This is a genomic window from Lysinibacillus cavernae (assembly GCF_009724685.1).
Classification (GTDB): domain Bacteria; phylum Bacillota; class Bacilli; order Bacillales_A; family Planococcaceae; genus Lysinibacillus; species Lysinibacillus cavernae.
This window is the reverse complement of sequence record NZ_WMEF01000002.1, coordinates 115343-173013: the sequence shown is the minus strand read 5'-3', so window position 1 is coordinate 173013 and position 57671 is coordinate 115343. Positions and strand designations below refer to the sequence as shown.

Below are 57671 nucleotides of genomic sequence, written 5' to 3'. Positions count from 1 at the left end.
TGACCAAAGTACCTCGATCATTGCTGGTTCATAAAATTTTTTTATTTTTTTCGTTTCACAAAAACAAAGGCGAAAATAGCCGCTAGGACTACTAGGATGGCAATCATCCACACTGTATTTGTGTTAGATGACGTGTCATCTTTTGCTGCTGTTTGTTGTTCTTCTCTTGGTGTTGCATTAGAGGATTGCACATTTTGTGTATCATCTTTAGCCACTTGTGCGGAGCTAATTTGCACATATTGGAGTGTGGCAACATCGGATGCTTGTTTTTCGTGATCATGGCTGTCGCCGTGACCTTCCTCTTGACCACCTTCATGACCATGATGATGATCTCCTGCAGTCGTGAAAATAGAGCGTTCTAATTGTTGCCCTTTCCAGCTTTTTGCATCTGTTGAATCGGCAAAGATGCGAGGATGTCCTGACAGCATGTACGTTGTCCCGTCAATGATGATCCCTGTTTCATCACCTGTTACCACATCTTCAATTGTACCCGTTGGCCCTTCAGCAAAGCCGCCCATTTGAAGAAGCGTGTGGCCGCCCATATCAAACGTGAGGTTCTCTGTTAAGAAAGCAATATACTCTTCTTTCGTCATGGTTGCATCTGGGTTAGCTAGCTCTAATTTATGATGGAAAAGTGCTGTATTAATTTCCTTGTACGTAATATCTCCCTCTAAGGAAGAAACGTAATCCTCTTTTTGTGCTGCTTGGGCTAATTCATCTACTGTCGCTCCTTCAAGACCAAAGAAGCCACCTACCCAGCCTGCAAAATCCTTGCGTGATAAGTTATCCGTTGCATTTAAGGCCATATCTTTGCCGTTGTACCCAAGAAGCCCAATACTATGTAACACCATAATGTCCTGAATAGTGGCGTCTGTTTCAGGGACATCTGTAAATAGCGTACTTTTATCCATCGTATGGGCGTAGGCAACTGGTGCCATGAATAAAGTACTCATTAGTAATAAAAGTAAATATTTTTTCAAAATGATTCCACCTTCCAATGCAATAGTATACAACGTAAATGTGTTGGAAGTTTGAAATCCTTAGTAAATTTCTACAGTTTAAATCCACGAATAAGGGTATTTAATTGTTCAGCCATTTCCGCTAAATGCTCGGCACTATGTTTAATTTCCTCCATCGAGCTTGCGGTTTGTTCAATGGTTGCAGATGTTTCCTGAATACCTGCGGCTGACTGTTCAGAAACAGCAGCAATTTCATCTACAGATTTATTAATCGTGTCCGTATTGTGAACGAATTCTTCTAGCTCGGACGACATGCCATCAATATTTATAGCCATTGAATCAATCGCGTCCGCAATTCGGTAGAACGTTGTATTCGTTGTAGCAATTTGAATTGTCCCTTTTTCTACTTCACCATAGCCTTGCTCTAGAGAAGAAGTCACCGTGCTCGAATCATCCTGAATTTTTCTAACAATAGCTGTAATATCATCAACAGAGAACGCCACTTGCTCGGCTAATTTCCGAACTTCATCCGCTACAACGGCAAAGCCTTTTCCTTGTTCTCCTGCTCTAGCTGCTTCGATCGCTGCGTTCAATGCAAGTAAATTGGTTTGTGCCGCAATCGTTTGAATGACAGCTACAAGTTGAGAAATCTCTTGTGTTTGCTTGCTTAAACCTTCGACTTGATCAACAGCTTCCTTCACAATATGTTGGATATTTTCCATTTGCTTTGTAGACGAGGTCATTAAATTGCGCCCTTCTTGCGTTAAAGCTTTGACTTCCTGTGAATGCTGTTGAGCGTCCTTACTGCTCTCATGAACAGCTGTTACTTTAGCAGCAAAGTCATTCATTGTCGCAGCAACATCTGATGTATGACTTGTCTGTAACTCTGTGCCACTCGCAATCTCTGTAACAGTATGGACGATTTGCTCGGTACCTGCCTTTACTTCTGTAGTTGATTGTAAAAGCTCTTCACTATGTGCTGCCACATCATTGGAAACCGTTTGAATATGCTTCAATAGACGATTCATAATATCCGACATCGTATTGGTCGCTTCCATCAACTGCCCTACTTCATCTTTCGACTGAACTATTAAAGGAGGTTCGCTTAAATCACCGTTCGTAATTTGATTCATGCGCTTAGTTAATGTAATGATAGGTCTTGAAATACCACGTGCACTTAATAGTTCAATCATCACTGCTACGAGGACAATGAAAATACCTACGACAATAGCTATCAGCTGCTTAGTCTCCCCAGCAGCTATGATGTCAGTGCCTACTTCGTTGATGGCTTGCTTTCGCTGTTGCGCTAATCCTTCGTAGCCCTCACGAATGGTAGTTGCGGTTGCATCCATTTTCGTTAAGTTCTGAATAGCCAGCTTGGTTTTGCCTTGGTCATAAACCGCAAATACTTGTTGTTCAATATAACGATTCCATTCCTTGGCCATATCCGCAAATTTGCCGAAATCATCATCTGAGGTTGTTAATGCTAATCGTTTTTCTTCATTGCTTGCTGCCCGTGTTACATTATCTTGAAAAATCTCTTTATACTTTTTATCACCAGACAGTACATAGCCTCTTGCTGCGACTATTCTTAAATCGATGGTTTGCGCTTGCTCGTAATCTGTTATTAACAGTTGTAATTCTTTCTGAACAATTTGCTCTGTCGCATTATTGCTTTGCGTGATGGCATAGTAATTGTAGACAATGTATAACATCATAATCGCTATAACAATGCTAAAGGAAAAAACAATTCTTCTACTGATTGTTTTGAATTTCATCTGCAAAAACTCCTTATTTTCCAAATCGATTCCATAAAAAGTAATCTACCACTTCAAATGGAAAATTGGTGACTTTAGGAATTTTTACTATATTTCTAGATATAACTCGGTCAATTTTGTGTATTTTATAGCATCTTTTACATTAGGTATTTTATCCTAGTTATATATTAATCCCAAGTATTAAACATAACGTCTCCAATGGTTTGACTATTAAAATAAGAAACATACTTCCATTCCATAGCAGATAAGCTATGCAAAGCTTGATCCTTTGTTAGTAAGGTAGTAAGTGTTGCTGCTTCCAAACATTTACGCATCGGAAAATATTTGTGGAGCTGAGGCATCGTCAAAAATGTAAAACTAAGCTCCTCGGTATACTTCGCAATCGCAATATACGGCATCAACCGATGATGAAGGATAGCCAACATCTTGCCATCTATTTCTACCACCGCTTGCATATATACACAGTGCGGTTGATCGATAAATTGCCATACTTTCGCTCGCTGCTCACTTGTGACTAGATGATAAACCATCGACTGAAACATACGCATATCCTGTTCGATTAAGTGCTCTGCATCAAACCCCGTAATTCCCTTTGTTAGGCGCAACTCATCACTCCTTTTTATTTGTCTCATAAAGGACCTTCTCGTTTTCACAAGTCATTTCCTGCCTATCTACCCGATTACTTTGAATAAAATAGTCAATTTGTAAAAAATGAACACCAAATATCGTCATTTTATGTAAAGCTGTAAGTGTCTGGTCATCTACGGCATGAATTTGAAAATGTTCTTGTAATGGTAGCTTCATTACATAGGGTCCTATCGCCAAATAAATCCCCGCATCTCCCTCATGTTGGCTAGTTAGGTGCAATTGACCATTTTCTTCGTACGCATACAGTATGCCAATCATTGTTGAAAACGGTAATGGGAGGGCGATATTCATATAGGTAGTTTGGTTTGTTGTGTGTTTCGAATAAATCGCTACAAAAACGGTTTGCTGCTTGATTGTCCGAATCCATGCACGTGGTGCTTGGCGGCTATCTCGTTCAGCATCAATCGCCACAATTTTACCCGTCATTTCAATTTGCTGACTGGAAAATGGTAAATTTAGTTGCTGTAATAATCGGCTGATCCCCTGATAAATAAACGCAAAAGGCTTAAACCATGTTTTCCATTGCACAGTCGCCAACAGACGATATGTAGTCGTTTGCTCATAAAACTGTGAAATGACTGGGGGTAGCTTTTTTGTATCGACAAAATCATGTAATGCATCGACCAATCCAGGGTGCGATTCGTTTTCATGATGTAGCTTCCCTCGAATTTGACTTACAGGGAAATCAAAGCAGCGTTGAGTTGTTGGAGGGACAGCCATTGCCCATGCCATAACCCCTACACCACCAAAGAAAACACCATTTACTACACCATGAAATTGCAGCATTTCTGGAATTCCAACATAAAAGGTTCCACTAAAACGACTATATACATAAAGACATGACCAAATTATCGTCAGACATAGTGCTCCGTAGGATATTCTTAGTAGTATACCTTGTCCAATAGGCAGTTTTGTTTTGAACGTAAGGAAAAACAAGCCGTAGATAGCAAAGATATAAAGGGCAACAGCGATGATTTCTATTATGATTGAAAAGGCAATGCCAATCGCTACAAGAAGTGGCCCTGCAAGCAAGATCATGACAATGATACGGTACCAGCTACTATCGTGTAAGCGACCAAAGAGTCCGACTGAAATGGGTAATAAGCAAGCTGAATAATGGAAATGAATTGCTGTTAACCACGTGATTAACGGTGAAAAGCCAGTATCAATATTTGCAACGAAGGCGAAAAACCACAGACCACCAAGTGCAAGGTATAAAAACCCCATGTCAATCGAGAACTCCGCTAGATTCATAAATCCTCGTTGCAAAAATCTTATTATTCCTTGTGCTGCAATATATAAGGTATACAGTAAATAAATCAATGCGAGAATGATAGCAAGGTAGCCCTCAGACCACCATTGCAACAGTGTGACTGCTAGCATCATCCCTACAATTATGTACTTGCCCACTTTTTGAACATCAACGATCATCATTACCATTGCAGGAACAAAAATAAGTTGTGCAGCTGTTAGTAAGCTCACATAACTTGGTTGTCCACTCAACCCAAAACAAATTGCTGTTAACACAATCCCTATCAATAATATAAAGCTACTGTATTTGTTGTGTTTGTTGTGTTTGTTGTGTTTGTTGTGTAAATTCACCAGCATACATCATGAGCCTCCCTATCAACGGATTATGAATAGACACATGAATGGTAAAGACATTTTTCGATTCATCAAAGCCTTCCTCCACAATAACGCGCCCCTCTAAAATTCTTGGCATTGAGCATTCAAATCTAGATAGGACAAAGCGCTGCTTCCCTGAACGAATGAGTAAAGTTCCCTCGCGTGTAACAGCAAAGTGCAAATCTGAGTAAAAAAGGGCTGGATAGCCTAAATAATCTCTCACGATTTTTCGAGTAGGATCAATGGTCATCCTTGCATCAAAATGCCTTTTATTATTTGGAAAAATAAAAGTTCGTTCCCATAACACCTCAAGTTCGCCACTTGGTAAGGCTCGACATGTATTGGAAATGGTGAATGGTACCTGTTCTCCTGACTCCGGAAACAAAAAGCGTGTTTTCGCTGCGACATGATAAAAGGGACGCAGCCATTTTGAACCAGATGTTATTTTGTACATCACGCCTTGCGCAAAAAATGATTCATCAACTGGTAGGGCATAACGTTGTTGTAGCATGGGGTGAAGTCTAGCAAAATCATCCCCTAATAATGTTTGATAGATTGTCATTTTCGTTGTCCTCTCTCTCTCCTACAGCTTTTAGCACTTGGCAAGTCTTTACTGAAAATAAATCCGATAATAGACAAAACCCATAACGAACTATTAAAGGTTAATGGATTAAATGGCGCGATCACACTTGACTGATTTGCAACAATTGCACCTAGCGTTAATAAAGGAAAAAAGATTATTTGCATGCCGAATAATAGTCGTTTTCCTCGGGGGTAAAGCCAACACAAGGCAAAAAATATTTCAGCAAAGCCTATCCACACCACCATTTGATCAGCATGACTGAAAAAAGAAGCAGTCATCATGATTTCCTGTGGATGCTGTACGATAATTTTAGGGACAAGCCCATGGTAGAACCAGACAAAGCTAAAAAGAATACTAATGAGCATCGTTAAGAAGAATCTTCTATACTGAGCTGCAGGATTTTCTCCTGTTTCTAACCATCTTTTTAAAACGTCAAAGCTAAGTGCAGTCGCCCATCCCATTAATGGACGAAAAAATAGGTCCATGAATGCGCCAAGCCTTCCATAACGTGTCTGATAATCATACTGTGTTAAGAAAGTCAGCCCCTCGTTATTCGGGATATACTGCCAATACCCTTTCCCCTCAGCAATAGGTGAAATTTTTTGAGGTGTGCCAAAGTGGAGAGTGGATGTTTTGGTGCCATTTTCTTTATGATGCTCCCCTTTGCTTTCCCCCCAGCCACTTACCTGTAAGCCAGGCATTATTTTCGTTACATAGGTAAAACGCTGTGGTTCCTCAGGTTCTTTTTTTGGTATATAGGTAATCGACGTAAAACGCAAATCCCATTGCTCATGCAGTTTCGGATTTTGCGTATAAGCCCACGCCTCATCTATAGGAGCTTGGATTTCTACTTCTACATAAATCGGCTTTCGTTTCATACTCTTCTCCTCCCTAGTTAAAGATAATGCTATTATAACAGTAAATTGATAACCTTCTATAAATTGGGTATGATTCGTATGATCAAAAAGTTTTTTAATAAAAATAAAAAAATTTGAATCGAAATGTCCGCTTGCTGAGTCTAATAGTCGAAAAGGAGGCGATTTCCATTACAACTACGCAACCATCATTAGTAGTCCTAGCCCAGAATGGCGATGAACAAGCATTTTATCAGCTAATCGAGGAAGAACAGCATAAGCTTTATCGCATGGCCTATGTCTACGTACAGAATGAAAACGACGCCGTAGAAGTTTTTCAGCAAACCATTATTCGAGCCTATGAGGGTTTGCCGCAATTAAAGGAGCCTCACTATTTTGCAACATGGTTAACACGCATTATGATTAATTGCTGTAAAACTTATATAGCCAAGAAAAAGTCCATTCAGCTTGTTGAACCACAAACATTAGAGGATTTAAAAAGTACATCTCCTACATATATCGAAGAAGAGCTGGATTTATGGCAGGCCCTTTGCCAGCTCGAGGAAAAGTATAAAACGGTGTTATTACTACGGTTTTATCAGGACTACTCCGTAAAGGATATTGCTGTGATTTTACAATGTCCCGAAGGCACCGTGAAAACACATATTCGCCGTGGTTTACAAGCATTACGACAACAATTAAAGGGGGCATATCTCGATGAGTGGGTTCAATCCGTTGAAAGAAGTCATTAATGCGATACCCATTCCTGAAGGGCGTTTAACGGAAGTGTTACGTGTAGAAGGAATGTCAAAAGTTTATCAGCAAAAGCATCATACCGTGAATGCTTTAAAAAATATCCATTGTACCATTTATCAAGGTGAAATGGTGGCGATTATGGGGACAAGTGGTTCTGGTAAAAGTACCTTACTGAATATGATCAGTGCAATCGATGAACCGACAGATGGGGCATTATTTTTATTTGGGGAGGAAGCTCAAGCTATTTACCAAGAGCCAAAAGCATCACAATTCCGTAAAGAAAATATCGGCTTTATCTTCCAGTCCTTTCATTTGTTAAAGGACTTATCCGTTGAGGATAACATTGCCTTGCCGCTTATTCTAAATGATGTTCCTAGTAAAGAGATAAAGATTCGCGTGCAGCACATGATGGAAAAATTAACTATTGCCTCATGGGCAAAACATCGACCACATGAACTATCTGGTGGACAAAAGCAACGTGTCGCCATTGCACGTGCCATTATTGCGAACCCTCCTATTTTGCTGGCAGATGAACCAACAGGGGCGCTGGACGTCAATACCACGGATGAAATTTTGGAGCTGCTCGTTGATCTACAAAAAAATAACCAACAAACGATTTTACTTGTCACCCACGACCCTTATGTTGCCACATATGCCAATCGAGTGTTGTTTTTCCATGATGGATCGATTGTAGACTCCTATCAAAACCAGCAAAGTGAAGCGGATTTGGATTGTATTTTAATGAAATTTAAGCAGATGACAAGGGGTGATCGATAATGTTTACAATGCGTGCCATTGCCCTTAAGTTTTTTCGTGCTGCTTGGGCTAATGTCCTAACGAGTATTAGTATTATTACGATTTCTATTTGCCTTGTGATGACGATGAGTGTCTACATCTGGAATGCCAATAGCCAAATGAAAGAAGACATCCGAGCGCTTTATGGGGATATGGATTTAATGGTGGGCTATAATCCCGATCAATCTAAACTGCTAACACTACAGCAAATAGAGGAATTTTCTACCCTTGCAGGCGTTACACAAGTATCCAGTGTATCGTTAGCCCAGACAACGGTTGAACAAGAAGAAAATACATCGTTTTATACGGTTGGAGTCGAAAATGATGACCTCGTAAAAAGCCGCTACCATTTTGAGGTGAATCTTGGCCCAAATGATGCCGTTCTTTCAGAAAATGTGGCGCGTATTTTCAAGAAAAATGTTGGGGACACCATTCATATTCAATCGCACAATTTTGTCGTCCAAGAAATTTTGCCAACGATGAAAGGCACCGACAGCCCGAATGTCATATTGTTGTCAAATTCGATTGTAAAAAATTGGATGAATAATAGTCAGTCGCAAACAGCTGGCATGTTTGCGCTTATCAAAACAGATGGCGATTATGCGAAGGCAGTCGGCACAGAGCTCAAACAGCTTGATGAAACATTACGTGTAGATATCATGAGCGATTACGATCTGTTTAAAAGAAATTTACAAAGCTTAATGATTTTTATGATTGTCCTGTCCATCTTTATTTTACTCATATCGAGTGTCTTATTGCTGTCCACTTTCCAGCTATTATTCTATAAAATCAAAGAACAGCTGATGGTCTTACGAGCTCTTGGGGCCTCAGTAAAGCAAGTTGGGCGTATAGTGAGGCTACAATTATCTCTCATTATTAGCTTTGGCGTGGTGCTCGGCACAACATTGAGTTTACTAGTAATCAAAATTTGGCTACCACAATTGATTGGTCTCTTACATTTGCCTGATGCGAGAACAGTATTTCCTATTGTATTTGTTATTCTTATTGCGGTGTCAAGTTTCATAGTCCTTCAGCTTATTACTCAATGGCAAGTGGCAAAAAGTTCAAGATTATTGCCGCTACAAATCGCCACAGAAAACGAGCATTTAGGTCTACGTTGGACAAAATGGAAAACGGTACTAGTCTGTGTTGTGAGTATGATCGCATTATTATTCTTTTTGCAAGCCTATTTAGCTGGAACAGGAAGCAATCAAGGGGCCTTATTTATTTTAATCGGTACACTATTACTTTGCGGGATTTTACTGTTATTAATCCCTTACCTGTTTACAGCTATTCTTCATATGGCTTTAAAGCCGATTCGGAAAGTGCTCGGAAAGGAAGCTTATTTAGCATGTCAACAGCTGATGCCACAAGTACGCAAAAATATGCCCATTGTACTTAGCATTATTGGGTTAATGGTCATTTTAACTTTTGGTAGCTCGTTACTGAAAACCTTACAGCACAATGACCTTGCCTACATCGAATCACAATACGAAACAGCTGTAAAAATTAATAATGAATTAAATGACCCAACCATTACGCCAGCAGTTATCGAGGAAATAGAAGCATTGCCAAGCGTGCAGTATGCTTATGCACAAAGTAATAATGCGTATATTGCCCTGCAACTCGGCGATGAATGGCTACCAGAGAACTATACAACCATTGATATCGAGAAATTTGTGAAATTAGGGAAATTGCCTAAAATCGAGGGCAATTTCCAGGATGGACTATTGGTGACAAAGCGCTTTGCCAAACGTCATCAGCTAGTGCTTGGCGATCGTGTCACGATTGGTTCCTATGATTTCGCTACACAGCATGATAGGCCTACAGGTGACTTACAGATTATAGGGATTATTGATGCACCTCTTCACTATGCTGATTTAATCGTTGACTGGTCGTCGTACCTTACATCTCAAGATCATACGATTATCGAAGACATCATGGTTGAAACGACTCATTCTGAGCAAGCATTGTCTGACCTGTCATTCTTAGAGGAACGCTGGCCTGCCTTGAAGTTTACGGATAAAGTGACCATGCTAGAGCAGTCCAAAGAAATGTTCTTCCAACGTTGGAGCTTATTTGTTGGCGTGTTTGTCATATTGATTGTCGCTACTTGCCTTGGTGTATTACAAACGTTACTGCACACCATTTATACAAAACGTAGCGACTATGCTATCCAACGATTGATTGGCCTATCTCCGAATGGGCTCATGAAACTCATCTTGACTCAAGTCCTATCGTTTGTGCTATATGGTCTCACTGTTGGTACATTGATTGGGCTCATTTTAACTAGAATGATAGGCTTGATTGATGAAGGCTCTCCCATGACTTATGACTTCCTGACATTAGGCATCACAAGCATGACCTTCTTAAGTGCCACCCTCTTGGTTTTCACACTACAAGGCTATTGGATTAGCCGGAGAAAGTTAGCGAATGAGATGATTGAAATGTAAGAAAAAACCAGCTACCTCCATATGCAGAGGTAGCTGGTTTTGTCGTTCTGATATGTTAGATGCAACGTCAAAAAAGCACTATTGAAGTAAAAAAATAAGCCTATTTATAATCAACTTATATTTATTAAACATCCCTAGTTGAATAAGCAAGAGTTTACATTACCACGCTTCTCATTTTATTAGCTTATAAAATATGTAGATTACTGTCTCTTTTCAACAAATAACAATATTAGTGTTGCAAATGGACCTAATAAAAGAGAAAGAAAAAACCAATTAAACCCCGTTCTATTCTTCCCTTGTGCAAGTGCAGCATTTATCAACGCCAATGTACCCCAACCTACGAAATATTGGTTATCCATCATCTGCCCCCCTATTTCACTTAACCAAATGCACCGTTCGTGTACATTTCTTCACAAATTTGATCATAACACATCCAAATAACAAGGTTCACAAAAGGGAACAACACTTCAAAATTTTGACACATTATAATCTAAAAAAGCCACCTCCTTTGAGATGATGGCAACTTACTAGCACATTCAATGTGTAAATAGTTTCCATTCTCTTTTGCTTTTGTGTGCTTAATCCTTTTCAATCATGGATAATAAGTAAAAAAACTTGTTTAAATGGGGGAATAATACTTTTGAAAAAGTTTCGTGGGAAAAAGCGTTATTTCCGTAACTTATGGCAGGAAACAACAGCAGCAGAGCAATATAATCTAGACTTCGGCAAAGAAGGTTGGTTTGATTTGTGGCACACCCATCTTGATTTTTACGGGCTTGGGAATAACAGTTTGAAGATACGAAGAGAGCATTTAAAAGCACATATAGCCTTACATCACAGTTTATTAGAAAAGCTCGGAACACTCGGAAAACCATATCAATTGTGGATTGAGTTCGTTGATGAAGACGCTGGTTTGGATTCAGTCTATATGCATACGCCCAATCCTAATGGGGACAATTTCCCACTGAAAATAGACAATATAAACTGGAATTGCCCTGTCCCAAGATACTTCAAAGATTTAATAAACCTGAACAAATTTAATGTAGGACACTACAAGTGGGAATCAAATAACAACTATATAATCCAGTCTAAAAATAATGGGATTACATTGTAAGTTTTGTTTTTTAATAAGAATAGGGAAACCCGTAAAAATTAGGTTTCCCCTCAAATTTCATCTAATAATCAACAAAAATTAGTAGAAATGTTCAGGGGCTTGGTAAAGGTTCATGCTAGTATGACTTGCCACAACATCCCTCAATCAGCAATTATTCCAAAAAATCTATCATCTCCTGAATGATTTCATTTTGATCCCGCCCTAATGTCATTAAATGTTTGGCGTTTTCAAAGCCCCTCTTGCGCTTTTTAGAAGAATGAACATGTTGATAGATTATTTCCGCGCTATGCGCGTATAAAGCATCATCTCGTTCCCCATAAAAGATAGCGATTGGAATTGTGATTTTATCAAGTTGCTGCATCGTTTCTTTAATAAACTTCTGGAATGCAATCAAAGCATCTAACGGCATGTCATTAAATGGCTCGATTTCATTTGAGATTTGTAGCGCTGATTTCCCCTCTATGTTTTTATAATTGTAAGCATAATCAACGATTCTTTGTTTTAATTGTTCTGGCTCCTTATCAATTGGTACCGATAAGACAATGATTTGCTCTAGCTGTTCTAATTGAGCAAGCTTCAAAGTGAAAATACCACCGATGGATAAACCGATGACTGAAATCTTTTGATAGCCTTCATTCAGTAAAAATAGATGGGCATTCATCACATCTTGCCACCAGTCGTCGACGTTGTATTGTACTAACTGCTCCGGCATACAGCCATGTCCGCGGTATAGCGGTGCGTAGCATGTGTAGCCTTGTTCATGTAACAGCGTGGCCACTTTCTTCATATCTCTTGTATGGCTTGTAAAGGAATGTAAAAGCAACAGGGCATGCTCATTTCCTTGTAAGTAAATTTCTTTCGCTGGCAGTATGTGAACCACATTATCAGAACCTTTCTTCATCATTTTGACTTGAATCACACTATTATGCCCCCACAAATAGCACAGCCTGTCCAATGGCAATAAAAAAGGCTTCGTGTTGAATCGGACTGGAGTCTTCAATTTGCAAAGTAATATCAAAATGAGTCTCACAGAAAATAGCTTGCCAACGTGCGATAGGCTGCTCATTCACTGTAAAGACAGACCAATCTTCCATTTCTTTGCCGAGCTTGATTTGTTGTTCACCATCAGAAATGAGTAAATCAGGAATCATGATTTGCCAGCCATCGTAGGCAATCATATAGTCCTTACCAGTCACCAGATCCTTGCCTCGGAAATGCACACGCCCACGACGTGAAACCTTTTTACACGTGAACAGTGGCTGCCCCTTCGCATCACTGACATCAAAACGGACGAAATAACGATAGTCCATCGTCTTATCGAATGCTCTTTTTAGGGCATTGGTATAGATACGTTGAACAGTGGATGATACCTCTTCTGCTTCATTTAAAATTGAGACAACCTCGGTCGATTGTATTTCCATAGGCTGCTTGTATGTATAAGTTTTCAATCCATTCGCTCCTTTAAAACAATTGCTTCCTTAAAGCTACCATAAAATAAGCGCCAAATACAAAGGATGTATTTGACGCTGCTATCATGATTATTATTGTACTGGGACATCTACTGTAAATGGTTGGAACTTCACTTCTTTATTGGCAGATGGATTAAATGGTAGATGTGTTTCTTTGCCATCAGCGTCTATTCGAACGCTCCCACCCCCTGTTGGAATGGAAACATAAGGCGTAATGATTATTTTTTCAACGTGTTGTGCTATTGGATCAAAGGCTTTTGTACTACTTAATTTCCACACCCCATCATCAAATAGCGCTTTTCCACCACCCGAATGAGAGGCAATCTCCCTGCCTTGCCCATCTGTTATAAAGAATTCTATAGATGCTGGTGGATTATCAAGGATTCCTTTCATCGTTGCTTCATAGTCAAGTGAGATCCCCGATGGACTGAAGGAGATGTTGGATACATCAAGCTCAATGCCATCAATCTGTTGTTGATGGTTCACAGGAACATGGACAATTTCTGTAATTTTTTCAATCGGGGTCGAAAACGTCCACTTCTCTCCCTTTTCGCCTTCTAATGTTAAGCCCAATTGAAAGGAATCTGGCATTTCCTCAACCTGTTTGACATCAAACGTCGCAATACCAGTCCGAACCGTAGGACTTAACCTATTTTCAGAATAACCACCTGAGCTGACAGTTGGTTGGGCGCCATTGATGGTAAATTCCAGGCCTGCTCCAAAATATAGTTCACTCAATTCCATCTCAGATTCCATCGTAACCCCAACCGTTAAACGGGAATCATCATACAGCACCTCATCTACTGTGACCGAAATCCCATTGATGGTTTGTGTTTCGCCAACAGCCTTGGTTAGACCCTGTTCACTGGCTTGTTTTAGCCCAGGTAAACCAGAGTCATTGAATACGGAACCGATAATCGGTAGCTTGGACAATGTGCTTGCAAATGTTGGTGACACATAGGCTGTGCCAATGGTTAAACTAATAACTGCAACAGCACTGGCAATAAATACAAATGGTTTACGCTTGCTTTTTCTTTTCATTTGAATAGGTTTATCTTGTGCTTGTCGAATACCTTGTGCAATCGCTGCTCGTACCTCATTTCGAGGAAATTCAGGAAGGGTCACTGACTTTTTCATTGAACATTGCACTCCTTTCTAATTGTCGCTTTAGCTGTTTTTTACCACGATGCAAATAGGTTTTAATGGTGCTCACCGGCTTTTCCATCAGGTCCGAAATCTCTTTAATCGGCAAATCGTGATAATAAAATAAAATGAGCGCCATCTGCTGGGAATGGTTTAATTGTTGGATAGCTTCTGATAAATCAATTGGGCTACCTATGACATGTTCCTGGTCATGTAACCGATCTAATAATGCCCTCTCCTCATAAGGAATCATTTTCTTGCCCTTTTTTAGTAAACGATAGCATTCATGAATTAAAATGCGAAACAGCCATGTCGAGAAAAATGCTGGATTTTTTAGTTGATGAACGGTTAAATAGGCTTTACATGCCGCTTCTTGAATAGCATCCAGCGCATCCTCTTTTTGACCAACATAAGAAAGCGCTGTGTAATACAGTTTTTCTTCCTCAAGAACGAGTAGCTGTTCAAAAGCTTCCTTATGGCCAGCAATTGCCTGTTTAACGATCGATAAATCATGTTCCACACTGTTCCCTCCTTTCGATACTTAGAGTCATTCACCCTTCCAAAAGGTTTCACTTTTACTAATTTTTTTGGGATGCACAAAAAAGTAGACTACTGCCTCTAAAGTAGCCTACTGAATTTTTCTTTATTAATCTAATTTAAACGTAATGTCTCCTACGCCCATTTCAGAATTGATTTCCAGTACAACATCGGCTTTATCGTAAGCTTCGTTGACATAGACACCATTACCTTTTGATACAAGACCTTCAACATTAGAAGAACCGATGCCCTTTTCTGTCGTTAATTTGACACCAACCTTTGATGGTAAAATAACGGTTGTTTGACCGACGCCTGTTTCAATCGATGTCTTAAAGCTTTTTTTCCAATCGCCACCTAAATTGACCGTTAAATCACCAACACCTGCATCAATATCAAGCTTTTCCAGCTGGAGCCCCTGTAAATCAAGATTTGCTATGGACGCACCTGTCTCAACAGCCAGATCCATTGGAATGTCGTCATTTAGCTGAATAGCCCAAGTGTTTTTAATATTGGAGATGCCTAGCTTTGTGGAGCCTTTATGCTTGATTTCGACTTCGCCTGTATCGCCGTGTACATCATAGTCTACCTGAGGGGCTAGTTTTTTAATATTATAGTCTGCTTTGCCCTCAACCCATTCCTTCGCACCGCTCGAAACATTCATTTCACCGACACCTAATTCAATGTCCACTTCAAGTGCTTTCACTTTATCTTTTTCCACCAAGATGGCTTCCTCTCGCATCTTGCTTGGGATAAATGAAAAGCACCCTGATAATACCAATACTGACGTGCCCATTACGACACCCAAACCAACTAATTTTTTCAATTTTATTTCCTCCCACTATATAATCTACCAATAATTTCATTATATAGGAGTAAATAATTTAAAATACGTCCTTGCGCTTGAAATTCATCTAAGACCTGAGACGTAGAGATAGCTATAAATAAGGAATTTCATCGCCCTCCAACAACGCTTTCAAATTAGCGAGGGAAGCATCATAGCCTGTCATGTTGAAGCTCACTGTTGTGCCATTGTGCTGTTCCGCCAACGTTATGGCTATCACTGTTTCAGGCACCTCCAAGTAAAATGAAAACACCTCATACTTGTTAACTTGTTGAATCGTTAACTGCATGGGCAGTGGATCAGATAGCTGGTTATGCGCATTCGGCATTAACGTAAATGTCATCCTTTCCCCAGCTGCCAATTTAGGTATGTCCCAAGTGGAGCCTGGCGCATACCAGCGAGTGAGGGATTGCTCCTCTGTAATCGCTTGCCAAACTTTTTCAATCTCCGCATCAATCCAAATTGTACTGTTCATACGCAACACCCTCCGTTTCCTATTTCCATTATTTTACCGAAATTTCAGGAGATAGACTACTTTTGGTTGTCCTATATAAATGGAATGCCCCTATAATCACGATTACGGCTATAATGTCCATGGCTATCTGATGGCTTGAAAAAATAGCAACAAGTAAGCCATAGATCGTTGGTGCCAAGACAATAAAAATTTGATTAATCGTTAAAGCTGCACTAACAGTCAACCCAACAGCTTGTGGATCTGATTGCTCGGTTACACAAGTAATATATAAGGAATACCAGCCAAGTGCTAGAAAGCCAAGTACACAACAAAAAATACGCATAAAGCTCGTATCATGTAAGACAAAGGGCATACAGCCAATCATGATAAATGTGGCCACCATAACTAGCACTAATAATGACTCACGTTTTTGAGCGAAATAATGGTCGCTCATCCAGGCGAGCACGATCCTCCCTACCATCCCACCAAGCAATAGAAGACTTAAATAGCTCCCTGCCTCTGCTAATGAATAATCACCTTCTTGATGTAGGTAGCTCATAAAATGCGCAATGAGGATCATTTGCAAGGACATCATAACAATGCCTACCAAAAATAGCGGATAGAGCGCTCGATTGTGCTTAATCGCATACATCTTCTCTTTAAATTTGATTGGGGTTGCCGCAGCCGTTTTGTACTGTTTTGGTTCTTGATACATTAATAAAAATAATAGCCCTCCGCCAATTGCCATCAAGCCTTGTGTCAAATGCACCGATGACAGGTTGAAATGATGGTACAGATAGGTAAGAACACTTGAAGCTAATGCACCACCAATTGGAATACCTGTCTGACGAATGCCGATTGCTAGTCCTCGATGTTTGTCTGGAAACCATTTCACAATGGCTGTACTACCCCCAGTTTGAGCACTACCATACCAAATACCAACAACTATTAATACGAGTAGTAATGTCGTATAATGGTCCACGGGTACTAACAGTAAGGTAGAGAGACCAAGTAAAATGGAACCCCAACCGATAATTCGTTTTTCTCCTTTTTTATCCATGAGGTAGCCAAATAGCAGCATGGAGAAAAGCGGACCGATATTAACAGCTGAAACGATAAGCCCTGTCTGGAATGACGATAAATCCCATTCCATTTGATAAAAGGAAGCAACCGGCCCCATCCCGTAGGTGACAAAGGTTGCTGCAGTTTGTGAAAGTGTAGCAACTAGTAGAATGACCCATTTATAATATGTATTCATATAAACCCTCCATAAACATTACACCGACTTAGTTGTGCAGTATAACTTTAATTACCTAGAGTTTACGTTGACTATTAGCGTACGTAAAATGGAGGAAAATGATAGTGGCTATCAAAAAATTTAATAGGTGTGTGACAAACAATATGAACATTGAAGATATTGCCTTGAAAATTGAGCTCTTAGAGAGGCAAAATTTGAGTAAATCCGCTGAAATCACCAACTATACACAATCGGCCTTAACATCGAAGGTCAAAAGAATAGAAAGTGAGATTGGACAGGAAATCTTTAAACGAACACCTCAAGGTTTGAAGTTGACAGAGGTTGGTAGCTATTATTTACAATTTTTAAAACAGGTTGCTCAAAACTATGAAGAATTTTTACAAATGATCGGACCTACTCAAACAAGCCTTCATTTTGGTACGTCTCATACAACCATTAAAATTTATGGTGCATCCATTATGAACGAACTACAAACGAGTCATAGTCCAATTGATGTCGATTTCACTGTAGAATCGAGTACATCTTTAAATCACAAAGTACACAATGCTGAGCTAGATTGTGCATTGACTAGTAATCCCATTAAACATTATGCCGAATTAAACTATGATTTAATTGCGTCGGAAACGTTTGAAGTCATTTCGAGTCCTTCTCATATAATAGATTTTGAGCAACGTACGCCCGTGACACTACTTGTCTTAAGTAAAGGCTGTATGTATACACATGCACTAGCACAATGGCTAACAATGAAGCAAGTTCCATTTACGATGAAAGAAATTAAATCCGTCAGTAGTATTCTTGATTTTCTAGAAATTGAGCACACGGTGGCGGTCTTAAATACGAAATTATTGGCACTTTATCATTGCCCTGATCTGCACTTTTATGCCATGGATGATCTCAACAAAGTGATTGAAACCGTCTTTATTTACAAAAAAAATGATAGTAAGCAATCCTCTATTATGCAACTGAAACAGGTAATAGAGTCCTTGATTGAAAGGGAATAGTATCGAATAAAGCAAGGCCTAGCTAGTCCTTGCTTATTCTATATTAATGAAGGTGTTAGGACGAATAATACGTGGATGCTGTCATTGCTTTTATTGAGGAAACGATGTCGAACATTCGGTGGAATTCGGACAACATCCCCTTCCAATAGCTCATACTCTTCTCCTTCTAGTTCTACATAGCCTTGCCCCTTCATCATCACAGCTATTTCTTCTTTATCATTATGACAATAGTGACTTTCCGTAGTCACAGCATGTGGGTTTAATTCCATCATGAGCATGTCAATTCGAGCTTTCATAAAGTCAGGTGTTAATACATCGTAGACAATATGATCCTTGTTTTCTCGATATATTTTTTTCCTGCTGTGCTTGCGTGAAATCAGTGTACTTGTATCGATATCATGAATAAAAAGTGTAAACAATGGGACATGTAAGGCCTTTGCAATTAACTCCAGCACACTTAACGATGGATTCGCTTGCCCACGTTCGATTTGACTAATTAAAGAAGTACTAATTCCTGCGTAATCTGCGAACTCTCTAATGGTCATACCATTTTTCTTACGATAACTTAGCACGGTTTGTCCTAATTGATGATACTGCATGGCACGACTCCTTTTTTATCATAATGTGTATTTTTCGTGTTTTGTGCTGTATTCTAAAAACCCTATATTATTGAGGAAGACTACACTATAATAGGTTAGGCAATATAATTAATCTTGTTTATTATTATAAACAAATACATAGGAGTTCATCATGTTTTATTACATCTCTTTGTTTTTTGCTGTCTTTGCGTTATCGACCTCAGCTATTTTTGTCAAGCTTGCCGATGCGCCACCAGCCATTACGGCCTTTTATCGCCTATTTTTTGCGATGCTAGTGCTACTCCCCTTTTTATTAACGAAAAAGGGATTGCGACAGGAAATTGCTGGCCTCTCCAAAAAACAATGGGGACTTGGCATTTTATCGGGTTTATTTTTAGCCTGTCATTATGTATTATGGTTTGAATCGTTAAACTACACATCAGTGGCTAGTTCAACCGTCATTGTCACGTTACAACCGCTATTCTCTTTAGTGGGAAGCTATTTTTTGTTTAAAGAGCGTTTTTCAAAAGGAGCAATTGTTGGTTGTTTCGTTGCCATCATAGGTTGTTTCATTATCGGCTGGCAAGATTTCCAAATTAGTGGACAAGCTCTTTATGGCGATATCCTTGCCTTTATTGCAGCAGGTATTATTACGGCCTACTTTTTTATCGGTCAATCCGTGCGTAAGGATTTATCACTCATTCCTTATTCTATCATTGGCTATGGAAGCAGCTCTATCTTTCTAGCAATATACGCCCTCTTTATGCAGGAATCATTCTTCGACTATTCAGCATCCACTTGGTGGTCTCTTGTAGGACTAGCCGTAATTGCGACGATTTTCGGGCAAACTATTTTTAATTGGCTATTGAAATGGCTAAGTACAACGATAATATCCATGAGTATTTTAGGCGAAACGATTGGCACATGTATACTGGCTTATTTCATTTTAGATGAGATGATTTCCGTTCAGCAAGGAGTCGGTATTGTAGTTATTTTACTTGGCCTTGCCCTCTTTTTACTGCAACAACGAAAATCTCATTAATACAAAACAACGGCAAAGGCTAGTCAGACTGACTACAAAAGGAATCGAGAAGTTCACACTCGATTCCTTTTGTCTTTTTTCTTCTATGAATATGTGATTTTCTATCCATTTAAACATACTCTTCAAGCATAAGACCTCTTTTAAGCTGCTTGTCATTCCAAGTAACCAGTTTCTTTAATTTCATGGTAGCAAAGTAAGCATCCGCAAAGACATGCTCAATGGTTTCTTCACGCGGATATATGAAAGAAAAATCATTAGCAGCCTCTAGCTTTGATTCTTCGTCATATGGCTAATCACCACTTTTTATCAACATATGAATAGGAAGTTCTTTATGTAGAAGTTGATTGGAACGAAGGGCGGCGATTCCTGCGAGATAGTCGAGATACTGGACTGAGAGAAGCGAGGGAAGCAGCTCGACCCCGTCCGTAGTCGAAATCAATGGCTTTACTTCATTTCATTTTAAAAGTAAAAAGACTGTAGGCAAAGGCTGCCGTTGTTTTTTATTTCGGAAACTTATAAGAAAAGCTATAGGAAGTACCCGTCTCGTTTGATTGTAATGAAACTTCAATGTTCAGTGTTCTTGCAATGTCCTGTATAATTTTGAGCCCAAGTCCTTCATAATCAGCATGAGGATTGAAGCCGATTCCATCATCACACATGATCACTTGTCCATCCTTTATCGTAACCTCTAGCTTGGTTGCTTGGGCATGCTTTAATGTATTTTGGAAAACATTATCGAATAAACGTTGTAACCATAATTCATTGCTTCTCCATATTGCCTGTGACTCGTCATGATCAAAGTGCAGGACAATGTTTTGCATGCGATATAAATAACGCCACTTCTTCATCATCGTTTCTAGCAACTGCGCAAGCTGGACTTCCTCCTGCACAACATAGGAATTTTCACTTGTATCAAAGGATTGTAGCTGAAATGCATTTGTTAAATTCGTTATATATTGGATTTGTGCATTTAAAGATTCCACCAATTTCGGCTGCTCCTGTAATTGATCTTCTAAATAAAACAATTGCAAACGAATGGCCGTCAATGGCGTATGGATGTCATGCCGCAACTTTTGAAGCAGCTCTTTTTGGAGCTCCTGCTGTTGCGCCAGCTCCAATTCTCGGTAAGTCGTACGCTCAATTAAGAGATTGACAGACTGAATAAGCTGGCCTATTTCATCCTCACTACGAACTGCTAACGTTTCTGGAATTCGTTCATTACTCGCTAAATCTCGTATCGTTTTATTGAGCATCGTGATTTTTGACAATAAGGAATGGATAGATGTTGAAAATAATAACGCTAACAGTCCTAATGACAGCACAAACGCAACGAGCATAATAGGATAGGCAAAAGATTCATGAAACGGAATGCCATCATTTTTCAATTTAAACGCCTTGTCATAAAGAATAGACATGGCCACGCTAATGCTTAATAAGACAATGGGTACACTAACAATCGCAAAAAATAATAAAGTACGGTATTTATTTTTTAAGGTCATTTCTTGCTGTAGGTATTTAAACGATACCCTTCTCCATAAATATTTTGCACAATGTTGCCTGTTGGATCATGTAGCTTTGTTCGAATTTTTTTAATATGGACATTCAAAATATTATGATTGCGATCATCTAGGGGCCAAAGATAGTCGAAAAAATGGTCCTTTGTTAATACTCTGTCTCGATTATCTACTAAATAAAAGAAAATTTTTCGCTCTATCGCTGTTAATGCAATTTCGTCATGAAGATTTTGATAAAATACTTTACGACGCTCCCCATCAATAAATAAATGTTGAATTTGCGTAAACGTCCCATATTGTTGGGCTAGCATTTTTTGCATCCTGAGCAATAGCTCTCGAGGATCGAATGGCTTTGTCAAATAATCCTCCCCGACCGTTAAGCCTTCTAGCTTGCTTTCGATATCACTGCGTGCTGAAAGAAAGATGATGGGAATGTTTAAGCCTAATCGCTTAATGTTCTTGCTCAATTGGTAGCCATCCTCCCCTGGCAGCATAATATCCATAATGACTAAATCCACTTGCTGAATCAGCGTCATGATATCCTGACCATCCGTTTTCCACACCGCTTCGTAGCCTTCTCGCTGTATTATTTTTTGTAGCAAATCACCAATCATCTGATCGTCTTCTACAATTAAAATCCTAAATCCTTTCATGTTATCGACCTTTCTTAGTAGCATTTGATTTCATGAATGCTATCGCTAGTTGATAGATTTCATCTGGTTGATAAAGATAAATACTATGTGTGCCGCTTACCTCTTTTACTTCTGCATAAGTGAATTGGTTAGCAAAGTCTGCGTAATCCTGCCGTGTTTGCTTTGTATATTTTGAATTTTTGTTCTCTTCTGCAATGGCGTCAATCAGCAAGATCGGGGTGTTTTGTGGCTTTGGAAGCTGTTCTGATTGTAAACTATTTTTATAGACCTGTAACAGCTCATTTTCCATATCTTCATTAAAAAATTGCTTAAAGGACAATGCTTGGTAGATTTTCTTTTCCTCTGCAGTTAAAAAGGACATGTTAAGTACTTGCGGATTATATACTTGTGATGGCAAGAGACGATGTAAGCCCACTTTAGTAGCTAGATTCATCCCCTTCACCATCCATTTATCCACGGTCCCCATTTTATGTTTTACATATTGACTAGGCAAGCCAATGTCTAGTGCAATGATGCCCTTTACTTCCTCTGGATAGTTTTGGGCCCAGTAAATGGCCTCAAGTCCCGATATAGAATGAGGTACAAGTACATACGGTGGTTGAAGGCCACTTTGTAGAAGTGCCTCCCGTGTTTGCGTAAGCATCGTATCAATATCCCTTTCATCATGGGCTACGTCACTATAGCCGTAGCCAGCTCGTTCCACTACAGCAATTTGATGATGCTGTGAAAATTTATTGTAAAGCCCTTTTAATTCATATACAGGAGCTGCAATGCCTGAGCCTGCCATAAATACATACGTGTCCTCGCCTGCCCCCTCCTGATAGACATTGATGTTTTGACCATCAACGTTTACAAGAGTGCCCTTATTTTGTAAGATGGCAGCTTCCTTATGTACTAAACTATAGTGAGTAATACATACCGCTACAATTCCAAGCGCGATCAATACCCCCAGATAAACAAAAAGTTTCTTAATTATTTTTTTCATACGTTTCTCCTCTCAGTTGATACTTGCAAGGATACACGTAAAAAATTAATTTCTAATTAATTTTTGAGAAATTTTTATATAATACAGTAAAAGCTGCCTACATATAATAGGCAGCTTCCTAATTGTACTATTCATCTGGATAGTTTTTTTGTACAAAATCGAGCGATTGTTGGATGAGGTCTTTTAAGATAGCTTCATCAACATCAGCGAGTTTATTAATATAAATGCAAGCCTTACTTGTTGTATGCTTGCCGAATTGCTGCAATAACTGAGCTCGCTCACTGTCATCTGGAGCTAAATACAAGCTAATTTTCGCTTTGCGAGGGGAATACCCAGCGAGTGGTGCATCGCCTTCATGTCCCGTTTTATATTTATAATGATATTTTCCAAACCCGATAATACTCGGTCCCCACATTTTAGCATCATGGCCTGTGACCTCTGTAAAAATATCCAATAGTCGATAAGCATCTTCTCGTTTTTTAGGATGGTCTACATTTTCAATAAATTCAATGACACTCGCATCGGTTTCTTTGGTTTTTAATTCATACATGTGCATCCCCGCCTTCTCAAATTTGGCTGTACCTTTCTCCTATTATTCCCTATTCTACCTGTTCTAACAACAGCTTTTGTTGCAGTTGACGATAAATGCCCTGCTGTTGCATAAGTGTTTGATGATTGCCTTGCTCGACAATTTCACCCTGCTGAATAACGAGGATTTGGTCTGCATTCTCAATTGTTTTTAAGCGATGGGCAATGACAAAGCTTGTGCGTCCCTGCATTAAATGCTGTAAACCTTTTTGAATATCAACCTCTGTTTGCGTATCTACACTTGATGTCGCTTCATCCAAAATTAAAATATCCGCATTCTCTAAAATGGCACGGGCAATCGCGATTAGTTGTCGTTGTCCTTGACTTAAATTGGCGCCGCCTGCTTGAACAGGTGTATCGTATTGTGCTGGTAAATATTTAATAAAATGATGAGCATTGGCGATTTTCGCTGCTTCTACGACCTCAGCATCTGTCGCATCTAGCTTCCCAAAACGAATGTTGTCACGAATGGTGCCAGAGAACAAATAAGTGTCTTGTAAGACCACTCCCACTCTTTGACGAATGGTTGCCATTTTATAGTGTTCGATATTATGACCATCGATTAAAATTTCTCCTTGATTGACATCATAGAAACGTGTTAATAAATTGATAATGGTCGTTTTCCCAGAGCCTGTAGGGCCAACAAGGGCTATCGTCTCCCCTGCCTTGGCATGGAAGTGAATGTTTTTTAGAACAGGCTTATCTTGCACATAGCTAAACGAAACTTGCTGGAAAACGACATCCCCTTTTAACGATGGCGTTTCGATCGCATGAGGTCGATCTGCTACCTCTGATGGTTCATCTAGTATTTCAAAAACACGCTCTGCTCCAGCGATGGCCGACTGAAAGGTATTTAATAGATTGGATAACTGATTGAGCGGACGGAAAAATTGCCTTGTATAGGTAACAAAGGCTGCAATGATCCCGACAGTAACAATACTCTTCACTGCTAAAAAGGCGCCAGTCCCGATGACCACAGCTAGACCTAGGTTATTCATAAAGTTATTAATGGGTCCTAATAAACCAGAGGTAATTTCTGCACGTTGGGCGGAATTTCGTAAGTTTTCATTTTGCTTACGGAACGTGTCAATGGTTTGCTGTTCCTTGCCAAAAAGTGTGAGTACCTCCGCTCCTGTAATCATCTCCTCGATATAACCATTCAGCTTACCCAAATCTCGTTGACGTGCTGCATAATTTTTACTACTGCGTTTAATGATTTGCTTGGTTGTGAACACGATAAGCGGAATAATAATCAATGTTACAATCGCTAATTGCCAGCTCAATGTAAACATGGCAATACTAACACCAATCACCGTTAAGATGGATGACACGATTTGCGTCACACTTTGCACGAGTGCTGTGTTTAAATTATCAATATCATTTGTAACACGGCTCATTAAATCGCCAAGTGCACGTTGATCAAAAAATCGTAATGTGAGCGTTTGAAGCTTTTGAAATAGTTCCAGACGTAATGTCCGAATGGTTTTCATCGCCACATGAATCATGACATAGGTTTGAAGCCATGTCAGAATAGATGCTACCGTAAAAATAACGGCTAAAAGGATTCCTAGACGGACCGTTCCTTCAACATCCTTTTTCATAATGTAGTCATCAATAATATAGCCAATCATATAAGGGCCTGCTAAGCTTAAAAATGTAGCAGTAACTACAAAAAAGATGGATAAAAACAGCCCTATTTTTTGCTGTTTAAGATAGTGCCATACTCTTGTCAGTGTTGCTTTTTGATCTTTAGCTTTCTCGGCGGGTCCCCCTATGCGTGGTCCACGTCCAAAATTCATTTGCTTTGGTTGATTTTGACTCATTCTTGTTCACCAACCTTTTGCTGTGACGCGTAAATTGCTTGGTAATAGGCATTTGATTGTAGTAGTTGCTGATGTGTCCCTTGCCCAACAATATCCCCATCCTCTAAGACAAGGATGACATCTGCCTGCTGAATCGAGGCAATCTTAGACGCTACGATAAACGTCGTTGTATCTTGATAATGTGTTGCAATGGCCTGCTGCACATGTTGTTCTGACGCACTATCGAGCGCTGAGGTTGTATCATCAAGCACTAAAATGGCAGGCTTTCGAATGAATGCACGACTTAAAGCGAGACGCTGTTTTTGCCCACCCGATAGATTCGTAGCTCCCTGTGACAATTCATGTGCTAATCCTTTATCAAGCCGTTCCACAAATTCACTGGCACATGCCTCCTCTATTGCCTGTTGAATTTCCCCGACTGTCGCATCGTTCTTACCGAGTCGTATATTTTTTTCTATCGCACCAGAGAATAATAAAGCCTTTTGTGAAGTAAAGCCAATATGCTCACGTAGCGTTGATAAAGAATACGCTTTTAACGGTTTACCGTCCAAGCGGATTTCACCACCTGTTGGGTCGAATAAGCGAGGTAGCAGCTTCACAAGTGTCGATTTGCCACTGCCTGTTTTCCCAATGATCCCAACCGTTTGCCCAGGCTTCACAGAAAACGAAATGTTTTTTAGCACATCCTCTGCTGTCTCATAGTAACGATAGCTTACCTGATTGAAGTCAATCGCCCCTCTAATGGAATCCGTGCATGCATGCTCTGTTTCTTTAACAGCTATTTCTTTGTTTAAAACATCCACAATTCGTTCCCCTGATGGTAGTGCTCGTGCAATCTGCATTAGCACCATACTAGAAGACATCAACCCATTTAAAATGATCGTTAAATAGTTGATAAACGCGAGAATGACCCCAACCTGTAAAGTACCTGCCTCGACCTTAATTGCTCCAAGCCACAGTGCCGCAACAATCCCAAGGTTGACTACGAACATCGTAAATGGCACAAGTACCCCTACAATTTGCTCAGCTGTGATAAAACGTTTTGTCAGTGCATCATTTAAATCTCCAAATTGCTCGACTTGTTGTTTTTCTCGGCGAAATGCCTTGACTACACGAATACCTGCCAAATTTTCCTGTAGCTTTGTATTGACCGCATCAATAGCCTCTTGTACCCGACGATAGAGTACGCCCGAATATTTCGTAAAAAAATACATCGCGATGATCAACAATGGCACAATTATGAGGAGTATGGAAAAAAGCTCACGCGCTGTCACAAACACAATAATAACTGCCCCGATAAAGAGCAGTGGTCCACGCACAAAAATCCGTAGCGTCATCATAAATGCACGCTGAATACTTTCCACATCACTCGTTAAAATCGTAATCAGCTTGCCGGTCGTAAAGGCATCACGTTCCTTGGCTGAGTAAGTCATCATCTTCTCATAAAGAGCCTGCCGAACATCCGAAGCAAAATGAATGGCCGCTTTCGAGCTATAATATGAGCAACCAACCCCTCCAACAAGCCCAATCAGCGCACTGCCTAGCATCCACACAAACATAGTCAACACATACGCATTATCCCCATTGGCAATCCCTGTATCAATCATATGCTGCATGATGGTCGGCTGAATTAAATCCATTGTCACCTCCAACACCATCAAAAATGGCGCAATCAAAGTGAAAAATTTATAGGGTCCCAAATACTGCCCTAATTGTTTAACTGCCTGCATACGTTCGTCTCCGTTCTGTATAAATCCCATTCGTTCCTCATTATAACTGAAAATCATTCCCATTTGGCAATAATTTTTCGAGTCTCGTAATATTTGAGATTAGATTAATTTTTTGACATGTTGAATGTAAGGGGGACATCCTATAAGGTTACTTTTACTTTGGAGTTGCTCCATCCTACTTTGAGCGGTTCAACATACCAATTGTTCGAGCATCTGCCATCTGCCCCCACTTTTCACTGCCACTCCATATTGCTCACTCAAACACAAAAAACACCCCCATGCAAGACCATGGGGGCGAAGTGACCATTACTATTACCATCATCAAAGCCGTTACCTTCGACGTTGACTACCTTGCCATTTTCAAAGCAGCTGTTTGACTCAAAACAAGCTCTGTTATGGTGCAGTTATGCATAGTTTTTCAAAATTTCGCAGGAAAAATTTTTGTGCCTGATGTACTTTTTCAGAATCAATGCCCAGTAAAATGACCGTACATGGTCCTGCAGATTTTGTCCTATCGAGGGAACATTCAACTTGCTGTTCACCAAATAGCCGAGCAAATTCTCCTTGTAGTCCCTTTGAGCCGACTGGCCATACTTGCTGAACAATTTCCGCTTGCCATGCCTGAAAGATAGGTTGCAGCTGTGCTATATCTTCAGGCTGTGCCAACAGCTCTTCGCCAACAAGCGGCAAGCCATAGGTGAACCAGCTGAGCTGTTTCTGGTCAAATACTCTACGCGATTGTACTTCACCTAGCATGGTGATGGCTAAACTAGATTGCAACGTAGGCATATTGGATTCCGTACTACCTGCAATCGCTGGACATGTAAGACCTGCCTCTTCAAATACTTGCTGAATACCCTTTTCATAGCGCGACCATGCGGCATCTCCAGAAAAATTAGCGAGTAGAATTTGGATAGGTAGCGCCTGAGCGGCAAGCTGCTCTAAAAACGTCACACGTGCCGTCATGTAGGCTGTCAATTGATCGGGTGCAAACACAATATCTTGTGACTTTTCCCCGATAGCTGCCGCGTTATCCATCGTCGCAATAAACGCTCCAACCTTCATGGCATTTCTCAATGTACACGACCTTCCTTACGCACAAAGACCTTTGACAGAATTGGCATGACAACAGCCACAATAACTAGGTTGATAATCGTTGCCATAAAAATACTTCCTAAAGCACCCCAGAAAAATGCTGGGCTAATAATAAAATAAAACGGAAGTGGTGCCACAATACCGTTTAACACCAAGGCAACAGGCCATTTCCAGAAGTGCATGCCCTTTTTATGCATCACACCAAAAACCCATACAACAATCAACATTTCTACAGCAATAATTAAATGTAGTGGACCAAGTGGGAATCCAGCAGTTAACGCAGTAATAAAATGACCGATGAATCCAGCCACCCCAGCTAATAACGGGGATAAAAAGACAACACCTAAAAAGGCAGGAGCCGAGTCAAGAGCAGCAGTCGTTATAAACGCTGGCACCTTAATGACTGCCCCTACTGCACAAATGGCCGCTACCATTGCCGTCAGTATCCATTTCATTAATTTTTGTCGATCCATTCGATTTCCTCTTTTCTGTTGAATATGTCACCCTTACTTCATTTGTTCACCTAGCCCGTACCAAATACGTACAACCTGCTCCGCTTCAGCAAATAAAGCCTGGTATAAACGTCCACATGTATCTCGAAGTAGTCGTGCTTGTTTTTCCATCGGCACAACACCACGCCCCATATCGGTAACAATGAGCGCCACCGTACATTGTTGTGCAAGTGTCTTTAATTTTGCTAGCACCGTTTGTACCACTAGGTCATCGTCCTCAAGATTTTGTGTCACAAGCCATTTTTCCAAATTCTTTATGACAAGAACATCATAGGTTTGTATGACATCAGGTAGTTCGCCATCGACAAGTGTCACCTGTCGCTGTTCATACAAGCGCATCACATAGTCCGTTTTTCCATTATAGGCGCCTCCGATAAAGACATGCATCTTGCTCCCTCCTCCCAATCCTTTCTCGTAAACGTTAAGATAAATTGGTGATCATGTGATACATGGTAGCTCCAAAAAGGCTGTTCTATAGGGGCAAAAGTGACAAGTAAGGCACGAATCACACCGCCATGAGCAACTAAATAATACATATCCTCATCCTTCGGTAAGTGGTTGAAACCATCCACTACACGTGCAACAAAGTCATCAAATGCCTCCCCTTGTGGTGGTGGCGTGTGGATAGGATCATCAATCCAAGCACGATAATGAGCATTCATTTTTAAATCCTCATAGGTTTTTCCTTCAAATTCACCAAAGTTGGACTCCCGAAAACGTTCATCTGCATGGTAGCGAGCATTCGGAAAATAATGAGCAGCCGTTACTCGACAGCGTTGTAAATCACTGCCATATATTTTATTTACAGTTTCATCCACAATGGAAAGCGATGTCGTATCTGCTAATGGTGAATCTGTCCACCCAAGATAGCGCTTTTCCAAATTGGCCTTTGTTGGCGCATGCCTCATTAAGCACACAGTAACAATGTCACCCATAGCACAACCTCCATCCCTTCAATCGATGCACCCAATAAATCCCCCGATACGCCTCCAAAATTGCGCAACGTAAATTGTCGAAAAATGAACAACGCAATAGCTAAAACGATGCCTAATACAATTGGCAGTAAAGAGAACTGAGTTACGATTAAAGCAACAGTCATAGCCAATACAAGCGATAATAGCATAAAAACTTTCAATAGATTCGTGTTGATGTGAGATTTAAAAAAATAAGCGAGCCCTTTTTCCTTTGAGCAGTTAAGTGACATAAAATAAAAGCTCATCCCTACTCTTGTCAGAAAAGGTACAAATAGCACCATCCACAATGCAAATTTATGTTGTACAAAAAGTTCATGAAGGATGACAAATTTCCCCATTAATAAAAACACCACTGACAGCACACCAAATGCACCAACACGTGGATCATCTAATATTTCCAGTCGCTTGTCTCGATCTCGATAGGAAAAATAGGCATCGCCCATATCAATAAAGCCGTCCAAATGCAATCCACCTGTCCATAAAGCAAAAAGCCCTATGACTATAAAGGCTAGCATGACCTCACTGCTCGCTGTCCACTGTGTGAGACTATAAAGAACAGCTGCCACAGTGGTCCCCATCAAAGCCCCTATCCACGGTAAAAAGGCAAACATTCCTGTAATGGTTGATTTCGTTAAGGGTAGCTCTTTATGTACTGGCAAAACCGTAAAAAATTGAAATGCCAACTGTAGGCTATACCAAAAATTTTTCATCGTCTTGCCCTCTTTCTCGATTATTTCCATCTCTTCACAATACCGTAATTCATTTCATAGGCCTCCTGTGCAATGGCAACGAACCATTGATGGAATTGACCGAGTGTTCGTCGATATAGCTCTACTTCATCACTATCATAAGGTGGTTCATCAAACAATTCATTGGATACAACCAAAAAAGTCACATCCTTATTCAGTAATAACTGGATGGCCTGTTTGACGACCTGTAGCTTGTCCTCTATGCACCCAGGCTGATTCAGGCAAGGTGTACCACTGTCATAGCCTTCATAAAAAGCATTGGTTAGCCACGTTGTGACACAATCCCACAGTACAACATCCCCATCCCTAAGTGTCTCCAATACTTCTGCAATTGCATAGGGTACCTCCAAAGTCAGCCATTGACAGGGCTGTGTCTGGCGATCTGTCTGATGACGTAAAATCCGTTTCTCCATTTCGCCATCCAAGGCGACGCCAGAAGCAAGATACAACAAACGTTTTTCAGTTTCAGGCTGTGCTTGATAATGTTGAATTGCTGTTTGCTCAGCAAAACGGGATTTGCCACTACGTACGCCACCTGTGATAAAAATGAGTGGCATCTGGAACACCTCCTATTGTAAATGATGCACATTGCCAATTTCTTTGACAAGCCATTGTTGACCTTGACGCTCGACCACCGTAACACTTGTCCCATGAATAGAAGGGGCTGTCCAGAGCTCGCTGATGCTGCGCTGTAAAATGGCATTAACGATACATTTAATGGTTACTGCATGGGAGACTATGAGGATCGACTCATCCCGATGATGCTCTGCAATTTTTTTCAACGTAAACATCGCTCTTTCTGTGACTGCTCCGAAGCTTTCTGTATGGGTGGCAACAAACTGAGCTGGATAGTTTGTATACAGCTCATAATCAAACCCATGTAAAGTCATAATGTCCTCGATTTTATTGCCTTGCCAATCTCCTAAAAAGATTTCTCGTAAATCATTTTCATAATAAATAGGTAGTTGGCGATGAACCGTCAAAATGTCCATCGTTTCCCTTGCGCGACCACTTGAACTACAATAAGCTACGGCAAAAGGGATATGTTGTAGTTGCTGCTGAAGCTTGTCAGCTGCTGCTCTGCCGTTTTCTGTTAATGGAGAGTCCAGCCATCCCTGTAGTCGTTGCTCTTGATTCCATTTTGTTTCCCCATGCCTTACTAGATAAAAAGTAGTCACTTTTCTCTCCCCTTATTTGCGTTAAACCAAGCCTGCAGACAATTATGTAAAGAAGTCATGGCCGCAATATCTTTTATCCCAATACGGAACCATTCACCTTGTAAACCTTTATAGTTCTTTGTATGACGCAAAACAACACCTTGTGCTAGACAATATGTGAAAAAGGTATCTGTCTGTTGTTCTTTTGGTAATGAAAAGCATACATAATTCGTGACACTGTTCGTTACTTGACAACCATTTTCTTGTAAATAACGATGCAACCACTCTCTTTGCGTTGCTGCATAGGCAATCGCCTGCTGACAATAATGCTGCTCGTCTAAACAGCTGGCACCAATGACAAGTGCAAAGGCATTTAAATTCCAATGTGGCAGCATGTCCTTTAATGTCGTCACAATAGAGGCATGTGCGACTAAATAGCCAAGACGTAAGCCAGGAATCGCATACATTTTGGTCATCGATCGCACCACAATAATATGTGGGTTTTGCGCGCTATAATGAATCAGCGAATACGCCTCATCTACCCAATCCATAAAGGCTTCATCGATGACAAACTCACAGTTAACAGCTCTTCCGTGTTCCATCAATGCGAGTAATTCCTCTTTTTTCGGTAATACACCAGTTGGATTGTTAGGTGTACAAATATAAACAGCGTCTGCCTCCACCATCTCCTGTTTGAGCTGCTCCATTGGTAATGTGTACTGAATGAAATCAGTCACTAAAATTGGGACAATCTCAGCACCAGCTGCCCGCAATGTACGTTCATATTCAGAGAAGGTCGGATGAACAATAATAACCCGCTTTTTGGCATAGCGTCTTGCTAGCACACTAAAAAGCTCTGATGCCCCGTTGCCCAGTAAAATGGTATCCTTTGCCACTTGATGAAAAGCAGCGACCTTCGTTAAAAAGGGCTCTCCATCAGAATCTGGATAGCGTTGAATGAGCGGATAGAATGTACGCCAACGTGCTTCTACAAAGGAAGGTGGTCCAGCCGCATTGACATTTTCACTAAAATCATATACTTCATCAGGCATCGTTAAGCCTAATTGCCGATACACATTTTGCGGATTTGCTCCGTGATTAGGTAATGGCATAAATGAACACCTCCACTGCTAACATGACAAGCGTAAAGAGTACCGTGGCAATACGTAGTTGCATAATGGACGCTGCAATATGTTCCTTTGTTAAAGGAACTAATTTTTCTCCCATAATAGCTCGATGAGAGACAACCCCCTGATACGTATTTTTACCACCTAGCTGAATACCTAGCTGTACAGCCGTCGCTGCCTCTAAATAGCCACTATTTGGACTTGGATGCTTTTTAGCGTCCTGCGCCCAGCGCTTTAGCCGCTTGCCAAGTGATTGATCTGTTTCATTTTTTGTACCAAGTACGATGAGGAAGCCCGTGATACGACTTGGAATAAAATTCAGGACATCATCAAGTTTGGCAGAGAACATGCCAAAGTCTTTGTATTTTTCATTTTTATAGCCAACCATCGAATCTAATGTATTGACAGCCTTATAGCCCCATAAACCAATTGCACCAAATAAAAATGCATAAAAAAGTGGAGCCGTCACACCATCGCTAGTATTTTCTGATACGGTTTCAACCACCCCACGCACAATCTCATCCTCACCCAGCTTATCGGTATCACGTCCAACAATCCACGATAGCTTGACACGCGCTTCCGCAAAATCACCTTTAACAAGAGGCTCATAAACAGCCAGCGCTGCCTCCTTCAAGCTGCGCTGCGCCAGCCCAATACCAATTAGAAGCCCTTCTACTAGGATGCCAAAAATCACACTCACTTGATAACTAAGGAGCAGAATTAGTGTAACAACAAACATCGTCGTGCCCACGACAGCGAGTGCCATCACCATTCCACGGAATTTTCGCCTTTTCCCTTTATTCCATAAGGCTGTTTGCGATTGAATCAGTTGACCAATCCAACGTACAGGATGCGGTAGCTTTGGCGGGTCCCCCACTACTAAATCAAAAATAAGCCCTATGATACAGGCAATCACTATAGCAATCATAAAGCCCTCTCCTCTTTATCTTTTTTGTATTTACTGATAGCCTCACGCATTGTTTCATAGACACCATAGCCAATGACCTTACCAAGCATCGTGATGGGGCCAGCATATTGATGGTAGTCCCCTTCTTCTGTAGAGGCAATTAGCAAGCTATCGGTCGAAGTACCTGTTGCTTGTGTGCCTGTAGTTGGGTCTGTAATACCTTCATCCATTAACGCTTTAACCTTGGCTTCCGTTGTCGAAATCATGGCTTGAAATAACGCTTCATCAGATAATTTCCCGTTGATGAGCACCCATGTATTAATGGTGCCTGCATGGTACTGCTCCTCACGATGAAAAGCTCGCGTAATATCTACCGCATTGCCCAGTCCTGCGGTGATCATAATGACAAGATGAATTCCCTCATATGTAAAGTCACGAATAGTCGCAAATTTGGCCTGAACTGCCGTCATCATCGCCACCGTATGATCGATTGGAAAGCGCTGTGCGTGCAAAAATTGCTGTAATTCATGATGTGGTTGTCGTTCATCGTAGGTGATGGGTACCGTTCGATTCATTAAATGTGTATAATACCCAAATCCTGGATTATGCATAGCAGAGGAAACGACCTTCATCGATGAAGCTGTTTGAAGTGCAACATAATGGTCGAAGATTTTAATGTGATCCTTAGTAAGTATAGGCATTCAATCGCCTCCTCTTGATAGGTGTGTAACAAAACATAAAAAAACAAATTCTTACAAAGAAGAATTTGTACTGTCGATTCTTTATTAAAATTTGAACCTTCTGAACGCTTGTACAGAATAACTTCATAATACTCAAATTATTTATTTTCTTTGAAATTGTATCATAAGTTTGCCTATTGTCACAATTCCATTTTCGAAGCGTTATTGTTGCTTTTGTTTGAGATTCTTAAAGCGGATAACAGAGCCAACAATGATAAAGACCCACCCAATGCCTATATAAACAATTTTCATTGTTTTTGTCGACGATGGTAGAATATCCATAATCGTTAAACAGACAAAAAGTATCCCAATGACTGAAAAAAGCATACCAATTGTTAAATTCTTCACGAAAAACCCTCCCAACTATGTACGCCCTCGATTTTACCGTATTCTAAGCAAAAAGAAAACACTAATCCAAGCAAAGAACACTTGGATTAGTGATAATTGTGTCATTAAGCTCTCGCATGGGCAAAAAACTCTTCATATAATGCTTGTAAAATGCGGTTCTCATATTCCTGAAGTACACCAAACACGAGGCTCACTTCAGACGAACCTTGATTGATCATTTCAATATTTGCGCCAGTTTTTGAAATCGCTGTTGCAGCACGGGCAGCTAACCCTGTGTTATGACGCATACCTTCGCCAACAATCACGATCATTGAAAAACCATGACGCATTTCTACATACTCTGCATGTAGTTCTTCTTTCACACGACTGATAATACGTGCTTCGTTGTCTGGTGTTAGTTGATTCGAACGCATGATGACTGAAATATCGTCTAAACCAGATGGTGTGTGTTCATAAGAAATATTTTCATCTTCTAAAATTTGTAGTAGCTTTCGTCCAAAGCCAACTTCACGATTCATCAAATATTTAGAGACATATAAAGTTGAAAAGCCACTGTCTGCCGAGATACCTGTAACCGGACGACCTGTTGCAGGACGGCTTGGTACAATACGAGTACCTGGGGCTGATGGATTATTTGTATTTTTTATGTTAACGGGCACCCCAATCTTGTAGACAGGCATTAACGCTTCATCATGGAACACTGAAAAGCCTGCATATGATAATTCGCGCATTTCGCGATACGTAATTTCTTTAATTTCCACTGGATCATTCACAACTTTCGGATTCGCAGAGAACACACAATCCACATCCGTAAAGTTTTCATACAGCTCCGCTTCAACGGCTGCTGCTAAAATGGAACCTGTAATATCAGAGCCACCGCGGTCAAATGTTCGCAATACGCCCGCTTTAGTGTAACCGAAGAACCCTGGGAACACAATAATTTCTTTTGTATCCTTTAAAGGGGCTAAATTAGCATACGCTTCAGGTAAAGCAAATGTTCTTTCTGGTAAATCATTGACCACTAAACCTTCTTTTGGGCTTACATAACGTGCAGGCATACCAATGGCATTAAAATAAGCTGCAATGAGCTTGGCGTTATTATCTTCACCTGCCGCTTTAATACTATCGATGAATAATTCCACGTTCGTTTTGTCACCTTGTACACGTTCACTTAAATCATCTGCAATAACGTCACAAATCGCATAATCTAATCCCAAACCATCTGCAATCGCTCTAAAACGATCCACAACAGTCTGCAATTTTTCCTCTGTATTTTCATGTTGTAACGCTGCATTTGCTAATTGTATTAATAGATCGGTTACTTTTATATCGTCACCAGAACGTTTCCCTGGTGCTGAAACGGCAACAATTTTTCGTGCCGGATTAGATTTCACAATGTTTGCCACTTTTTGAATTTGTTCTGCATTTGCTACAGATGTTCCACCAAATTTACACACGATCATATCTATCAAATCCTAACTTTTTCAAATTAATTGTATTCCTCCAAAAAACAATTGAATGTACACAGTGTACAAATTATCGTTTCCTACGTCAATACAATTTAAAAAATTCACGCAATTTATCAAGAAATATGGACAATTTTCGTACTGTTTGATTTATTATACGGATTTCGCATGAAATAGTTAAGGTTTTTGTGAATTTTTTTTCGTGACGTTCACATATTCGTGAAATTTTCTGTTTTGACTTTCTTCTATATAATGAAGAAAACGCTTACTCCCCATATGATATGCACAAATATCCACTATGTTTGTGCTATTTTCTATGTAAAGAGGGTTACTTGAGCGAAGGTATAGCTGCTCGATATCAGGGGTGTCATCGCTCTCATTGGCTTTGATTCATCGACCTTTCGCGGGTATTTCTCTACCTTTCGCGGGTATTCCTGTGCTTTCCGCGGGTATCCCACCTCTTACACATAAAAAAACTAGGCTCACGCTTAGTGGGCCTAGTTTACTTTTTGCTATTTTATTAGATTGCTGTCCAGCCGCCGTCGATGACTAGTTCTGCCCCTGTCATGAAGCGTGATTCGTCAGATGCTAGGAAGACTACGCCGTAAGCTACATCTTCAGGTTCACCAAAGTATGGTAGTTGTGTGTAAGTTTGATAGTATGGCAGTGCACCACCAGCTTCCATTGTAGGTGCTGTCATTGGTGTGACGATAATGCCTGGGTGAACTGAATTCACGCGAATTTTATCTTTACCATATTCGATTGCAGCCGATTTAGAAAGAACTCGAAGCGCGCCCTTTGCTGCTGTATAGGGGCTTGTGCCAGCCATCCCAACGATTCCACCAATAGAAGAAATATTGATGATTGAACCGCCACCAGCTTTTTGCATTTCAGGAATTACATATTTCATGCCAATAATACAGCCATTTAGGTTAATGTCCATGACTTTATTCCATTCATCCATTTCCATGTTGGCAATCGTTTTTGGTGATGAAACACCTGCATTGTTGACCAAAATATCCACTTTGCCATAAGCTTTTACAGCTTCTGCGATGACTGCTTTCCACTCGTCTTCAGATGTTACATTATGCTGAATACCAATGATATCTCCGCCATTTTCTTTAATTTCTTTGACTAAGTTATTCAATGGCTCCAATTGCACGTCTGTCGCAATAACCTTTGCTCCTTCTTGTGCAAATAGCTTTGCTTCAGAAGCACCCATCCCCATTGCTGCTCCAGTAATAATTGCTACTTTCCCATTTAAACGATTCATATTAAAACTTCCTTTCTCTCTATATAAATGAACAATTCGTGAACACGTTAACAACTAGTTGTATTATCGACACCGTGTCGTTAATATAATTATAACTCGCTATTTGAAAAGGGCAAACAACACAAAAACCTGTTGTGATGCTTACACAACACTCACAACAAATATGTTGTTTAAATAGAAAATTTAATACAAGGAGCATGAAAATGTCGAAAAAAATGGACCCTCGCGTGATCAGAACGCGCCAATTATTAAGAGATGCATTGGTGGAATTAATTGATGAACAAGGTTATGAGAAGATTACAGTTCAAGATATTACACAACGAGCAACGTTAAATCGTGCCACTTTTTATTTACATTACCGTGATAAGCTGGACCTACTCTATCAAAGCTCAGAGGAGACTTTGCATGAGCTTGTCAATAGTATCCATCCAACGTTTGAAGAGAAGAAGGATTTTGATTTATTACCCAATTATGAACAGCCACACGAAACATTTATGCATTTATTTGAACAAATAGGACTGAATAGTAAGCTATACAAGGTGTATCTCACGGAAAAAAACATCCCTTACTTTTCTGGTGGGTTGAAAGACATCATTATTGATTTTGTCTCAAGCGGCATACAATTTATGGAGCCTAACGATCAAAAGCTGACAGTGCCACGAGAGATGGCCGTCCGTTTTTATGCTGCAGCCTTCCTTGAAGTGATTGTCTGGTGGTTAGAAAATGATATGCCCTATACACCAAAATTTATGGCAACCCAGTTAATGCGTATTACCATTAAAGGACCCTATATTGACAACCCCTTCCAACAATAAAAGCTGGCACTTTTGTATATGCCAGCTTATTATGTTTGACCCTTAGTGGGCAGTCCATCTTCCAGTTAAAATAGTCATTATCTATAATTTTTCAATCTTTTCCGCTTTTATTTTTCATTAAACTCAAATTCTATTTTTCCTTCTACCAAACGGAGTGACGCGTTAAATTGTTTACCATTCTTTGATTTAAACCCTTTAACCACAGCTGTTTTACCAATCTTACATAAATCATGAATGTTCTTTTCCGTTAGTTTTTTTCCTAATAGCCTTCCTGGGAACGTTTGTTTACAACCATTTTTATAGTTCGAACAGCCGTAAAAACTTTTACGTAGACCGATTTTACCTACTTTACATGTCGGACACATCTCAATATCTTTCACACCAGCTGGTTTAAACTGCTCAGCCTCAATTGTGAGTGACTCTAACTGTTTAGGTACCTCGACTATTAATTGATTAATAAACTTGCCTATGTTTTCAATAAAATGTTTTGCAGAGCCTTCTCCACGACCAATTTTATTTAAGTAAATTTCCCATTTGGCCGTCATAGATGGACTTGAAAGTAATGTCCCTTCAATTGCCTGACATAAAAGCTCCCCTTTAGGCATTATGCTCACTATGTTTTTTCGTACTTCAATAAAACCATGCTTTTTAATGGTCTCGATAATGCCACTTCGAGTTGCTTCTGTACCAATACCTTCAATCGATTTCAGCACCTCGATTTCTTCATCATCCTCAACTGATTTACCACATGTTTTCATCATCGTAATGAGTTGCCCTTCTGTATAAGGCTTAGGAGGCGTTGTTGTGCCTTCTAAAATAGAAATCTTACTTTGTACCATCTCATCTTGGAAAACGACAGGTAACGACTCCTCACGCTCCTGCAACTCTTTATCACTTGAAAACAATTCTTTCCAACCTTTGACAAGTTCTGTTTTCCCGACCGTTTTAAACGCTACGTTTTTAACATTCGTTATAATCGTTTTTTCATCGTATTCATAATCTTGATGAAACATGGCGAGTGTCGTATTGACGATTTCGAAATAAATATTTCGTTCATCAGCATTCATTGATTGTAATGCTTTTACTGTCGGTATTTTTTTCGTTGGAATAATAGCATAGTGCTCTCCAACGTTGGCACTGTCGACGTAGCGTTTGTTATGCCCTCGATTGACCGCATGGAATGTTTGTCCCACGAGCTGCTGATAGTTTGCCAATGTTTCATTTAAATAGGCAAACTCATTATGTGTAATGAGTTGTGAATCAGTCCTTGGGTAAGAAACGAGCTTTTTTTCATATAGTGATTGTGTAAGTTTCAACACATGCGACGGACTGTATTTCCAACGTCTATTGGCGGCGGCTTGTAATGTTGATAACGCATGTAGTTTGGGTGGTGCAATACGCTTCGTTTTGTTCGTTATACTCGAAATTAAACCTGTATCCATTGGTTCAATCCCATGCTGCTGCAATAATTGCACAGCCTCTGCACGCTCTTTTGTTTTTAAATTTGCCTTCCCTTTATATACACCATTTTGTGCTTTAAAAACCCCTTCAATTTCATAAAATTTTTCAGGCTTGAAATGTTTGATTTCCTGTTGTCTTTTATAAATTAAATAAACGGTTGGCGATTGCACACGCCCGATAGAGATACTACCTTTAAAGCCTTTTTTTTGTAAAAGTAGCGTATATAGTCGACTACAATTCATCCCTACTAACCAATCGCTAACTTGACGTGTTTTTGCTTCTTGGTACATGAGCAAATCACGCTCATTACTTTGCATATTATTAAACCCTTTTCGAATTTCCTCAACCTCTAATGAATTGATCCATAATCGTTTAACAGGCTTATTGACTTTAGTCATTTTTAAAAGTGAGTAGAAGATATTTGAACCCTCACGTTCACTATCGCAGCAGTTATAAATCTCAGTTACTTGCGGAGCACCAAAGATTTTTTTGACTGCATTAAATTGTGTATACATTTTAGAGACAACTTTATCTTCAAATTTTTGTGGAATGATTGGTAATGATCCAAGCGACCATTTCTCCCATTCCTTTTGATATTCTTTTGGTTCCTTTAATTCAACAAGATGACCAACTGCCCATGTAATTACTGCACCATTAGGAAAAGTTGAACAAGGTTCCAGTTCAATAAATGTTTTTTCTTTTTGTTTTATTTTAAATGCGTCTGCATAAGCCCTTGCTTGAGATGGCTTCTCTGCTAAAATTGCGATTTTTCCCATTGATCATCACATCTTCTTTAAAATAGTTTAGTAGCTTTTTCTATAAAAACATAAAACCCAACTAATCAGATTAGTTGAGTTTATGGTGAAATACCTTACTACTATTTTACTTTAAACAATTAAAAATATCACTTCCTAAAATCTTTGTACCAGGGGCAACCTTCAACTATTTTAAATCTCCAGTCGCAATCCAATCGATTTCGTCTAACTTCATTAAAATCTGTGCAATTTTGACGGAATCTGGCTGCTGTGATTTAACTAAGTAATTTTCATTTATCACTTTATTACCAACTATCGCTAATGCATTTAAACATGTAAAATGTGTCATTCGATAAAGCTTATTATCATCCCATTCATCAGGGAACAATTCCTTGATTGTATTGAAATAAAATAAACATAATTTAAGCTTCTTCTCTTTCGAAAGTTTTTCAAGTACAGATTTTTTTGTCAAAAACTTAACCATATTATAAAGATTTTGCAAAGTAATATTCTTTTCTTTACTACGTTTACCTGTAAGCGTTCCCTTGTTAAAAAACTGAATTTCGGGTTTCAAGATTAGATTTGTTTCCATTTTACAGAGGAATTTATAGTAATATTCAATTCGGATAATATTGCCTATCTCTAAAAAATTTTATATATATTAACTACATACTTTTAAAGGATTTCTTAATAATAAGTATATAAAAAATTTAAAGAGGTTTATTATATATGAAAAAGGGATTATATTCTTTAATAATATCACTGATTTTTGTTTTATTTTTACTTCCAAAGACAGGGTTTGGGATAAATGAACCCACTCAAGACTTTAACGAACTTAGAATGCAGGATATGCTCATGCTCATGCTTACTCCCTATATTGAAAAAGATTTGAGTAGCTATTATTATCCGAAGATTTTTAAGGATTTTCCGCCCCAGGTTACTCCTTGGAAAATTGAAGTTATCGAAACTAGAAGAGTAAATGATTTCCGTGGCTTTATATTGCAAATTACATTTGAAATTGAACCTACAGGCGTTCAGTATAATCCCATTGGTAAGGATAGAATGACCTATGAAATATCTTATGGACCTGAGGTTAAATTGATAAATCACACTCACCTAAAGACATATAAATATCCATCTGAGTAATTATATTGAAAAAATTACATCAGGAGCGAGAAAACCGTATTTTGAGTACTTCAAAATATTCTATAAAACCCACGAATTTTGAAAAAAGATTGACTAAAATGCGTGGGTTTGACTTTTATGGGGCAGTGTTCAAGGAAGTCCTGCCAAAAGTAGGGTATTCATTAATGGATTTAGGATTAAAATTCTTTCCATTCATATGTAAATGTTTTACTAAAAGAATAACGTTTTTTCATTTTGGGGAAATTCCGTTCATTAGCTTGATGATCATGTGACACTCTCCAAAAAGGTTATCAATTATATCGCCCTTTAATGGAAAAAGACGCTTTCCTTGTTCAAGGTAAGTGTCCGATTGTTGAATAACTATTTTTTATTATTAATAGCGTTTTCTCATATATTTCTATATCTATTTTTAGGTAGTATATATACTAACAATTTTCTCGTTTAATAAAATCTCTTTTTCTTTTTTTAAACCATTTTTTATTGTGAACGGACTACATTCACGTTTAAAACATTAGATAAATCGTTTTAAAGGCGTTGATTCTAAATACCTCGATAATTAAGCTCGCTTTTTATTTGTAGATAGTCATAGCAATGAAAGCACAAAAAAATGACAGAAACATATCGTAGTTTACGTCTGTCAAAGTTTATTATTTATTGAAGATACTTTTAATAAAAATTAGAGCCACAGTTTAGTGACTCTAATTTTTATGTCTATTCTTTACAAAAATCTACAAATTTTTTTGCCTGTATTAAGGATATATCTGTTTGTTCTCTCACAAACTTCACCGCTTTAATTTCACCGACGGACTTTATTTTCTCTTTTACTAAGGCAATCAGTTCCTCATTATAGATTTTAGTATAATCCATTTTTCCGACCTCCTCTAATCAAAAATACCTTATACGACTACTTTAACGATTTAGTTTCAAATATATTAATACCACAAAAAGACCTTTGTAAAAAGAAGGAAAAATCGATTGTGAGAGTTCATATTTACTAGATAAAAACAACATTTAAATTTAACCGAGCCTTATGTTTAAATAAATTCTAAGTATTTAAATTATCCAGTATGTCATGCCAATAGCTGTTAGCACAGCTATTCCATAAGATCCCAGTACTAACCAGCGTGGAACATTATTAGTCTTCTTTATTGTCACATATTCTATCGCTCGAACTACTACGTAAAGACGCATTCCTTATTAAAGAAATGCGCACGATTGTTGAAGTTCGTTTTCAACTAAAGCCCCTGTAATTAAAGTATAGGGATGATTAAATAATGCAGGTTTAAAGCGTCAAATTTACTGATTTTTATTCAGCTAACACACTCTGAATAATTTTGAAAAGCACTATAGTAGACATGTTTCTATATTTGCATAAAAAGCTGTATAAACAATATTCAAAGGAAAATCCAAGAAATGTTGGTTTAACAGCATTTCTCGAATTTCGGTTTCTTTCCAAAATTTCAATTGAGAACGTTTATTAGGTTTGTTTATGTATACGTTATTAGCATACTTCACAGCCTTTAGCTTTATTTTCTATTCAATAAAATAACTTCAGATTTGCCGTTCCACTCTATTTTTGCTTCCATTTGTTCATCTTCTTCAATAATTACTGCACAACTTTCATTGTTTGTTGGAGGTCCTGTACACTCACTATTACCAGAATTAATAGTTTTATCTTGATGATTGAATCTTTCTTCTTTGCTTGTTAATTCAAACCACTTACTTTTTAAGTTATATCCAAAGATTGCTGGTGCATCTTCTTCTCCAATATATTCAAATGAAAAATCAGCCCATTCTTTGCCTTCACTTATTTCAGTTTCGTATTTTACAACCCAGTTATTACCTGTTCCATAAAAATGATATTCTTTTTCATCTTGTGAACAGGCACTTAGGGTTAGCAATAAAAAAATAGATATAACACTTAAAATCATATTTAATTTCATTGTTACGCCTCCCAAACAATATATATCCTAATAATACCACTTTAGGGATATTTTATATAGTTGCTATTTGAATGAAAAAAGCACTTTCCTTATTCCAGGAAAGCGCCTGATTGTTGAATATCAAGTCGGTGATTAGTCTTTTGCTTGTTAAAGGTAACACCAGTTATTTAATTTCGAGGCGAAATTATTCAACATCCCCTCAATTATTACTTTAAACTTTTATTTATTTGCCATTTCCCTGAAATGGCAGATAACATTAACCATGGCTCTATTATCATATTGATTAAAACATGAGCTATAATTGGTGCAAGGGTGCTCCTTCCAGTATAAATATAGAGCATAGCAAGAAGACAACCTAAGATTGTAGTTGAAAGAATTGCTGGAAGTGCAATTTTTATCTCTCCTCGCAATAATACCCATGCACCGTGAACAATCCCAAATGTAATTCCTGAGACTAACACTTGTGAAATATTTGAAAATCCAATAGATAATAGATAATCCATGAGCAAATGTCTAAATACTACTTCTTCTACTATTCCACTTACAATAGCAGCCCATATACCAATTAATTTAAGCAAAGAAAATGATAATAAATTTCTTTTCACATAAGGTATTGCAATCATTGTATAGGAAATATACCCTATAACAATTAATAAAGTGAAAAACCACATAGGGATATTAAGTAACATTTCCGGTGAATAGCCCAATCCATTCTCAATAAACCTCTTAGGATTATTTATATACCAATAAATAACACATATTGTAAGCATACTTGATATGCTTACTAATATCCATCCCGTCTTAATTCGGTCTTTTAGCGTTGTAATCTCGTTCATACTCGCTGCCTCCTTGAGTTATATTTTTAAATTACTTTTGTTAAAGCCAAATATAACGACATAAAAGTTTAGCAACAATGCTTTACGAGTAACATGTCTTTATTGTTAGGTGAAATGCATTTTATTACATATAACCTGCATTATTCGAATCGTAATTTATGCTATATTTTTAGGGAGAGGTGATAGAGATGAAGATAGAAATAAAAATTGATACACAAATCGATGAACCCTATATAACAATCTGCGTGTCCAAATTAACACCAGCTATTCAGGCTGCAATCTCACTCTTGCAACAAGAAAATGAACAAATTTTAACAGGGACTGCAAACAATAAAATACATATTATCGAACCTCATACTGTAATTGTTATTAGAACAGAAGGAAAAGAATTAGTACTATATAGCGACGATGGTAATCGTGTTATTATGAGTAAACCTTTATATGAGTTAGAACAGCAGCTAGGTGATGATTTTATCCGGATTTCTAAATCTGCAATAATTAATCCTAGAAAAATCAGAAATATTGAAGCTTCCTTTAATGGAACAATGGAAATCGAGCTTATTTTAGGAATAAAAGAAGTGATTTCTCGTAATTATAAAAAAACATTTAAAGAGCGTTTGGGGGTATAGTTACATGAACATTTTCAAGAGTTTAGGATTCGGTATAAGTATGGGATGTACAGTTTTTGTTATTGTTAATCTTATTGGATATTGGATTAAAGGAGATTTGTTTTTAGATGCTGTTATGGCTACTTTTCCTCAACAAGTAGTAGGATCAATTATTGTTGGAATTGCTTGTATACTCCCTTCATACATCTATAGAATAGAACGTTTAACATTCTTACAACAAAGTGCTTGTCATTTTTTTATAGCTATAGGTACCTTTATAGTTGTTGCTTTTTCTTTAAAGTGGATTCCGACATTTTCGATAAAACTAACGATCCTATTGTTGCTATTTAATATATTAATTTTTGCACTAGTTTGGCTGATATTTTATTTTTATAGTCAATCGGAAGTAAAAAAAATGAAGAAGAAAATCATTGAGCATACAGACAGTAGTAATAATCAATAGTATTCTTTGATAGAAATTCAATAAATCAAGAGGCTAGTCAACAAAATAAGCCTCTTTTACAATTATCACTGTATGAACCATAGATTCTTCAACTAAATTGCTCCCTTCGTTTAAATGAGGAACTTCATAATATATTACTCTATAATTCAACAATAATATCCAATTTTATTGAAAACGTTCTTCCACAATCTGGCTCTTAAATGGAAAAAAGCACTTTCCTTAATTCAAGGAAAGCGCCCAATTGTAGAATACTCGATAATGCAAAACAATATTATTTATTTCATCCTAATAATTTTCAATGACTCCTCCAAGTGAAAAAGCTTTAATGTTAGGACTCTCAAGGATTTCTTTTAATTCATCCTTCGTTCCATAAACGACCACCCCTAATATTTCTACATCCTCTAACTTGATATCTTTCATCTTGTTAAAAGCATTCTGGTGATCAGGGGAAATACTCATATGTAGTAAGTCTAAAAATTGTTCATACTCACCGTCTAAATCATGGATTGAAATATAAGGCGTATTTATTGAGAAACCTAGTGCCTCTTTTTCTCTAATAAATGTTGAAGACCAATCGTTTTCTTTTGCCTCTTGTTGAAACTCATTTAACTGTTATGGCAATTGCCAACTAAATGCTGCAACGGTATAGAAAGACTATCCCTCCCATTCTTGAGAATTGACGCTCTTGCTGTTCAAGATGACCACTTTCACTTTTTATCCCTAAATAATGAACAAGTCCCGATGTCATATCTGCTCCGTTAGTTCAAAAAGAAAAAGAGCTGCATATGCAACTCAAAGTGCAATGATCTTTAATTAACGCACTCGTTAGTTTAAGTAGAAAAAGGCTCTACTCCATATTGAAGTAAAGCACCATTATTTCAAGAAAAAAACAGTTCTTTCTATTGAGTGATAAGATATTTTTCTTTGAAAAGGGGACTTAATTCACTCCACACATCAAATTTATTACCATCTAAATCATAGAAAACAAAGTTCCTTCCTACGTGTCCTCTATTTTCAATTTCTCCAACACTTATTTCTTTATCGATAAAATCTTTATGAATTTCCTCTAATGCAGTTAGTCCATTAACTTCAAATGTTATAGAAAAACGTTCTACCCCATAATAATCATAGAAGTTAGAACTTTGATTTTCTTTAGATTTAACAAGAAAAATACTTTGGTTTGCAAAATTAAGAATTGCTTTGTCTTCGTCTTTATAGCTTAACTCTGCACCCAATTTGTTTACATACCATTCATAAGATTTTTCTACATTAATTACTGGAATATAAGTAGTTCCTACCCTTAGCAACTTTTCGTTCATTCTTTCGACCCCTTCCAATATCTTTAACAGATAATTTCTCTATTTATGTATTTTTTTCCTTCTGTTCTTCATTTTATCTTATTGAACTAAAATCTCTCTATAAACATTGATGTATCAACGGTTTCCACCACTTCGTGATGAAGAAAAAATATTTTTCCACTTGATTTATGAACAGTATTTTTTAATTTATAGTTATAATTTACAATCCGAGTGTACGCTTCGCTAAAACTAATGGAAATAATGGGGTTTTTAATCTACTATGTGATGCACAATGGATCTCTGCGTTACTTATGCCTCCCATGCTCCGGAGACTCATAGTCTGAGTTTAGTTATTTTGCTGGCTTCTCCGTGTCATCCTTCATTTAATAGTTCGATGAAAGAATTAATTACGCTGCCTCTACGAGACCACAATACTATTTGTAATGGAATAAACCTTTGGTACAAGAATTTGAGAGTATGGTTCACTTCAAGCGTGAGCTTGAACTGTATATCGAATACTACAATCACAAACGTATCAAAGGAAAATTAAAAGGATTGAGTCCGATACAGTACCGAATTCAATCCGCAGCTTAACTTAATATAATGTCTAACTTTTTGGGGTCACTTCAATTTCAGAAAAGAGCCCGATTCTTGAACAGTGTAAAATCGTTGATTTCCGTTCCGGAGGGCGTGCGGTGAACAACCCGTTTGCTTCGCTTCCGTTGGTTGATTCGCCAGTCCCGCTGATCCTCCCGTAGTCGCCGTCTTCCACTCAAATCGACTTAGAATCTGCTTTTTCATTTTGTTGGATATTCATATTCTTTTGGTTGCCTGCAATACTTCTTTAACATGGGCAATACTGCCCCAAAACTAAGATAATTTTTTCTTGCTTCAGTCAATGTTAAGCCATGGTTTTGGTCACTTGCCTCAACATTACTTTGAATAAACAAATCTATCTCCCAAAAACATACGGGGCAAATGTAGGCAAGGGCATCGCCATTTTTCGGAATTGTAATAAACTCGCAGCAAGGGCATGGTGAATTTCCAACTACTATATCGGATTCAATGTCATGTTCGCCGTTAGTTGTATCATCGTAGTTTATTTTTGGCACGTATTTATTTGTCTTACTTTCTTCGTTTTTCATTTTTCATAGACCCCCAACATACCCGTCAACTTTAATACCCGCTGTTCTTTTTGGTAAAACCATTCGCAATCAATTCCTAATTTTAACATAATATTATAATTCCGTTGCTCCAGAATATGGCCCTTTCCATGAATAAAGACGTTCCTTATTAAGGAAAAGTGCCCGATTGTGGAAGATCATAAGCATATTTCTTCTTATACTAAATCACCTGTTAGTTCAATATGTAATACATTATTTAAGCAACGGTTGAAGACCTATTAGCAAGGGTGCATACACGATTAATGGAATAAGCAACATTACTGCACCAATTTTTTTAATTCCCTTTTGTAATAGTAAAAGAGACGTAATAAAAAATAATGGGTAAATAATAAAAGCAATTATTAATATACCATCAACTAATTGATATAGTTTTCCTGAAAATGCACCTATGAACGGGATTGAAATCCATTCTAGTAAGCTAAACGTAATAACTAATATCCATAACCATTTGAGTGTCATCACTAATCACCTCTAAATCCCTGATTGGTCAAAAAAGTAAAAAACCTTATTCCATTCCAAGCGAACTGATTTTTGTTAAATTAAACTACCTCTTTAGTTTAAGTAAAAATCTTTCAATTTCTTTGCTCCATAACAATTTTCTGCTACAGGCTTTTTATGACTAAGACATTATTGCTTTAACGAACGATGAGACAATGTACTTGTAGAACTCTTCCTCGGTGACGAATTGAGACTGATATTGCTGGTGAATCAGCTCGCTCATCTGAAAGCCGTAGCACGTCGAGAGAAAAGACATGGCGGCAAGACGCGCATCCTGACTGGGTATGATTTTTTTCTTCTGCAGTCGTTCAAAATATTCAACCAGCAAAGAGTGCAGCTTCACCGGCGGCTCGGCCAGCACTCTGTCTAATTCAGGAAATATTCCTTTTTCGCGGATGCCAATCAAAATAATATCTGTATTTTTATGGAAAAACAAGCGGTACTGCTGGCTTACATTCAGCAGATCAACTTCCGGATTATCGGTCGCTTCCTCCATTAACAGCTTCTCAAATTGCGGGATATCCGAATGCTTTTCAATGATGGCTTCCAGTATGCCTTGCTTGCTTCCAAAATGCCGGAAAATTGTAGATTCATTGACTGTAGCTTCCGCTGCAATGGCTTTAGTGCTTACTCCCCGATAGCCATTCTTCTTTATGAGCCGTGTCGCGGCTTCGATGATTCTGTCTGAAGTATGCATTGTATTACTCCTTTTGCATATGTTAAACCTATTATACAACAAGTTATACATATGCAATAGGGTTCGGGGGTTCATCATCTTCGTAAACGTTTATTTAAGGTAAATCATTTCTTTTTTCCCAGCGACTTGCTTCAGTAATCTTGACATTATCAGGCACCAATTGCGTGAGCGTGCCTAATTTATCGAACGTAATCTGGATTCGGTCAGAGGGCAACAGCCATTGTTCGGTCTCGATTGCGCAGCAATCCGGTATCGTCCCCATTCCTATAATCGTGCCCGGGAGCGGCGTGAAAATTTTGAGAACCTCCTCCATCACCTTTGCAGGGTGCGCGGAATACTCGGATGTGCTTCCCTTCCAGTGCAGTCTCTCTCCGATTCGTACATCCACATCCAGTGCCAGCGGGTTATCGATTTCATCCGGTGTAACGAGAAATGGTCCTATTCCTTTGCTGTAATCAAAATCTTTGCACCGTGTTGGTCCGGTCAACGCCTGAAAATCTGGCCACTGCACATCGCGAGCAGTACTGTCGTTAAAAATAACATAACCAGCAATGCAGTTCCCCTTCCCTGTAACAAAGGCCAGCTCCGGTTCGATATCCAGGTAAGAAGAGTACGAAGGCCAATGAATTGTAGCCCCATCGCCAATCAATGCATTATGGTTACACTTGTAATAACTGAAAGTTACTTTATTCGGTTCTTGCTGGAATTTTTCCGCAATTTTTTGTTTAAACTCTTCTCTTTCCGCTCCTGTGTATTCTCTTTGCAGCAGATTTACGCTAGCATTTCTCAGATGTCTTGGCGTCAACCCGAAATCAATAAGCGCAGCCGGGTTCAGAATCGGCGGCAGCAGTTTTACCGCTGCAATTGGACAGATTTCATTTTCATTGAATTGATGCGGTTGTCTAACAGCGTATTGCATCAGCTCCTTAGCGGCAGTATGGCTTGCCGGCAAATGTTGTAGATAGCTGTCCATACTTTGTAGACTGTCAACGAATGTCCCCTGCTTTTTCATGATTGCGGCAAAAGACACGACAAATTTCTCGTTAATGACAAGCCCAAAAAAACATTCCTTCGAAGTTTCGGTGTGAAAGGTTACCAGTTTCATGTTTGTAGCGCCTCCATCCATGTAGTGTGATGTTGTTCAGTTATTATCATATTACATAGAGCGGATGCACGCAAGTGCTCGCTTGCTTTTTATTTTCTATTCTCTATAATAAAGATATAGTCAGTGTGACTAACCCCAAAAAACATATATGCAAAGGAGAATTGTTATGCAGTATAGAAGTATTATCCAAAAACCTCGGGTTAAATTTTTTGAAGTCGCAGATGGCGTCTTTGCCGGTATTTCGCCGTATCGTGGAATCAGTTGGGCCAATGCTGGGTTTATCAACAAAGGTGAAGGTCTGGTGTATGACACGTTCTTTGATTTGTTCCATGCGCAAGAAATGCGAGATGCTTTTAAGGAAGTAAGCAATGGCGGCTCTCCCGCCTATGTAGTAAACTCGCACTATAACAGCGACCATACCTGGGGGAACAAAGTGTTTGAAAAAGCCTGCATTATTATGCACAAGGAAGCGGCCAGGGAGCGTCTTACTGAAAATATCACCTGGATGGATAGCGTCATCAAAAGAGGGAAGAATTCTCCGGAATCGACTCAGGGAGAGCAGTTTTTTGCAGCGGAATTTGAAGGATTCGACCTGGAGGGCGTAGAATGGGTGCACCCGAATATTGAAATAAAGGACGATATCAACATACGTCTTGGCGATACTGAAGTTATGATTTACAATGTAGCTCCGGCCCACTCTGACAGTGACTTGCTGTTGTGGATGCCAAAAGAAAAAGTGCTGTTCGCCGGCGATGTCGTGTTTAACGGTTGTACAGCATACAGTGAAGAAGGAACCCTCAACTGGATTAAAGTACTTGATCGCATTATTGATGACATTAAACCTGAAATCGTTGTTCCAGGACATGGCGCCATATGCGGCCTAGACTTCGTGAAGGAACAGAGAGACTACCTCTTGAACTTGATAAGCGAGTTCAACAAGCATTACAATGACGAGATTGATTCCTTGTCCCTGACTAAGGAAATCGATATTTCTCGCTTCCTTCATTGGATTCAGCCAGAACGTTTGTATGTTACGGTGGATATTCTCTTAAAAAGCAAACGCGGGTTGCCATCTCTTCCAAATTGGAACGAGGTTCCTACAAAACTGGAAGACATGAAAGCTTTTTTATACGAGAAATATGGTGAACGAATCAAGCCATGGGACCCTATGAGCGTGTGGCAAGAATAGCGTATGCATCTGCAGAGGCTATTGGATTCGTACATCTCTTACCACAAATAATACAAGGAAATAACTACCTGTCTCACTGTTAGGAATTTCTATAAATATTGAAAATTTTTCTAATTACGTGGCAATTACCAGTATTATTAAGATTAAAGGAGGAAGCTTTAGACTTCTCAGATTAAAAGAATACTTGAAATTAATCATCTTAATACTATTACTACAGAGGTTGTTGAAGCAGCACAAGATAGTTTAGTTATCGGAATTAAATATAGAAAAGCTATCCCCCTTTGGATAGCTTTTTTATATTTAAAATGCAAAACAACACCTAAAGTGACACTTTTTTAAGTATAAACTTGCCTAAAATAAAATATGACCTATGAAATATCTTATGGGCCTGAGGTTAAAATAAATCATACCCTCCTAAAGACGTATTAATATCCACCAGAATAATTTGTGGCTTTAGGAGAAAGTTTGATTAGAAAATCTCATAAATCCATATTCCATGATAAATTAAAAGACTCTCTTCTGAAAATAAGTTCACCAAAAAAGAGTATTATCTATGTTGTTCAACAATTGCGCCCGATTGTTGAAGATCGTTATTGAACTAAAGCACCCCGTTACTTTAAGTACAATTCTTCACAATCTCCCACGTAGGTGTCTGATATCAAATACTTATCCTAATTTGAATCAATTCAATTTAAACAGTACAAACTAATATATATCATTTGAATAATTCAACAGGAGGTATAAATGGAAATTAGTTACATTAATGGCATGAATCTCGGCTTAGGATTTAACTCCGCTTCCTATGAGTTGCACCCTACACCTGCCTTAGATGATGTGTCAACGATTAGAAGAGTTGTTAATGCTGGAGGACAAGAGGTTTACTTTAGAATTGAACTTGCAAGTAGCACACTAAGTTTAACTGAACAATTAAATGTTTCAGCTAGAGCTTCAATGAAGTATGGTATTACTGCAAGTGGTTCTGCAAAAACAAGTTTTATTAGTTCTTTCAAACAAAACAGTTTTACTGTTTATTTACTAGTACAAGTACACGTTACCAATGAACAAACTTTATTGGATCTAAGTAAATCTAAACTCAATCCTCAAGCAGAAAGACTCTATGCAAGTAATCCTCAAGAATTTATTAAGCAATTTGGAGATTCATTTGTCTATGGTTTAATTACAGGTGGTGAATTTCTTGCCGTATTAGAAATTGAAAGCTCTTCTGCCTCTGAATTTAGAGAAATAAAAGCTAACCTCTCGGGTAATGCTACTTATGGTTTATTCTCTGGTGATGCTAAAGGGACTTTTGAGGAATCATTAAAGAAAATCACATCTTCATATCAAATGAGGGCTACGGTTTTACGTCAAGGAGGCAGTAACGGATTACCACAATTAACACCTGAACAACTAATTAAAGAGGCTTTAGATTTCCCAACTAAGGTAACAGGTAACAATGGCTTTCCATATGTTGCATTGGTAATACCCTACGATCATATTCCTCATCCTGTTTCATCTTCGTTGGATATCTCTAATCAACTGACTGTTTTAGAGCAATTAGGAACCTTGAGACAACGTTATGTCAAATATCAAAACGATCTTTCATTTGCATTAGCTCATCAAAAACAGTTTCCTGGAATTGACATTACTCAAGTGAATGAACGCTATAACGAAATTAGTTCCGAGATTTCAAAAATCGTGACATCGGCAGGATTATGCTTCAATGATATCTCAAAATGTAATATGCCAGAACTTAACTTAGCTTTACTAGAAAACATTCTTCCACCTCAAGTTGAAATAGAATTCGATTTAGGTACATCGTGGTTGGAAAATGAGGGAGGATGGACTGGTGTGTGGACCCGTAGAGGGAATAGTAATACCTTTGATGCATTATGGACAGCAGCAGGGCTATCAGATGTTACTGCTGTTCTAACTATTCATAGAAGTGGTAATACAGTAATTGTTAATCGTCGAAATAGTAGTGATGGAAATGACTGTGATTACACTGGTACTATCTCTGATGATGGAAGGACAGTTTCAGGAACATATACTTGCATTCGTGGAGGCACTACTTGGAGTGCAACAATAAGGTAGTTTATCACATGCTTTGCCAGTTTTATTTAAAAAAGGGGGGACACTACCCCTCTTTTTTGTCATCAACAGATTTGGCTTTGGATAGAAAAAGTAATCCATAGTTTTACTTCCTCTCTGAATAGTTGAACTAACCTGCTTCGTTAGCTTAAGAACACTGTTTCACAAACTCACACCAAGATTAACATAAAATCCTATTTTTAATTTAGTAGCGTTATTCAATTAAATGGCCTGTTTGCGGAATACTGACTTTTTATAGAACCCTTTAGTCTAAGCATCTAAAGAGGTATAACTTTGCAACTTTGTTTTAAACATCGTGTCTTTTTTATAAACATCGCAACTTTATTTCAGAGCCACATATAAAGGTAAAATAATAAGGATTAAGTCCGATACAATACCGAACTCAATCCTTACAATCTAACTTTTTGGAACACCTTCTCAATGTCTGTTGTCTATAGACTGTTTGCTTTTAAAAATATCAACCTTTGAATCGTTAGTAGCCATAATCATCCTCTTCCAATGAGTGATTCATAGGTTGAAAATTTACGACATTATCCTTTTTTCATTATTTGTAAGAATATCTATCTATATACACTTACTAAAGTCTTCAATATATGCAGCAGGGTTTCCAAAAGTCTCTGTTAGAGCATATTTAACTGTTTCTGAGCTCGTTCCGCCTCTTTTCATTACCTTATCTGATCCTATAATGGTATAGAATAGTCCGTCCAATAAAGCTTGTTAATTCTGGTTAGTTTCTTCTAAGGTGTTTATTCGCTCAGCCTTTTTTCCCACTTGTTCTAACAGACTTTGCAAATTTATTATTGTTTGTCCATCTCTATCCATTTAACAAAATTGCTATTTTTCCCATTGATCATCACATCTTTTTTAAAATAGTTTAGAAGCTTTTTCTATAAAAACATAAAACCCAACTCATCAGATTAGTTGAGTTTATGGTGAAATACCTTACTACTATTTTACTTTAAACAATTATAAATATATTTTAAATCTCCAGTCGCAAGCAAACAATTTTGATGGAATCAGGCTGTGATACCCCATTGCCGCTGCTGGATGTAAACAGCTTTACACTATATTTGCACCAACTGCAACGCCTTCTTAACCTCCTGACTATCATGTGCTAATACGCTCTTCACATTCGCGCCAAACCATTCCAGTGAAGCATCTACCTCCATTGTTGAAACTACTTCTGCAAGGAATTCACTATAATCAACTGCACCTTCAAACAATGGCACCATCCCTTCTCTAGAGCCTGCTGCAGCATAAACATTGTTTGGAGAAAAAACACCTAGTTGTGTACGTGAGGCAATATTTTTAAAATGATAATGTGAGATATAAGGGCGAAGTTGCTTCATGGCGACAATAGGGTTCGTCCCTGATTCCCATATATGTAAGACGTCAAAGTTCACTCGTAGGCTTGCGTGATTCGTTTCTTCGAGTAACTGCATTGTTGAAGATAGATTATCTGTCAATGTGTTCGGATGCGTTTCAACAAGCAAATGTTGTCCCTCTGACTCAAGATAATCACAGAGCATTTTAAGTCTGACAATAAGTGCATCCCTTTCTTTCTTGCTCGTGTCTGAGCTGCCCTTCTTTCCTACAAATGTACGAATCTTATTTGTTCCCCAGCGCTTTGCAAGTGAAGATAACCTCTCTGTTTCAGCCATCATCTCAGAAACTGGTGCGTCTAATGGCAAATAATCACTCAGCATGCTTGCTTCCAAGCCGTAGGAGCTTAGCCAATCTGCTCCATAATGACGTTCATCTGCCAAGTTCTTTGCATGAATACCCCAGAGCTCAATTCCTTGAAAACCTTGAGTTTTTGCAAAGTGTGCTATTTGATCCATCGAGTAGAGATGGTGCCTAAACGAGATTGTACAGATAGATAGTTTCATAACATGACCTCTTTCTTGTGCTGTAATGTTAACCATGCTTGAAAACATTCTTGTAATCCTTGCTTGATTTTGAACTCAAGAAGATTTTGTTCTTCTAACTTCACAAAAATATTTTCCGCTACTAATAAATCTTGCGTCATCGCCAGCTTCATCGCTCGATACTGAATCGTTGTATAGCCAGTCACTAGACGCTCAATTTCATCACACCATGCCTCAAAGCCTTCCTCTTCGCGGCCAAGTGCTTCCCAAAAAAATGCAAACGCATGCTCATATGCATACTTTCTAATCGCGATAACCGGCAATTGTTTTAATGCAGTCGGTAGTTTTGACATACTTTCTTTCCCTGCAATAGACTCTTTCATAATTTCGGTAATGGCATCTGTCAACGGATTACAATGAAGCTTTATACATGTATTAAAATAGGCTTCAACCGTCTCTGTAGTTGGAGCAATAATCGTCTTAGAATCAAAGTAATAGCCACCTCCGACAGTTGGCTCTTGGATTGCAGCTAATATTCTCTCCTTCGGTAAAATCCCTTCCCAGCGAAAATCAGGGTCATACATAAACCACTCTTCTTCATTCTTTGTCGATTCTAGCATCACATAATGAGGGAATGGACGTTGATGAAACTTATTCTCTCGCTCTGGCAGCATCGATAAATCCAGCATCACCATCACATGCTGATGTGGCGATTTATTCTCTACTAACCCTAGCAATTTGTTTAGATTGTCTTGTTTAGATTGCTTTTCGTCATACCATTTGTAAAGCTTAATTCCATAGAGCATTTCATACCAGGTTTGAAAGAAATGATGATCAATTTGATCAGAGTGGTATGTTAGTACGCCATTATCAAGCACATCAAAATCTGCGTCCCATACCCCAAAATAGTAGGGCCTATGATCGACACCTTTCGTTTTCTTAATAACCTCACAAACACAACTTACAAAACAATGAACTTTTATCATTTTTGGCCTCCGATTATTCTACCTTTTGTTGTTTTTCTAAAAAGCTTGCTAGTGTTCCTACTGTTTTGAAATCTTTAGGAACAAGAATCTCATCGGGAATGGCAATGCCAAGATCCAACTCTATATGAAGAATCAGTTGAAGAACCATAATGGAATCCATATATAAGTCCTCATTTAATCGGGCATCTTCATTGAAAGAAGACAGTGTCTGCAACTCTAAAGAATTTTCCATAATATCATAGATGCTCTGGATCAATTGTTGTCGCGTCATACTAGTATGCCTCCAAGTTTTTTTCTACTTACTTTTCCATTAGGCAGCTTTTCAATTTCTTGAACAGGCACAAACTCTATCGGAATTTGATGTGGAGCTAGAAATTTCCGGCACCATTCTCTTAGCTCCATATTATCGATTGGTTCAGTAGACACATAGAGTGCGCATACCCGCTCTCCTGATAGATTGTCTTGTTTTTTATATACGACTGCTTCGACTATTCTTGGGTCATCCATTAACACGGTTTCAACTTCTTGCGGATACACGTTCAAGCCTGCTACATTAATCGTGTCATCGATTCTTGCAAGAAAACAAAGAACATTATCTTCTATATAACCAAGATCTTTCGTATAAATCGTTTGTGTAGACAATTCAATGATAATTTCGCTCGGTGTTTGTTTGTCACCTGCTGTCACCTTCACATGAGGAAGGGGGTAACCCATTTCTTTCGGATCTTCGACATTCGGGTGAATCGCAACACATCCGGCTTCAGAGCATCCATACTGCTGAAGTACTTGGCGAGATTTCTCTCTTAATGATGTCAGCCAGCTAAGCGGCATCAAAGTTCCTGACGTCATTACACGATCCAATTGTTCACCAAGCGGTAATAATCGACTTAATGTATAAAGTAACGCTGGAGCCCCATAGAGTATGTGTTTAGGATATTCTTTTAGCTTTTTCAAAATATATTTAGGATTATTATTCGTAATAATAACCGGCTTTGCTCCCCTACTGATGCAAGCCAAAACACCACAAATGAATCCATAAGAATGAGTAACTGGACAAGCAACAACAGAAGTTGTCAAGGAATCGACAGGTAACATCGTCACATAACTTTCAATCTCTTTTTCCACGGAACTCCACGTTCGTTCAATGCATTTCGGAGCGCCTGTAGTACCTGAGCTCATT

At 38.6% G+C, this 57671-nt stretch carries 60 protein-coding genes and 2 pseudogenes (1 of these 62 cut by a window edge); 13 read left to right on the top strand and 49 right to left on the bottom strand.

The window, feature by feature from the left end; genetic code table 11:
* Window positions 1–41: 41 nt before the first annotated feature.
* The 6 genes from GJU32_RS05205 to GJU32_RS05180 all read right to left on the bottom strand — a co-directional run bounded on the left by GJU32_RS05205 (window position 42) and on the right by GJU32_RS05180 (window position 6472).
* Entirely contained in the window at window positions 42–980 is a 939-nt protein-coding gene (locus GJU32_RS05205) for a hypothetical protein (RefSeq protein ID WP_155590886.1), read from the bottom strand.
* A 71-nt stretch (window positions 981–1051) separates the two neighbouring features.
* Entirely contained in the window at window positions 1052–2737 is a 1686-nt protein-coding gene (locus GJU32_RS05200) for a methyl-accepting chemotaxis protein (RefSeq protein WP_155590885.1), read from the bottom strand.
* 167 nt (window positions 2738–2904) lie between these two features.
* Window positions 2905–3369 (bottom strand): hypothetical protein, encoded by a 465-nt coding sequence (locus tag GJU32_RS05195; protein WP_230874942.1) that lies wholly within the window; start codon window positions 3367–3369, stop codon window positions 2905–2907.
* Window positions 3347–4993 carry a YndJ family protein gene (locus tag GJU32_RS05190; RefSeq protein ID WP_155590884.1) on the bottom strand — a complete coding sequence of 549 codons (1647 nt, stop codon included), beginning with the start codon at window positions 4991–4993 and terminating at the stop codon, window positions 3347–3349. The genes GJU32_RS05195 and GJU32_RS05190 overlap by 23 nt, the downstream gene beginning before the upstream one ends.
* Window positions 4935–5573 (bottom strand): DUF4166 domain-containing protein, encoded by a 639-nt coding sequence (locus GJU32_RS05185; RefSeq protein WP_155590883.1) that lies wholly within the window; start codon window positions 5571–5573, stop codon window positions 4935–4937. The genes GJU32_RS05190 and GJU32_RS05185 overlap by 59 nt, the downstream gene beginning before the upstream one ends.
* Window positions 5570–6472, bottom strand: coding sequence for a DoxX-like family protein (locus GJU32_RS05180; RefSeq protein ID WP_155590882.1), 903 nt, complete (start codon window positions 6470–6472; stop codon window positions 5570–5572). Before GJU32_RS05180 ends, GJU32_RS05185 begins: the two co-directional genes overlap by 4 nt.
* A 113-nt stretch (window positions 6473–6585) precedes the next feature.
* Here GJU32_RS05180 and GJU32_RS05175 point away from each other — a divergent pair, with 113 nt between their 5' ends.
* The 3 genes from GJU32_RS05175 to GJU32_RS05165 are packed head-to-tail and all read left to right on the top strand — an operon-like array spanning window position 6586 to window position 10452.
* Complete coding sequence (locus GJU32_RS05175; protein WP_338016788.1) at window positions 6586–7200, top strand: sigma-70 family RNA polymerase sigma factor; 615 nt, start codon at window positions 6586–6588, stop codon at window positions 7198–7200.
* Window positions 7201–7252: 52 nt separating this feature from the next.
* A complete protein-coding gene (locus GJU32_RS05170; protein WP_420798374.1) occupies window positions 7253–7981 on the top strand; it encodes an ABC transporter ATP-binding protein in 729 nt (242 codons plus the stop codon).
* Window positions 7981–10452: an ABC transporter permease gene (locus tag GJU32_RS05165; protein ID WP_155590880.1), complete on the top strand. Its 2472-nt coding sequence runs from the start codon at window positions 7981–7983 to the stop codon at window positions 10450–10452. Before GJU32_RS05170 ends, GJU32_RS05165 begins: the two co-directional genes overlap by 1 nt.
* A gap of 200 nt (window positions 10453–10652) precedes the next feature.
* Here the strand turns inward: GJU32_RS05165 and GJU32_RS23060 are convergent, their stop codons facing one another.
* Window positions 10653–10811: a hypothetical protein gene (locus GJU32_RS23060; protein ID WP_196426598.1), complete on the bottom strand. Its 159-nt coding sequence runs from the start codon at window positions 10809–10811 to the stop codon at window positions 10653–10655.
* Between the two features lie 281 nt (window positions 10812–11092).
* On the opposite strand from GJU32_RS23060, the gene GJU32_RS05160 reads away from it, so the two are divergent.
* A complete protein-coding gene (locus tag GJU32_RS05160) occupies window positions 11093–11566 on the top strand; it encodes a hypothetical protein (RefSeq protein WP_155590879.1) in 474 nt (157 codons plus the stop codon).
* 151 nt (window positions 11567–11717) lie between these two features.
* Here GJU32_RS05160 and GJU32_RS05155 read toward each other — a convergent pair whose 3' ends face one another.
* The 7 genes from GJU32_RS05155 to GJU32_RS05125 all read right to left on the bottom strand — a co-directional run bounded on the left by GJU32_RS05155 (window position 11718) and on the right by GJU32_RS05125 (window position 17268).
* Complete coding sequence (locus GJU32_RS05155) at window positions 11718–12485, bottom strand: alpha/beta hydrolase (RefSeq protein WP_230874941.1); 768 nt, start codon at window positions 12483–12485, stop codon at window positions 11718–11720.
* 4 nt (window positions 12486–12489) lie between these two features.
* Window positions 12490–13014 carry a tubby C-terminal domain-like protein gene (locus tag GJU32_RS05150; RefSeq protein WP_155590878.1) on the bottom strand — a complete coding sequence of 175 codons (525 nt, stop codon included), beginning with the start codon at window positions 13012–13014 and terminating at the stop codon, window positions 12490–12492.
* 93 nt (window positions 13015–13107) lie between these two features.
* Window positions 13108–14172: a DUF4179 domain-containing protein gene (locus GJU32_RS05145; protein WP_155590877.1), complete on the bottom strand. Its 1065-nt coding sequence runs from the start codon at window positions 14170–14172 to the stop codon at window positions 13108–13110.
* Window positions 14147–14698 (bottom strand): sigma-70 family RNA polymerase sigma factor, encoded by a 552-nt coding sequence (locus GJU32_RS05140; protein ID WP_155590876.1) that lies wholly within the window; start codon window positions 14696–14698, stop codon window positions 14147–14149. The genes GJU32_RS05145 and GJU32_RS05140 overlap by 26 nt, the downstream gene beginning before the upstream one ends.
* Window positions 14699–14824: 126 nt before the next feature.
* Window positions 14825–15538 carry a toast rack family protein gene (locus tag GJU32_RS05135; RefSeq protein WP_155590875.1) on the bottom strand — a complete coding sequence of 238 codons (714 nt, stop codon included), beginning with the start codon at window positions 15536–15538 and terminating at the stop codon, window positions 14825–14827.
* A 112-nt stretch (window positions 15539–15650) separates the two neighbouring features.
* The gene (locus GJU32_RS05130; protein WP_155590874.1) at window positions 15651–16031 is read right to left on the bottom strand and encodes an SRPBCC family protein; all 381 of its coding nucleotides are present in this window, start codon (window positions 16029–16031) and stop codon (window positions 15651–15653) included.
* Between the two features lie 28 nt (window positions 16032–16059).
* Window positions 16060–17268 carry an MFS transporter gene (locus GJU32_RS05125; protein ID WP_155590873.1) on the bottom strand — a complete coding sequence of 403 codons (1209 nt, stop codon included), beginning with the start codon at window positions 17266–17268 and terminating at the stop codon, window positions 16060–16062.
* A gap of 143 nt (window positions 17269–17411) precedes the next feature.
* On the opposite strand from GJU32_RS05125, the gene GJU32_RS05120 reads away from it, so the two are divergent.
* On the top strand, window positions 17412–18269 hold the full coding sequence (locus GJU32_RS05120; RefSeq protein WP_155591342.1) for a LysR family transcriptional regulator: 858 nt from the start codon (window positions 17412–17414) through the stop codon (window positions 18267–18269).
* 38 nt (window positions 18270–18307) lie between these two features.
* Here GJU32_RS05120 and GJU32_RS05115 read toward each other — a convergent pair whose 3' ends face one another.
* Window positions 18308–18868: an XRE family transcriptional regulator gene (locus GJU32_RS05115; RefSeq protein ID WP_155590872.1), complete on the bottom strand. Its 561-nt coding sequence runs from the start codon at window positions 18866–18868 to the stop codon at window positions 18308–18310.
* Between the two features lie 151 nt (window positions 18869–19019).
* Here GJU32_RS05115 and GJU32_RS05110 point away from each other — a divergent pair, with 151 nt between their 5' ends.
* Window positions 19020–19889, top strand: coding sequence for a DMT family transporter (locus tag GJU32_RS05110; protein ID WP_155590871.1), 870 nt, complete (start codon window positions 19020–19022; stop codon window positions 19887–19889).
* A gap of 500 nt (window positions 19890–20389) precedes the next feature.
* Here GJU32_RS05110 and GJU32_RS05105 read toward each other — a convergent pair whose 3' ends face one another.
* The 19 genes from GJU32_RS05105 to GJU32_RS05015 form a co-directional block, all read right to left on the bottom strand.
* On the bottom strand, window positions 20390–21388 hold the full coding sequence (locus GJU32_RS05105) for a sensor histidine kinase (RefSeq protein WP_155590870.1): 999 nt from the start codon (window positions 21386–21388) through the stop codon (window positions 20390–20392).
* Window positions 21385–22056: a response regulator transcription factor gene (locus GJU32_RS05100; RefSeq protein WP_155590869.1), complete on the bottom strand. Its 672-nt coding sequence runs from the start codon at window positions 22054–22056 to the stop codon at window positions 21385–21387. Before GJU32_RS05100 ends, GJU32_RS05105 begins: the two co-directional genes overlap by 4 nt.
* Before the next feature lies 1 nt (window position 22057).
* Complete coding sequence (locus tag GJU32_RS05095) at window positions 22058–23041, bottom strand: alpha/beta fold hydrolase (protein ID WP_155590868.1); 984 nt, start codon at window positions 23039–23041, stop codon at window positions 22058–22060.
* A gap of 127 nt (window positions 23042–23168) precedes the next feature.
* Window positions 23169–23591: a DUF1801 domain-containing protein gene (locus GJU32_RS05090; RefSeq protein ID WP_155590867.1), complete on the bottom strand. Its 423-nt coding sequence runs from the start codon at window positions 23589–23591 to the stop codon at window positions 23169–23171.
* 49 nt (window positions 23592–23640) lie between these two features.
* The gene (locus GJU32_RS05085; RefSeq protein ID WP_155590866.1) at window positions 23641–25452 is read right to left on the bottom strand and encodes an ABC transporter ATP-binding protein; all 1812 of its coding nucleotides are present in this window, start codon (window positions 25450–25452) and stop codon (window positions 23641–23643) included.
* On the bottom strand, window positions 25449–27182 hold the full coding sequence (locus GJU32_RS05080) for an ABC transporter ATP-binding protein (RefSeq protein WP_155591341.1): 1734 nt from the start codon (window positions 27180–27182) through the stop codon (window positions 25449–25451). The genes GJU32_RS05085 and GJU32_RS05080 overlap by 4 nt, the downstream gene beginning before the upstream one ends.
* A gap of 393 nt (window positions 27183–27575) precedes the next feature.
* On the bottom strand, window positions 27576–28247 hold the full coding sequence (locus tag GJU32_RS05075) for a hypothetical protein (RefSeq protein ID WP_155591340.1): 672 nt from the start codon (window positions 28245–28247) through the stop codon (window positions 27576–27578).
* An 8-nt stretch (window positions 28248–28255) separates the two neighbouring features.
* Window positions 28256–28750, bottom strand: a complete 495-nt coding sequence (locus GJU32_RS05070) for an ECF transporter S component (RefSeq protein ID WP_155590865.1) — start codon at window positions 28748–28750, stop codon at window positions 28256–28258.
* 33 nt (window positions 28751–28783) lie between these two features.
* Entirely contained in the window at window positions 28784–29176 is a 393-nt protein-coding gene (locus GJU32_RS05065) for a bifunctional adenosylcobinamide kinase/adenosylcobinamide-phosphate guanylyltransferase (RefSeq protein ID WP_155590864.1), read from the bottom strand.
* Window positions 29128–29724: a histidine phosphatase family protein gene (locus tag GJU32_RS05060; protein WP_155590863.1), complete on the bottom strand. Its 597-nt coding sequence runs from the start codon at window positions 29722–29724 to the stop codon at window positions 29128–29130. Before GJU32_RS05060 ends, GJU32_RS05065 begins: the two co-directional genes overlap by 49 nt.
* Window positions 29697–30473 (bottom strand): adenosylcobinamide-GDP ribazoletransferase, encoded by a 777-nt coding sequence (gene cobS, locus GJU32_RS05055; protein ID WP_155590862.1) that lies wholly within the window; start codon window positions 30471–30473, stop codon window positions 29697–29699. Before cobS ends, GJU32_RS05060 begins: the two co-directional genes overlap by 28 nt.
* Before the next feature lie 20 nt (window positions 30474–30493).
* On the bottom strand, window positions 30494–31069 hold the full coding sequence (locus GJU32_RS05050; RefSeq protein WP_155590861.1) for a bifunctional adenosylcobinamide kinase/adenosylcobinamide-phosphate guanylyltransferase: 576 nt from the start codon (window positions 31067–31069) through the stop codon (window positions 30494–30496).
* Between the two features lie 12 nt (window positions 31070–31081).
* Complete coding sequence (locus GJU32_RS05045; protein WP_155590860.1) at window positions 31082–31690, bottom strand: histidine phosphatase family protein; 609 nt, start codon at window positions 31688–31690, stop codon at window positions 31082–31084.
* A complete protein-coding gene (cobD, locus tag GJU32_RS05040; protein ID WP_155590859.1) occupies window positions 31687–32781 on the bottom strand; it encodes a threonine-phosphate decarboxylase CobD in 1095 nt (364 codons plus the stop codon). The genes GJU32_RS05045 and cobD overlap by 4 nt, the downstream gene beginning before the upstream one ends.
* Window positions 32768–33724 (bottom strand): adenosylcobinamide-phosphate synthase CbiB, encoded by a 957-nt coding sequence (cbiB, locus tag GJU32_RS05035; protein WP_155590858.1) that lies wholly within the window; start codon window positions 33722–33724, stop codon window positions 32768–32770. Before cbiB ends, cobD begins: the two co-directional genes overlap by 14 nt.
* Window positions 33721–34404 carry an adenosylcobinamide amidohydrolase gene (locus tag GJU32_RS05030; RefSeq protein WP_155590857.1) on the bottom strand — a complete coding sequence of 228 codons (684 nt, stop codon included), beginning with the start codon at window positions 34402–34404 and terminating at the stop codon, window positions 33721–33723. The genes cbiB and GJU32_RS05030 overlap by 4 nt, the downstream gene beginning before the upstream one ends.
* 201 nt (window positions 34405–34605) lie before the next feature.
* Window positions 34606–34791, bottom strand: a complete 186-nt coding sequence (locus GJU32_RS05025) for a hypothetical protein (protein ID WP_004228787.1) — start codon at window positions 34789–34791, stop codon at window positions 34606–34608.
* Window positions 34792–34895: 104 nt separating this feature from the next.
* Window positions 34896–36254, bottom strand: coding sequence for an aspartate kinase (locus GJU32_RS05020; RefSeq protein WP_155590856.1), 1359 nt, complete (start codon window positions 36252–36254; stop codon window positions 34896–34898).
* Window positions 36255–36777: 523 nt separating this feature from the next.
* On the bottom strand, window positions 36778–37530 hold the full coding sequence (locus GJU32_RS05015) for a glucose 1-dehydrogenase (RefSeq protein ID WP_155590855.1): 753 nt from the start codon (window positions 37528–37530) through the stop codon (window positions 36778–36780).
* 203 nt (window positions 37531–37733) lie between these two features.
* Between GJU32_RS05015 and GJU32_RS05010 the strand changes: the two genes are divergently transcribed.
* Complete coding sequence (locus tag GJU32_RS05010) at window positions 37734–38345, top strand: TetR/AcrR family transcriptional regulator (protein ID WP_155590854.1); 612 nt, start codon at window positions 37734–37736, stop codon at window positions 38343–38345.
* A gap of 107 nt (window positions 38346–38452) precedes the next feature.
* On the opposite strand, the gene GJU32_RS05005 is transcribed toward GJU32_RS05010, so the two are convergent.
* Complete coding sequence (locus tag GJU32_RS05005; RefSeq protein WP_155590853.1) at window positions 38453–40582, bottom strand: type IA DNA topoisomerase; 2130 nt, start codon at window positions 40580–40582, stop codon at window positions 38453–38455.
* A gap of 166 nt (window positions 40583–40748) precedes the next feature.
* Window positions 40749–41045, bottom strand: a complete 297-nt coding sequence (locus tag GJU32_RS05000; protein WP_196426597.1) for a hypothetical protein — start codon at window positions 41043–41045, stop codon at window positions 40749–40751.
* 245 nt (window positions 41046–41290) lie between these two features.
* Between GJU32_RS05000 and GJU32_RS04995 the strand changes: the two genes are divergently transcribed.
* Window positions 41291–41707: a DUF3888 domain-containing protein gene (locus GJU32_RS04995; protein ID WP_155590852.1), complete on the top strand. Its 417-nt coding sequence runs from the start codon at window positions 41291–41293 to the stop codon at window positions 41705–41707.
* 711 nt (window positions 41708–42418) lie between these two features.
* On the opposite strand, the gene GJU32_RS23055 is transcribed toward GJU32_RS04995, so the two are convergent.
* The 3 genes from GJU32_RS23055 to GJU32_RS04985 form a co-directional block, all read right to left on the bottom strand.
* Entirely contained in the window at window positions 42419–42574 is a 156-nt protein-coding gene (locus tag GJU32_RS23055) for a hypothetical protein (RefSeq protein WP_196426596.1), read from the bottom strand.
* Window positions 42575–43233: 659 nt separating this feature from the next.
* Window positions 43234–43650 (bottom strand): hypothetical protein, encoded by a 417-nt coding sequence (locus tag GJU32_RS04990; RefSeq protein ID WP_155590851.1) that lies wholly within the window; start codon window positions 43648–43650, stop codon window positions 43234–43236.
* Between the two features lie 206 nt (window positions 43651–43856).
* Window positions 43857–44486 (bottom strand): CPBP family intramembrane glutamic endopeptidase, encoded by a 630-nt coding sequence (locus GJU32_RS04985; RefSeq protein WP_155590850.1) that lies wholly within the window; start codon window positions 44484–44486, stop codon window positions 43857–43859.
* Window positions 44487–44674: 188 nt separating this feature from the next.
* Between GJU32_RS04985 and GJU32_RS04980 the strand changes: the two genes are divergently transcribed.
* Complete coding sequence (locus GJU32_RS04980) at window positions 44675–45115, top strand: LytTR family DNA-binding domain-containing protein (protein ID WP_155590849.1); 441 nt, start codon at window positions 44675–44677, stop codon at window positions 45113–45115.
* Window positions 45116–45119: 4 nt separating this feature from the next.
* Entirely contained in the window at window positions 45120–45557 is a 438-nt protein-coding gene (locus GJU32_RS04975) for a DUF3021 domain-containing protein (protein WP_155590848.1), read from the top strand.
* A gap of 285 nt (window positions 45558–45842) precedes the next feature.
* Here the strand turns inward: GJU32_RS04975 and GJU32_RS04970 are convergent.
* Together GJU32_RS04970 and GJU32_RS04965 are read right to left on the bottom strand one after the other, a co-directional pair.
* Window positions 45843–46136: pseudogene (locus GJU32_RS04970) on the bottom strand (anti sigma factor C-terminal domain-containing protein); the annotation flags it as partial.
* Between the two features lie 320 nt (window positions 46137–46456).
* On the bottom strand, window positions 46457–46876 hold the full coding sequence (locus tag GJU32_RS04965; RefSeq protein ID WP_155590846.1) for a VOC family protein: 420 nt from the start codon (window positions 46874–46876) through the stop codon (window positions 46457–46459).
* 441 nt (window positions 46877–47317) lie between these two features.
* Between GJU32_RS04965 and GJU32_RS04960 the strand changes: the two are divergent.
* A pseudogene (locus GJU32_RS04960) lies at window positions 47318–47449 on the top strand (IS3 family transposase); the annotation flags it as partial.
* A gap of 203 nt (window positions 47450–47652) precedes the next feature.
* Here the strand turns inward: GJU32_RS04960 and GJU32_RS04955 are convergent.
* From GJU32_RS04955 to GJU32_RS04940, 4 genes are all read right to left on the bottom strand, one after another.
* Window positions 47653–48000 (bottom strand): CPCC family cysteine-rich protein, encoded by a 348-nt coding sequence (locus GJU32_RS04955; RefSeq protein ID WP_155590845.1) that lies wholly within the window; start codon window positions 47998–48000, stop codon window positions 47653–47655.
* Window positions 48001–48231: 231 nt separating this feature from the next.
* Window positions 48232–48498: a hypothetical protein gene (locus GJU32_RS04950; RefSeq protein WP_155590844.1), complete on the bottom strand. Its 267-nt coding sequence runs from the start codon at window positions 48496–48498 to the stop codon at window positions 48232–48234.
* Between the two features lie 160 nt (window positions 48499–48658).
* Window positions 48659–49234 (bottom strand): TetR/AcrR family transcriptional regulator, encoded by a 576-nt coding sequence (locus GJU32_RS04945; protein WP_155590843.1) that lies wholly within the window; start codon window positions 49232–49234, stop codon window positions 48659–48661.
* A gap of 94 nt (window positions 49235–49328) precedes the next feature.
* Entirely contained in the window at window positions 49329–50339 is a 1011-nt protein-coding gene (locus tag GJU32_RS04940) for a fumarylacetoacetate hydrolase family protein (protein ID WP_155590842.1), read from the bottom strand.
* A 166-nt stretch (window positions 50340–50505) separates the two neighbouring features.
* On the opposite strand from GJU32_RS04940, the gene GJU32_RS04935 reads away from it, so the two are divergent.
* Together GJU32_RS04935 and GJU32_RS04930 are read left to right on the top strand one after the other, a co-directional pair.
* Window positions 50506–51528, top strand: coding sequence for an MBL fold metallo-hydrolase (locus GJU32_RS04935; protein ID WP_155590841.1), 1023 nt, complete (start codon window positions 50506–50508; stop codon window positions 51526–51528).
* Window positions 51529–52272: 744 nt separating this feature from the next.
* Window positions 52273–53619 (top strand): MACPF domain-containing protein, encoded by a 1347-nt coding sequence (locus tag GJU32_RS04930; RefSeq protein WP_155590840.1) that lies wholly within the window; start codon window positions 52273–52275, stop codon window positions 53617–53619.
* A gap of 1082 nt (window positions 53620–54701) precedes the next feature.
* Here the strand turns inward: GJU32_RS04930 and GJU32_RS04925 are convergent.
* The 4 genes in view from GJU32_RS04925 to GJU32_RS04910 are tightly spaced (at most 13 nt apart) and all read right to left on the bottom strand, a layout consistent with a single transcriptional unit that may run on beyond the window.
* A complete protein-coding gene (locus tag GJU32_RS04925; RefSeq protein WP_155590839.1) occupies window positions 54702–55526 on the bottom strand; it encodes a sugar phosphate isomerase/epimerase family protein in 825 nt (274 codons plus the stop codon).
* Window positions 55523–56491 carry a DUF6005 family protein gene (locus tag GJU32_RS04920; protein ID WP_155590838.1) on the bottom strand — a complete coding sequence of 323 codons (969 nt, stop codon included), beginning with the start codon at window positions 56489–56491 and terminating at the stop codon, window positions 55523–55525. Before GJU32_RS04920 ends, GJU32_RS04925 begins: the two co-directional genes overlap by 4 nt.
* A gap of 13 nt (window positions 56492–56504) precedes the next feature.
* Window positions 56505–56762: a petrobactin biosynthesis protein AsbD gene (gene asbD, locus GJU32_RS04915; protein ID WP_155590837.1), complete on the bottom strand. Its 258-nt coding sequence runs from the start codon at window positions 56760–56762 to the stop codon at window positions 56505–56507.
* Window positions 56759–57671: the 3' portion of an AMP-binding protein gene (locus tag GJU32_RS04910; protein WP_155590836.1), read on the bottom strand. The gene runs 320 nt beyond the window's last position; the window shows 913 of its 1233 coding nt (coding positions 321–1233); the start codon falls outside the window, past its right edge; it ends in the stop codon at window positions 56759–56761. The genes asbD and GJU32_RS04910 overlap by 4 nt, the downstream gene beginning before the upstream one ends.

Bases quoted from the DNA above. Each gene is read 5' to 3' on its own strand.
- GJU32_RS04965 (WP_155590846.1), bottom strand. From the start codon at position 46,876: ATGAACGAAAAGTTGCTAAGGGTAGGAACTACTTATATTCCAGTAATT.
- GJU32_RS04985 (WP_155590850.1), bottom strand. From the start codon at position 44,486: ATGAACGAGATTACAACGCTAAAAGACCGAATTAAGACGGGATGGATA.
- GJU32_RS05020 (WP_155590856.1), bottom strand. From the start codon at position 36,254: ATGATCGTGTGTAAATTTGGTGGAACATCTGTAGCAAATGCAGAACAA.
- GJU32_RS05060 (WP_155590863.1), bottom strand. From the start codon at position 29,724: ATGGGTGACATTGTTACTGTGTGCTTAATGAGGCATGCGCCAACAAAG.
- asbD (WP_155590837.1), bottom strand. From the start codon at position 56,762: ATGACGCGACAACAATTGATCCAGAGCATCTATGATATTATGGAAAAT.
- GJU32_RS04950 (WP_155590844.1), bottom strand. From the start codon at position 48,498: ATGACACTCAAATGGTTATGGATATTAGTTATTACGTTTAGCTTACTA.
- GJU32_RS04930 (WP_155590840.1), top strand. From the start codon at position 52,273: ATGGAAATTAGTTACATTAATGGCATGAATCTCGGCTTAGGATTTAAC.
- GJU32_RS05125 (WP_155590873.1), bottom strand. From the start codon at position 17,268: ATGAATACATATTATAAATGGGTCATTCTACTAGTTGCTACACTTTCA.
- GJU32_RS05120 (WP_155591342.1), top strand. From the start codon at position 17,412: ATGAACATTGAAGATATTGCCTTGAAAATTGAGCTCTTAGAGAGGCAA.
- GJU32_RS04925 (WP_155590839.1), bottom strand. From the start codon at position 55,526: ATGAAACTATCTATCTGTACAATCTCGTTTAGGCACCATCTCTACTCG.
- GJU32_RS04920 (WP_155590838.1), bottom strand. From the start codon at position 56,491: ATGATAAAAGTTCATTGTTTTGTAAGTTGTGTTTGTGAGGTTATTAAG.
- GJU32_RS05165 (WP_155590880.1), top strand. From the start codon at position 7,981: ATGTTTACAATGCGTGCCATTGCCCTTAAGTTTTTTCGTGCTGCTTGG.
- GJU32_RS05000 (WP_196426597.1), bottom strand. From the start codon at position 41,045: ATGGTTAAGTTTTTGACAAAAAAATCTGTACTTGAAAAACTTTCGAAA.
- GJU32_RS05200 (WP_155590885.1), bottom strand. From the start codon at position 2,737: ATGAAATTCAAAACAATCAGTAGAAGAATTGTTTTTTCCTTTAGCATT.
- GJU32_RS05185 (WP_155590883.1), bottom strand. From the start codon at position 5,573: ATGACAATCTATCAAACATTATTAGGGGATGATTTTGCTAGACTTCAC.
- GJU32_RS05105 (WP_155590870.1), bottom strand. From the start codon at position 21,388: ATGACCTTAAAAAATAAATACCGTACTTTATTATTTTTTGCGATTGTT.
- GJU32_RS05170 (WP_420798374.1), top strand. From the start codon at position 7,253: ATGTCAAAAGTTTATCAGCAAAAGCATCATACCGTGAATGCTTTAAAA.
- cobS (WP_155590862.1), bottom strand. From the start codon at position 30,473: ATGAAAAATTTTTGGTATAGCCTACAGTTGGCATTTCAATTTTTTACG.
- GJU32_RS05180 (WP_155590882.1), bottom strand. From the start codon at position 6,472: ATGAAACGAAAGCCGATTTATGTAGAAGTAGAAATCCAAGCTCCTATA.
- GJU32_RS05090 (WP_155590867.1), bottom strand. From the start codon at position 23,591: ATGTATGAATTAAAAACCAAAGAAACCGATGCGAGTGTCATTGAATTT.
- GJU32_RS05010 (WP_155590854.1), top strand. From the start codon at position 37,734: ATGTCGAAAAAAATGGACCCTCGCGTGATCAGAACGCGCCAATTATTA.
- GJU32_RS04955 (WP_155590845.1), bottom strand. From the start codon at position 48,000: ATGAAAAACGAAGAAAGTAAGACAAATAAATACGTGCCAAAAATAAAC.
- GJU32_RS04975 (WP_155590848.1), top strand. From the start codon at position 45,120: ATGAACATTTTCAAGAGTTTAGGATTCGGTATAAGTATGGGATGTACA.
- GJU32_RS05065 (WP_155590864.1), bottom strand. From the start codon at position 29,176: ATGCATGTCTTTATCGGAGGCGCCTATAATGGAAAAACGGACTATGTG.
- GJU32_RS05050 (WP_155590861.1), bottom strand. From the start codon at position 31,069: ATGCCACTCATTTTTATCACAGGTGGCGTACGTAGTGGCAAATCCCGT.
- GJU32_RS05005 (WP_155590853.1), bottom strand. From the start codon at position 40,582: ATGGGAAAAATCGCAATTTTAGCAGAGAAGCCATCTCAAGCAAGGGCT.
- GJU32_RS05100 (WP_155590869.1), bottom strand. From the start codon at position 22,056: ATGAAAGGATTTAGGATTTTAATTGTAGAAGACGATCAGATGATTGGT.
- GJU32_RS05130 (WP_155590874.1), bottom strand. From the start codon at position 16,031: ATGAACAGTACAATTTGGATTGATGCGGAGATTGAAAAAGTTTGGCAA.
- GJU32_RS05070 (WP_155590865.1), bottom strand. From the start codon at position 28,750: ATGGATCGACAAAAATTAATGAAATGGATACTGACGGCAATGGTAGCG.
- GJU32_RS05190 (WP_155590884.1), bottom strand. From the start codon at position 4,993: ATGCTGGTGAATTTACACAACAAACACAACAAACACAACAAACACAAC.
- GJU32_RS05075 (WP_155591340.1), bottom strand. From the start codon at position 28,247: ATGAAGGTTGGAGCGTTTATTGCGACGATGGATAACGCGGCAGCTATC.
- GJU32_RS04995 (WP_155590852.1), top strand. From the start codon at position 41,291: ATGAAAAAGGGATTATATTCTTTAATAATATCACTGATTTTTGTTTTA.
- GJU32_RS05195 (WP_230874942.1), bottom strand. From the start codon at position 3,369: ATGAGACAAATAAAAAGGAGTGATGAGTTGCGCCTAACAAAGGGAATT.
- GJU32_RS05145 (WP_155590877.1), bottom strand. From the start codon at position 14,172: ATGAAAAAGTCAGTGACCCTTCCTGAATTTCCTCGAAATGAGGTACGA.
- GJU32_RS23055 (WP_196426596.1), bottom strand. From the start codon at position 42,574: ATGGATTATACTAAAATCTATAATGAGGAACTGATTGCCTTAGTAAAA.
- GJU32_RS23060 (WP_196426598.1), bottom strand. From the start codon at position 10,811: ATGGATAACCAATATTTCGTAGGTTGGGGTACATTGGCGTTGATAAAT.
- GJU32_RS05110 (WP_155590871.1), top strand. From the start codon at position 19,020: ATGTTTTATTACATCTCTTTGTTTTTTGCTGTCTTTGCGTTATCGACC.
- GJU32_RS04940 (WP_155590842.1), bottom strand. From the start codon at position 50,339: ATGAAACTGGTAACCTTTCACACCGAAACTTCGAAGGAATGTTTTTTT.
- GJU32_RS05030 (WP_155590857.1), bottom strand. From the start codon at position 34,404: ATGCCTATACTTACTAAGGATCACATTAAAATCTTCGACCATTATGTT.
- GJU32_RS05115 (WP_155590872.1), bottom strand. From the start codon at position 18,868: ATGCAGTATCATCAATTAGGACAAACCGTGCTAAGTTATCGTAAGAAA.
- GJU32_RS05095 (WP_155590868.1), bottom strand. From the start codon at position 23,041: ATGAAAAAAATAATTAAGAAACTTTTTGTTTATCTGGGGGTATTGATC.
- GJU32_RS04980 (WP_155590849.1), top strand. From the start codon at position 44,675: ATGAAGATAGAAATAAAAATTGATACACAAATCGATGAACCCTATATA.
- cobD (WP_155590859.1), bottom strand. From the start codon at position 32,781: ATGCCATTACCTAATCACGGAGCAAATCCGCAAAATGTGTATCGGCAA.
- GJU32_RS04935 (WP_155590841.1), top strand. From the start codon at position 50,506: ATGCAGTATAGAAGTATTATCCAAAAACCTCGGGTTAAATTTTTTGAA.
- GJU32_RS05085 (WP_155590866.1), bottom strand. From the start codon at position 25,452: ATGAGTCAAAATCAACCAAAGCAAATGAATTTTGGACGTGGACCACGC.
- GJU32_RS04990 (WP_155590851.1), bottom strand. From the start codon at position 43,650: ATGAAATTAAATATGATTTTAAGTGTTATATCTATTTTTTTATTGCTA.
- GJU32_RS04945 (WP_155590843.1), bottom strand. From the start codon at position 49,234: ATGCATACTTCAGACAGAATCATCGAAGCCGCGACACGGCTCATAAAG.
- cbiB (WP_155590858.1), bottom strand. From the start codon at position 33,724: ATGATTGCTATAGTGATTGCCTGTATCATAGGGCTTATTTTTGATTTA.
- GJU32_RS05080 (WP_155591341.1), bottom strand. From the start codon at position 27,182: ATGCAGGCAGTTAAACAATTAGGGCAGTATTTGGGACCCTATAAATTT.
- GJU32_RS05015 (WP_155590855.1), bottom strand. From the start codon at position 37,530: ATGAATCGTTTAAATGGGAAAGTAGCAATTATTACTGGAGCAGCAATG.